This is a genomic window from Citrobacter sp. Ce129 (genome assembly GCF_030334545.1).
GTDB lineage: Bacteria > Pseudomonadota > Gammaproteobacteria > Enterobacterales > Enterobacteriaceae > Citrobacter > Citrobacter europaeus.
This window is the reverse complement of record NZ_JAOWDS010000027.1, coordinates 1-57,671: the sequence shown is the minus strand read 5'-3', so window position 1 is coordinate 57,671 and position 57,671 is coordinate 1. Positions and strand designations below refer to the sequence as shown.

The window sequence follows — 57,671 nt, the reverse complement described above, 5'->3', positions numbered from 1 at the left end:
TTTTAATCAGGGCATTAAGGATGCAGTTGCGAAAGGCGATGTCGATAAAGCGCTGAAGCTGCTTGATGAAGCTGAACGTCTGGGATCCAAATCTGCCCGATCCACCTTTATCAGCAGTGTAAAAGGCAAGGGGTAAACATCTCCCCACATTGTTGATTTTGCAACAACTGGTGCGTCTCCTGGCGCACCTTTTTTTATCCTTCGGTGCTAATTGTTACACTTATGTTGCCCTACCGATCACTTAATTGTGTTTGCTCACCCCGTAATGCCTTTTCTGCGATACAATGCCTTCAGGTTATAAATCGGAGAGTAAGGCATGCCACACCCTGCGTTAACGCAACTGCGTGCGCTGCGTTATTTTGATGCGATCCCGGCGCTGGACACCCAACTGCTCGACTGGTTGTTACTGGAAGATTCCATGACTAAACGTTTTGAGCAGCAGGGAAAACAGGTCACCGTCACGTTGATTCGCGAAGAATTCGTTGGGCAAAATGAGGTGTCTGAAGAGCTGCCGCTGCTGCCTGAAGAGCCCCGCTATTGGTTACGTGAAATCCTGTTATGCGCTGATGGTGAACCCTGGCTTGCCGGACGGACCGTAGTGCCTGAATCAACCTTGTGCGGTCCTGAACTGGCCTTACAAAACTTGGGGAAAACCCCGCTCGGACGCTACCTGTTTACGTCATCAACATTGACCCGAGATTTTATTGAGATTGGCCGCGATGCAGCGCTGTGGGGGCGTCGTTCCCGCCTGCGGCTGAGCGGTAAGCCGCTGATGCTTACCGAGCTTTTTCTGCCTGCATCGCCGTTGTACTGAGAGGAAGATAAAGATGGAGTGGAGTCTGACGCAGAATAAGCTGTTGGCGTTTCACCGCTTGATGCGTACGGATAAGCCAATCGGCGCCTTACTACTGCTCTGGCCTACGCTGTGGGCATTGTGGGTGGCGACCCCGGGCATGCCGCAACTGTGGATCCTGGCGGTTTTTGTTGCCGGAGTATGGTTAATGCGCGCCGCCGGATGCGTGGTGAATGATTATGCCGACAGGAAATTTGACGGACACGTTAAACGCACCGCGAATCGACCGCTGCCGAGCGGGGCCGTAACCGAGAAAGAAGCCCGAACGCTGTTCATCGTATTGGTGCTGCTGGCCTTCCTGCTGGTTTTAACACTCAACACGATGACCATATTGTTATCCGTTGCGGCGTTAGCATTGGCGTGGGTTTACCCCTTTATGAAGCGCTATACGCATCTGCCGCAGGTGGTGCTGGGGGCGGCGTTTGGCTGGTCGATCCCGATGGCGTTTGCCGCCGTGAGCGAATCCGTACCGCTGAGCTGCTGGCTGATGTTCCTCGCCAATATCCTCTGGGCAGTGGCCTATGATACGCAATATGCCATGGTTGACCGGGATGATGACCTGAAGATAGGCATTAAATCGACCGCGATTCTGTTTGGTAAGAACGACAGGCTGATTATCGGTGTTTTGCAGGTTGGCGTGCTGGTGTTGATGGCGCTGGTGGGTTGGCTAAACGGGTTAGGGCTGGGTTATTACTGGTCTCTGCTGGTGGCGGGCGCGCTGTTTGTATATCAGCAGAAACTGATCGTCAATCGCGAACGTGATGCCTGTTTTAAAGCGTTTATGAATAATAATTACGTCGGTCTGGTGTTGTTCTTAGGACTGGCGATGAGCTACTGGCATTTTTGAGTTTGGTCTAGTCTGCAAAATAAAAAACCGGTCAGTTCATTCCGACCGGTTTTTTTATGCTTACTCGCCTTGTGTAGCGCTCTCGATGGTCAGACGCACATCTGACGTGACCAGTTCGGCCAGCATCTGATAGATCTTCATCGTCTCTTCCGGTTCGGCATCTCCGGTGTCGCTGATGAATCCCTCGTCACGCAGCGTCAGCACCAGGGAGCTGAACACGGCTTTATCGAAGAATTCCGGCGCGTTAATGCCGTGCAGCACGGAGAGGCGTTGCGCCACGGTGCGGCTCTCTTTCTCCAGCGTACCACGGTTGATCGACGGATTGGCGCTCAGCAACCAGAAGGTAATGGCGTAGCGTTGCAACGTCTCGCGAGCGCCTGCCGCCAGCAGCTGTAGCGTACGGGAGCGGGCCGGATTGATATGCAGTTCGTCATCGGTCAGGGTGATAAGTCCCTGGCGCTGCATTTCGCTGGCCAGTTCGTCAATCACTCCGGCAAGTTCATCACGCTCCCAGCGTAAGAACAGCTCCGCTTTCAGCATCGGATACAGCGCATCAATATGCTGCTGTAGCGCGGCGCGTGAAATACGACGATGCTGAGTCACGATGGCTGCCATCAACGAAGGCAGAACCAGCATATGCGCAATGTTGTTGCGGTAGTAGGTCATCAATACCGCCTGCTCGCGCGGCAAAATGATGATGTCGCCGATGGTGTCTTTCTCGACCTCAAACTTGTTCATCTGCAAGGCGTGATCGATCAATTCACTGGCGCTCTGCGCAGGAACTGTAGCATCTGCCGCGTACGGCACATTGCGTAGCAGGCTGAGATAGCAGTCAAGCTGCTCGGTCAGCTGTTCACGGGTCAGAGAGCGCTGGCGGGAAGCCAGTAACGCAGTACAGCACAGGTTCATGGCGTTGGCCGCGCCTGCGTTGTTAATGCGCACCATTAGATCGGCGGCAATGTTATTCACCGTCGGCGTCAGCCAGGCCGGGCGGATAGACTCGATAGGATCAATCGATTCACGCCACTCCGGCACGTGCTGGTTAAGGTAAGTCATCAACGGCATTGGTTCACCAAAGTTGACATAGCCCTGACCCAGATTACGCAGCTTGCTTAAGCCACGCAGCATTTGCGGCAGACTCTCTTTTTCTTTCGTCGCGCCACGCAGCTCTTTGGCGTAGGTGCCTACTTCCATTACGTGCTCATAGCCGATGTAGATCGGTACGAGGGTAATCGGACGCGTTCCGCCGCGCAGCATCGCCTGAATAGTCATCGACAGCGTGCCGGTTTTCGGGTCGAGCAAACGACCGGTACGTGAACGGCCACCTTCGACAAAATACTCAACCGAGTAGCCGCGGCTGAACAGTTCGCCCAGGTATTCGCGGAAAACGGTGGAATAGAGCTTGTTACCCTTGAAGGTACGACGAATAAAGAATGCGCCCAGACGGCGGAAAATCGGACCCGCTGGCCAGAAGTTCAGGTTGATACCGGCAGCGATGTGCGGCGGAACCAGACCCTGGTGGTACAGAACGTACGACAGCAGCATATAGTCCATATGGCTGCGGTGGCACGGGACATACACGATTTCGTGCCCATCGTGCGCCAGTTGACGGACACGCTCCGCATTGTGAACGTTAATCCCCTGATACAGCCGGTTCCAGGTAAAGCCCAGAATACGGTCGGTCAGACGGATCATCTCGTAGGAGAAGTTGGCGGCAATCTCTTCCATCAGCGCAATGGCGTTTTGCTGCGCTTTTTCGTGGGAGATTTTTTTACTGCGCGCTTCGTCTTCTACCGCGCGAGCGATAGCTTTTGAGGCCAGCAGCTTATTAAACAGGTCCTGGCGGGCAGGGAGGCGCGGGCCAACTGCGGCCAGACGCTGACGAGCAAAGTGCATGCGCGCCACGCGAGCCAGCTTCTGAGCAATGATCTTATCCGTACCGTGTTCATCCGCCATGCGACGCAGGGAGACTGACGGGGAGAAGCGAACAAAACTGTCGCGTCCCAGCCAGGACACAGCAAAGAATTTCTGTACACCGTTCAGCATGCGCAGCGGCGGATTGACTTCGCCTTTTTCACGCCCTGGCGCACGGCCAAACATCACCGAAACCGGCACCATCTGCACATCCAGGTCTGGATTGCTGCGATGCAGGTCGAGATAGTTATGGAACAGCTTGATGGACTCTTCTTTCGGCGTGTAATAGGTGAACACACGCGGGCCGCCGTGAATAAACACGTAGCGCGGCAGCAGAGTTCCGTCTATCTCCAGCGGTTCCAGGGGATCGGGGAGATCGTGCACCAGACATTGGGCACGCAGCGTCAGCAAGTCTGCTTTTGAATTGTACGGTAAGACGTACATAATGGGACGAGAAGTATCGAGTCCCAATTCCGGGGCAGGTTCTGCCGGAATAGACTTGCTTTTTACCAGGACGCTTAATGGTAAATTCAGTAATTTGTAGTAAATTCGTGGCCAGCCGGACATAAACGATGTAAAGCCTCTGGTTAATAATGCAAATGCGCTGCAAGGATATCAGAAAGTTTAGTTAATTTCTGTGGTATCCCGTCATACTTCGCGCTGCTTTGCCACACCCTGAAACAAACGGGGTAACGTTACAATGACATTGACGCTAATAATGTAAAAAGGTTCTTTTTGATGGCCAATAATACCACTGGATTCACCCGAATTATCAAAGCTGCAGGCTATTCCTGGAAAGGTTTTCGCGCCGCATGGATCAATGAGGCGGCATTCCGTCAGGAAAGCGTTGCCGTCCTGTTGGGCGTAGCCATCGCCTGCTGGCTGGACGTCGATGCCATTACCCGCGTGCTGTTGATTGGTTCCGTGATGCTGGTGATGATCGTTGAAATCCTCAACAGTGCGATTGAGGCGGTGGTTGACCGTATTGGCTCTGAGTATCACGAACTTTCCGGTCGGGCAAAAGATATGGGGTCGGCGGCGGTATTGCTGTCTATTTTTGTCGCTCTGATCACCTGGGGCATCCTGTTGTGGTCGCATTTGCGATAAAGATTCCACAACTGCATAAATCTCCTGTTTTTTGTGCAGTTTGCGGTTCCAAAATCACCTTTAGCTGTATATACTCACAGCATAACTGTATATACACCCAGGGGGCGGAATGAAAGCGTTAACGGCCAGGCAGCAAGAGGTGTTTGATCTCATTAGGGATCACATCAGCCAGACAGGTATGCCACCGACGCGTGCGGAGATCGCGCAGCGTTTGGGGTTCCGTTCCCCAAACGCTGCTGAAGAACATCTGAAAGCGCTGGCGCGTAAAGGGGTGCTGGAAATTGTATCCGGTGCATCGCGCGGTATTCGACTGCTGCAGGAAGAAGAAGAAGGGTTACCGCTTGTTGGGCGTGTGGCTGCAGGTGAGCCACTGCTGGCGCAGCAGCACATCGAAGGCCACTACCAGGTCGATCCTTCACTGTTCAAACCGAACGCCGATTTTCTGCTGCGCGTTAGTGGTATGTCGATGAAAGATATCGGTATTATGGACGGTGATTTACTCGCTGTGCATAAAACACAGGACGTGCGTAACGGTCAGGTCGTTGTTGCCCGTATCGATGACGAAGTCACCGTTAAGCGCCTGAAAAAACAGGGCAACAAGGTTGAACTCTTGCCAGAAAATAGCGAATTTAAACCCATCGTTGTCGACCTGCGTGAGCAAAACTTCACTATCGAAGGACTGGCGGTAGGCGTCATTCGTAACGGTGAATGGCTGTAATTTTCTGTTAATGCCCTGTAGGCCGGATAAGACGTTTATGTCGCCATCCGGCAACGTGCCCGATGGCGCTGCGCTTGTCGGGCATGGACAACATTTTTTTCAGTACCTCTAACTTCTTCCAGGCTCTCCTGTATGCCTTTCTTTACCTCTTCTGATAAAGCACTCTGGCACCTCGCCTTACCGATGATCTTTTCCAATATCACCGTTCCCCTGCTGGGACTGGTGGATACCGCTGTGATTGGTCATCTGGATAGCCCAGTCTATCTTGGCGGCGTTGCGGTTGGCGCCACGGCGACCAGTTTTCTCTTTATGTTGCTGCTTTTCCTGCGCATGAGTACCACAGGTCTTACCGCGCAGGCATTTGGCGCGAAAAATCCGCAGGCGCTGGCGCGCGCGCTGGTGCAGCCGCTAATGCTGGCGCTGGGAGCGGGGCTGCTTATCGCACTGTTTCGTACACCGATTATCGATCTGGCTCTGCATATTGTCGGGGGAAGTGAAGCGGTACTGGAGCAGGCCCGACGTTTCCTGGAAATTCGCTGGTTAAGCGCACCCGCGTCTCTGGCGAATCTGGTGCTGCTCGGCTGGCTGCTTGGCGTTCAGTATGCGCGTGCGCCGGTTATCCTGTTGATTGTCGGTAATATTCTCAACATCGTACTCGATTTATGGCTGGTGATGGGCCTGCATATGAACGTGCAGGGAGCGGCGCTGGCGACGGTGATTGCCGAATATGCCACCCTGCTGATTGGCCTGATGATGGTACGTAAAGTCCTGCATATACGTGGCATTTCACTGGCAATGCTGAAGCAGGCGTGGCGTGGCAACTTCCGTCGTTTGTTGGCGCTCAACCGCGACATCATGCTGCGCTCGCTGCTGCTACAACTCTGTTTTGGCGCTATCACGGTGCTGGGTGCGCGTCTGGGAGGCGATATCATTGCGGTTAATGCCGTTCTGATGACCTTGCTGACTTTTACCGCCTACGCGCTGGACGGATTTGCCTATGCCGTGGAAGCGCATTCGGGTCAGGCCTATGGGGCGCGAGATGGTAGCCAGTTGCTGGACGTCTGGCGGGCGGCCTGTCGACAGTCCGGTATTGTGGCTATTTTGTTTTCGCTGGTTTATGCCCTGTTTGGCGAGCAGATTGTGGCGCTGCTGACCTCGCTGCCGCAGATCCAACTGCTGGCCGATCGCTATCTCTTCTGGCAGGTGGTTTTGCCGCTGGTGGGGGTGTGGTGTTATCTGCTCGACGGGATGTTTATTGGCGCGACGCGGGCTGCAGAAATGCGTAACAGTATGGCCGTTGCCGCAGTGGGATTCGCATTAACGCTGCTCGCTTTACCGTGGCTTGGAAATCATGGTTTGTGGCTGGCATTAAGCGTTTTCCTCACGTTGCGTGGGCTTTCACTGGCCATTATCTGGCGACGCCACTGGCGTAATGGAACCTGGTTCGCCTGAGCAGGATGGTTAAAAATTCCGAATAGTAAATAAAACCCAGAATCCCTGACTACACTTATTCTCACGTCCAGCAAAAACAGCATGTGTCTGGACATGGCACTCTCGCTATTCACAACCTAACGATGAGGACTTGATGATGAATAAAGACGAAGTCGGCGGCAACTGGAAGCAGTTTAAAGGTAAAGTGAAAGAGCAATGGGGCAAACTGACCGATGATGATATGACGGTCATTGAAGGTAAACGTGACCAACTGGTCGGTAAAGTCCAGGAGCGTTACGGTTACGCGAAAGATCAGGCGGAAAAAGAAGTTAATGATTGGGAAAAACGTAATGATTACCGCTGGTAATTAACCCCTCCCTCCTGAGAGTACAAGGATGTACGCTCTCCCCCTTATCTAGCGCCCAACTTTCTTCTTCACCTGAATCGTATGGTCATGCTGGCATTCGCCAGGATGACGGCATGACTCAACCTCCACACAGGCCGGGCACAGCCCGTGGGCTTCAATAACGTTATGCCGCAGGGCAAAGCCCATTTTTGCCGCCAGCGTATGCATGATGTCTTCCACGCCTTCCGCACACTCTTCTTTTACCACGCCACAGCGATCGCAAATGAACATTGCGGAACTGTGGGTTGGCTGATCGAACAGGTGGCAAAGCACATAGCTGTTGGTGGATTCCACCTTATGCACAAACCCTTGTTCCAGCAGAAAGTCGAGCGCACGATACACGGTCGGCGGTTTCGCCTGTGGCTCGGTTTCCCGCAGCAGGTCAAGCAGGTCATAGGCGCTAATTGCGCCTTCCTGCAGGCTCATCAGGCGCAGCACTTCGAGGCGTTGTGGCGTAAGTCGCACGTTGCGTTGCGCACAGAGTTTTTCAGCTTGAGCCAATAACTCCTGCGTAGTGGTTTTGTCCATTTGGCGCCTCGATTTGCGTGGAAGGTTAATCCCTTACTTTAACATGTTCTGCTTAAAACGCCGAGATCCACCGTGGTGTGCTATACCTGACGCATCGCAATACTGGAAAATAAACATGAAAAGACCCGATTGTATTCGCCACTGGCGAGAAGTTGAGGGGGCTGATGACGCCACTTATCCCGACAGCAATGAGTTGTTTTCGATTGGCGCGCCGCTTGCCCGCAAGCTCGGGTTAGGGCGGCTCGGTATTCATCATGAACGCCTGCCGCCGGGGCGGCGCACGTCGTACCCGCACGCTGAAAGCGATGAGGAAGAGTTTATCTATGTGCTGGAAGGATATCCTGAGGCCTGGATTAACGGTTATTTATGGAAGCTGGAACCGGGCGACAGCGTTGGTTTCCCGGCGGGCACCGGCGTGTGTCACACCTTTATCAATAACACCAGTGAAGAGGTGCGTCTGCTGGTCGTAGGTGAAGCGAATAAAAAACATAACCGCATTTATTACCCGCTTAACCCTGTCTATGCTGCTACGCGCGAGGATCGCTGGGTCGACCATCCGCCGCAGTTTTTTGGCTCTCATGACGGAAAACCCGGGCGTAAATAGCGCGCGTGGGGGCTACGGAGGGATAACCGCGAGGATGTGGCTCACTATCGTAACGGTCTATGCTATAGTAGCGCCCCTTTTTTAACCGGATGCTTGAATATTCGCCATGCTGCCTGAATCTCAGTCTACCGCTTTTCCCGCTCATCGTTTTTCTATCGCGCCGATGCTCGACTGGACGGACAGACACTGTCGCTACTTTTTGCGTTTACTGTCCAGCCAGACGCTGCTCTATACGGAGATGGTAACCACCGGCGCGATCATTCATGGTAAAGGCGATTATCTGGCGTATAGCGAAGAAGAGCACCCAGTAGCATTACAATTGGGTGGGAGCGATCCGGCAGCGCTGGCGCAGTGTGCGAAGCTCGCTGAACAGCGGGGCTATGACGAAATTAACCTCAACGTGGGTTGTCCTTCCGACCGCGTACAGAATGGCATGTTTGGCGCCTGTCTGATGGGGAATGCACAACTGGTCGCCGATTGCGTCAAAGCAATGCGCGACGTGGTGTCGATACCGGTTACGGTGAAAACGCGTATTGGTATTGATGATCAGGACAGCTACGAATTCCTGTGCGATTTCATCAACACGGTATCTGGCAACGGCGAATGTGAGATGTTTATTATTCACGCCCGCAAGGCCTGGCTATCCGGGTTAAGCCCGAAAGAAAACCGCGAGATCCCACCGCTGGATTACGACCGCGTTTATCAGCTAAAGCGTGATTTCCCGCATCTGACGATGTCGATCAACGGCGGCATTAAATCGCTGGAAGAAGCAAAAATTCATCTGCAACATATGGATGGCGTGATGGTGGGGCGTGAGGCTTACCAAAACCCAGGTATTCTGGCGTACGTTGACCGTGAGATTTTTGCTGCCACCACCGAAGATGCCGATCCGGTTGCCGTGGTGCGCGCCATGTACCCGTACATTGAGCGTGAACTGAGTAAGGGAACCTATCTGGGGCATGTGACGCGCCATATGCTGGGGCTGTTTCAGGGGATTCCAGGGGCCCGTCAGTGGCGTCGCTATCTGAGCGAAAATGCGCATAAAGCTGGGGCAGATATTAACGTTCTGGAACATGCGCTGAAGCTGGTCGCTGACAAGCGTTAAGTTTTCGCCAAAAGTTAGTTAATTTCACCACGCCCTGCACTTTGTCGCGGGGCGTTTTCTTTATAAATCAACATATTAATTTTGGCATGTTTCTTGTAAAGCTATGGAGAGTACTTCATTTCGGGAGAGAGCCATGCTGGAACTACTTTTTGTGATTGGATTTTTTATCATGTTGATGGTCACCGGCGTATCTTTGCTGGGTGTGTTGGCCGCATTGGTGGTAGCTACGGCAGTGATGTTTTTAGGCGGACTATTTGCCTTGATGATTAAACTGCTTCCCTGGCTGCTGCTGGCCGTTGCCGTGGTGTGGGTTATCAAGGCGATAAAAGCGCCAAAAGTCCCACAGTATCAGCGCAATAACCGCCGATTTTACTAAGGTATTGAGCGGTGCGTCACAACCTGCAACATTGCCTTTAGAACCAAATAGGAATTGATTATCAAATCTGTCACTATTGCCAGGTTAACGAATTCATCGAGCTGTACCCTACATACAGCCGAACTAAAAAAAGAAAGGGCTTCCTGCGGGAAGCCCTAATTCTTTCTTTCCCCGTCATAATTCAAACTCCAGGTGTGTTGGCTGCTTTCATTCACCCCAGTCACTTACTCCAGTAAGCTCCTGGGGATTCACTCAATTGCCGCCGTCCTGGAGCTTAAATTATTTAGGGGAAAGTGATGGCGTTACGGAATGAGTAAACTCGATCCCTGCGTGGCGCGACTTTCCAGCACTTCATGGGCACGCTGTGCGTCGTGCAGCGCAAATGTCTGACCAGGTGCGACATCCACTTTTATTACCCCACTGGCAATCAATGAGAAAAGCTCATTACTGGCTTCGGTTAATTCGTTGTGGTTGGTGATGTAACCCTGCAGAGAGGGACGGGTCACGTATAGCGAACCTTTCTGATTCAGAATCCCTAAATTTACACCGGTCACTGGTCCGGACGCGTTGCCAAAACTGACCATCAGTCCGCGGCGCTGCAGACAATCCAACGAGGCTTCCCAGGTATCTTTCCCCACCGAGTCATACACCACCCGCACTTTTTTTCCGCCAGTTATCTCTTTCACTCGTTCAGCAATGCTTTCTTCACGATAGTTAATGACCTGCCATGCGCCGGCCTGCAGCGCAATTTGCGCTTTTTGCGCACTGCCGACGGTTCCAATCAGCTTCGCACCTAATGCTTTTGCCCACTGGCAGGCAATCATACCGACGCCGCCCGCAGCAGCATGGAACAAAAACGGTTCATCAGGCTGAATTTCATAGGTTTTACGTAACAGATAAAATACGGTAAGCCCTTTAAGAAATGAGGCGGCGGCTTGTTCAAACGAGATAGCGTTAGGCAGGATGGCGGCTTTATCAGCCGGAACGTTATGCACTGAGCTGTAGGCGCCCAGGGGGGACTGAGCGTAAACCACGCGATCGCCGGCTTTAATGTGCGTCACGTTGCTACCGACTTTGCTGACCACGCCTGCGGCTTCGGTTCCCAGACCGCTGGGCAGAGAAGGCGGCGGATAAAGACCACTGCGGATGTAGGTGTCGATATAGTTGATCCCAATCGCTTTGTTCTCGACCTGGATTTCGTTTTCCGCCGGGTCTACGGGGGTAAACTCCACAGCCTTGAGTACATCAGGGCCACCATGCTTGTGAAATTCAATACGTGTTGCCATGCTTCCTCCAAAAGAAATGTGGTAATCTTTCGACCCAATCATTATCTCGGTAACTCCATTCACTATGGCAGGAAATAAACCCTTCAACAAACAACAGACTGATGCTCGTGATCGCGATCCCCAGGTCGCCGGGCTGAAAGTACCGCCGCACTCGATTGAAGCGGAACAGTCGGTGTTGGGCGGTTTAATGCTGGATAACGAACGCTGGGACGATGTCGCCGAGCGTGTGGTGGCGGAGGATTTTTATACCCGACCGCACCGGCATATCTTCACGGAAATGCATCGCCTGCAGGAGATGGGGAAACCCATCGATCTGATCACGCTCGCTGAATCGCTGGAGGTTCAGGGGCAACTGGACAGCGTCGGCGGTTTTGCTTATCTGGCTGAGTTATCTAAAAATACGCCAAGTGCGGCGAATATTAGCGCTTATGCTGATATTGTCCGAGAACGTGCAGTTGTTCGTGACATGATTTCGGTCGCGAATGAAATCGCGGAAGCTGGGTTTGATCCACAAGGCCGTTCCAGTGAAGATCTGCTGGACCTTGCGGAATCCCGCGTCTTTAAAATTGCAGAAAGCCGCGCCAACAAAGACGAAGGGCCGAAAAATATCACCGATGTGCTCGACGCAACCGTCGCGCGTATCGAGCAGTTATTCCAGCAGCCGCACGACGGCGTCACCGGGGTAAACACCGGTTATGACGACCTTAATAAAAAGACGGCTGGTTTGCAGCCGTCAGACTTAATTATTGTCGCCGCGCGTCCGTCGATGGGTAAAACGACATTTGCAATGAACCTCGTCGAAAATGCGGCGATGTTGCAGGATAAGCCGGTTCTTATCTTCAGTCTTGAAATGCCCTCAGAACAGATCATGATGCGTTCCCTGGCCTCGCTCTCACGCGTAGACCAAACCAAAATTCGTACTGGTCAACTGGATGATGAGGACTGGGCGCGAATTTCCGGAACAATGGGTATTTTGCTGGAGAAACGAAACATCTATATTGATGACTCCTCCGGCCTGACGCCAACGGAAGTGCGCTCGCGTGCTCGTCGTATCGCCCGTGAACACGGCGGCATCGGACTTATCATGATCGACTACCTGCAGCTGATGCGTGTGCCGTCGCTCTCCGACAACCGTACGCTGGAAATTGCAGAAATCTCCCGCTCGCTGAAAGCGTTAGCGAAAGAACTGCATGTGCCGGTGGTGGCGCTGTCGCAGCTTAACCGCTCTCTGGAACAGCGCGCCGACAAGCGCCCGGTTAACTCGGATCTGCGTGAGTCCGGCTCCATCGAGCAGGATGCCGACTTAATCATGTTTATTTATCGTGATGAGGTTTATCACGAAAACAGCGACCTGAAAGGGATCGCGGAAATCATTATTGGTAAGCAACGTAACGGCCCGATCGGTACGGTGCGCCTGACGTTTAACGGTCAGTGGTCGCGCTTCGATAACTATGCGGGCCCACAATACGACGACGAATAAATCTCCGTCATCCTTCATGCTGCAGATGCGTTGACTACGCCCGTTCATCCCGGTCACTTAGTTTACTGAGCTTCCGGGGATTCTCAGGCTTGTCGCCCTCCAGCAACACGAATGATTTAGAAGATTCTTTTATAAAGGAATACAAATGCAAGCGGCAACTGTAGTCATTAACCGCCGCGCTCTGCGACACAACCTGCAACGTCTGCGTGAACTGGCTCCCGCCAGCAAACTGGTTGCGGTCGTGAAAGCGAACGCCTACGGCCATGGTCTGTTAGAGACCGCGCGAACGCTCCCCGATGCGGACGCTTTTGGTGTCGCTCGTCTTGAAGAAGCCCTGCGCTTGCGAGCGGGAGGGATCACGCAGCCCATCCTGCTGCTGGAGGGATTTTTTGATGCCTCCGATCTGCCGACTATTTCCGCGCAGCGTCTGCATACTGCCGTCCACAACCAGGAGCAACTTGACGCTCTGGAAGCCGCTGAACTGGCTGAACCTGTCACCGTCTGGATGAAGCTCGACACGGGAATGCACCGCCTGGGCGTGCGTCCTGAGCAGGCCGAGGCGTTTTATCAGCGCTTAACGCAATGTGAAAACGTGCGCCAGCCGGTCAATATCGTCAGCCACTTTGCACGTGCGGACGAGCCTGAATGTGGCGCGACCGAAAAACAGCTCGATATCTTCAATAGTTTTTGCGCAGGCAAACCGGGGCAGCGTTCGATTGCCGCGTCGGGGGGGATTTTGCTGTGGCCGCAGTCTCACTTCGACTGGGCGCGTCCGGGGCTGATTTTGTATGGCGTATCGCCGTTGGAAAACCACTCTATCGGCGCCGATTTTGGCTGCCAGCCGGTGATGTCGCTGACCTCCAGCCTGATTGCGGTGCGTGAGCACAAAGCGGGCGAACCGGTTGGATACGGTGGAACCTGGCTGAGCGAGCGCGACACGCGTCTGGGCGTGGTGGCGATGGGCTATGGCGATGGTTATCCGCGCGCAGCGCCGTCCGGGACGCCAGTCCTGGTTAATGGCCGTGAAGTACCGATCGTCGGTCGCGTCGCGATGGATATGATCTGCGTCGATTTAGGCCCCGACGCGCAGGACAAAGCGGGTGATTCGGTGATTCTGTGGGGCGAGGGCCTGCCCGTTGAACGCATTGCTGAAATGACGAAAGTAAGTGCTTACGAACTTATTACGCGCCTGACCTCAAGGGTGGCGATGAAGTATATCGATTAACAGCATGAAGTGCCGGACAGGCGGTTACGCCGCCTTCCGGCAATATTCCTCTCAACATCCTCTCGATCTTCTCCCGCTTCCGGTTTATTGTGTTCTTAACCTCTGCCTGTAAACCTGGAGAACCACACGTGTTTCAAAAAGTTGACGCCTACGCCGGCGACCCGATTTTATCGCTCATGGAGCGTTTCAAAGAAGATTCACGTAGCGACAAAGTGAACCTCAGTATCGGCCTGTATTACAACGAAGACGGCATTATTCCTCAGCTTAAAGCGGTGGCGGAAGCCGAAGCCCGACTTAATGCCAAACCGCATGGCGCTTCGCTGTATCTGCCGATGGAAGGTCTGAACACGTATCGCCATACTATTGCGCCGCTGCTGTTTGGCGCAGATCATCCGGTTCTCCAGCAGCAGCGCGTCGCAACGATTCAGACGCTGGGCGGCTCCGGCGCGCTAAAAGTTGGCGCAGACTTCCTGAAACGCTATTTCCCTGATTCTGGCGTGTGGGTCAGCGACCCGACCTGGGAAAACCACATCGCGATTTTTGAAGGCGCAGGGTTCGAAGTAGGTACTTACCCCTGGTATGACGACACGACCAACGGCGTGCGTTTCAACGACCTGCTGACCACGCTGAATACCTTACCGGCGCGCAGCATCGTACTGCTGCATCCGTGCTGCCATAACCCGACGGGGGCGGATTTAACTCCCGCGCAGTGGGATGGCGTCATTGAGATCCTGAAAGCACGCGATCTGATCCCATTCCTGGATATTGCTTACCAGGGTTTCGGCGGTGGAATGGAAGACGATGCCTATGCGATCCGCGCCATTGCCAGTGCCGGATTGCCTGCTCTGGTCAGCAACTCATTCTCGAAGATTTTCTCTTTGTACGGCGAGCGTGTCGGCGGACTGTCAGTAGTATGTGAAGACGCTGATGCCGCCAGCCGCGTTTTAGGGCAGCTAAAAGCGACGGTGCGCCGTAACTACTCCAGCCCGCCAAACTTTGGTGCGCAGGTGGTTGCCGCGGTGTTGGGGGATGACGCGCTGAAAGCTAACTGGCTGGCGGAAGTCGAAGAGATGCGTACCCGCATTCTGGCGATGCGCCAGGAGCTGGTTAAGGTATTAAATGCGGAGATCCCTGGTCGCAACTTTGATTACCTGCTGCAACAACGCGGAATGTTCAGCTATACCGGGCTTAGCGCCGCTCAGGTCGATCGCCTGCGCGATGAGTTCGGTGTGTACCTGATAGCCAGCGGTCGTATGTGCGTGGCCGGGCTGAATCACGGTAACGTGCAGCGCGTGGCGAAGGCATTTGCCGCCGTCATGTAATTGGCTTTGTGTGTTGCCGGATGGCGGCGTGAACGCCTTACCCGGCCTACAAATGGATATGGATTTTCGTTTGTAGGCCGATAAGTGTAGTGCCATCAGGCGCACTTTCCTGTGTGATCGTGCTCCTTTTCCAGGACAAAACCAGAGAAAATCCTTCCTTTCCCTTCCCCTAAGGGGTAAGGTCAGATAGTTTTTTGACCAGTTGTTAATAAAAAAATGATAACTAACTGACTACTTAGGGAAAAATATGCGCAAGTTTACGTTGGCACTGAGTGCCGTTTGTTTATTGTTCACGCTAAATCAGCCAGCCCAGGCGTTAGTTTCCTCTCCCTCTCAGCTTAATCCTGGCACCAACGTTGCAAAACTCGCTGAGCAGGCACCCATTCACTGGGTCTCCGTGGCACAAATTGAAAACAGTCTGACCGGACGCCCGCCGATGGCCGTCGGGTTTGATATTGATGACACCGTCCTCTTTTCCAGCCCTGGCTTCTGGCGCGGTAAAAAAACGTATTCCCCGGATAGTGAGGATTACCTGAAGAATCCGGCTTTCTGGGAAAAAATGAACAATGGCTGGGACGAATTCAGCATTCCAAAAGAGGTCGCTCGTCAGCTGATTGACATGCACGTGCGTCGCGGCGACAGCATTTTTTTCGTAACCGGTCGTAGCCAGACGAAAACGGAAACCGTGTCGAAAACGCTGTCCGATAACTTTCACATCCCGGCTGGTAATATGAATCCAGTCATTTTCGCCGGTGATAAGCCGGGTCAGAACACCAAAACGCAGTGGCTGCAGGATAAAAATGTCCGCATGTTCTACGGTGACTCTGATAATGACATCACCGCCGCTCGCGACGTAGGTATTCGCGGTATTCGTATTTTGCGCGCCGCTAATTCCACGTATAAACCGCTGCCGCAGGCCGGTGCGTTTGGTGAAGAGGTGATCGTCAACTCGGAGTACTGAGACCATCGATTGCTGGTTTTTTAAACAAATTTACGTTCACGGCTTTTACCTTTTGCGGACTTGCTGCACACTGAATAAAAGATGTTCTCATTAGGCAATATGCTGGTAAGGGGAATAAAGATGACGAATTCGGAGTTGCTGCAATACTGCATGGCAAAAACGGGCGCGGAGCAGAGCGTTCACAGTGACTGGAAGGCCACCCAGATCAAAGTCGAAGATGTGCTCTTTGCCATGGTAAAAGAGGTGGAAGAACGCCCTGCGGTGTCTCTGAAAACCAGCCCGGAGCTGGCAGAGTTGTTACGTCAGCAGCATAGCGATGTACGACCAAGCCGACATCTCAATAAAGCGCACTGGAGTACGGTGTATCTGGATGGCTCGCTGCCGGATTCGCAAATCTACTATCTGGTAGACGCCTCCTATCAGCAGGCCGTCAACACGCTGCCGGAAGATAAACGCCGGATACTGGCGCAGCCCTGATCCGTTTCGCCGGATGCGGCGCAAGCGCCTTATCCGGCCTACAAGCAATTATGCATATTCTGTAGGCCAGACAAGTGTTGCGCAATTACAACAACGGTTTGAGGAAGCGTGCCGTGTGTGAGGCTTCACATTCCGCGACCGTTTCTGGCGTACCGGAGACGAGAATTTCTCCACCGCCGCTGCCGCCTTCCGGACCAAGATCGACAATCCAGTCTGCGGTCTTAATCACGTCCAGATTGTGCTCAATCACCACGATGGTGTTGCCCTGATCCCGGAGCTGGTGCAGCACGTCCAGCAGTTGCTGAATATCCGCAAAATGCAGACCGGTGGTCGGTTCGTCGAGAATATACAGCGTTTGCCCGGTACCGCGTTTGGAGAGCTCGCGCGCCAGCTTCACGCGCTGCGCCTCACCGCCTGAGAGCGTGGTAGCGGACTGACCCAGTCGAATGTACGTCAGGCCAACGTCCATCAGCGTTTGCAGCTTACGCGCCAGCGCCGGAACGGCATCGAAGAACTCACGCGCTTCTTCAATCGTCATATCCAGCACTTCGTGGATGGTCTTGCCCTTGTACTTAATCTCCAGCGTTTCGCGGTTATAGCGCTTGCCTTTGCACTGATCGCACGGCACATAGATATCCGGCAGAAAGTGCATTTCGACTTTGATCACCCCGTCGCCCTGACAGGCTTCACAGCGTCCGCCGCGAACGTTAAAGCTGAAACGACCCGGCGTATAACCGCGCGCACGCGACTCCGGGACACCGGCAAACAGTTCGCGCACTGGCGTAAACACGCCGGTGTAGGTCGCCGGGTTAGAGCGCGGCGTACGCCCAATCGGGCTTTGGTCAATGTCGATCACTTTGTCGAAATGTTCCAGACCCTGAACGTCGCGATATGGCGCAGGTTCAGCCAGCGTAGCGCCGTTCAGCGCTGTCTGCGCAATCGGGAACAGTGTGTCGTTAATCAGCGTCGATTTACCCGAACCGGAAACCCCGGTAATGCAGGTAAATAAACCAACCGGCAGCGTCAGGGTGACATCTTTCAGGTTGTTGCCGCGCGCGCCGGTGAGCTTCAGCACTTTTTCCGGATCGGCTGCCACGCGCTGTTTCGGCACTTCAATTTTGCGCTTACCGCTCATGTACTGGCCGGTCAGCGACTCAGGCACCGCCATGATATCTTTCAGCGTACCTTCGGCAACCACCTGGCCGCCGTGAACGCCAGCACCGGGGCCGATATCGATAACGTGGTCAGCGGCGCGAATCGCGTCTTCATCGTGCTCGACCACAATAACGGTATTACCCAGATTACGCAGGTGGATAAGCGTACCCAGCAGACGTTCGTTATCGCGCTGATGCAGACCAATAGACGGTTCATCCAGTACGTACATTACGCCGACAAGACCTGCGCCGATCTGGCTTGCCAGACGAATTCGCTGGGCTTCGCCGCCGGAGAGCGTTTCCGCTGAACGCGACAGCGTCAGGTAGTTGAGGCCGACGTTGACCAGGAATTTCAGACGATCGCCAATCTCTTTAAGAATTTTTTCTGCAATTTTCGCCCGCTGACCCGCAAGCTTCAGATTGTTGAAGAAATCCATCGCATGACCGATGCTCATGTCGGAAATCGCGGGCAGCGGCGTATTTTCAACAAATACGTGGCGGGCTTCCCGGCGTAAACGCGTCCCTTCACAGCTGGCGCATGGTCGGTTGCTGATGAATTTGGCGAGTTCTTCACGTACCGCGCTGGACTCCGTCTCTTTATAACGACGCTCCATGTTGTGCAATACGCCTTCAAACGGATGGCGACGTACGGATGTATCGCCGCGATCGTTCATATATTTAAATTCGATATTTTCTTTACCGGAACCGTACAGCACCACTTTATGCACGGCAGGGTTGAGGCTGGCCCATGGGGCTTCGACGTCGAACTTATAGTGTTCTGCCAGTGACTTAAGCATCTGGAAGTAATAGAAGTTACGACGATCCCAGCCGCGGATAGCACCGCCGGCCAGCGACAGTTCCGGATTTTGGATCACCCGGTCAGGATCGAAATACTGCTGCACGCCGAGACCGTCACAGGTCGGGCATGCGCCAGCCGGGTTATTAAACGAGAACAGACGAGGTTCCAGTTCGCGCATGCTGTAGCCGCAGATCGGGCAGGCGAAGTTGGCGGAGAACAGCAGTTCTTCCGCTTTTGGATCGTCCATATCGGCGACCACCGCCGTACCTCCGGACAGTTCCAGCGCGGTTTCAAAGGATTCCGCCAGGCGCTGGGTGAGATCGTCGCGTACTTTAAAGCGGTCAATCACCACTTCAATCGTGTGTTTCTTTTGCAACTCAAGCTTGGGCGGATCGGAAAGGTCGCACACTTCACCATCGATACGGGCGCGGATATAGCCCTGGCCTGCCAGGTTTTCCAGCGTTTTGGTGTGCTCCCCTTTACGCTCTTTAATTACCGGCGCCAGTAGCATCAGACGCTTGCCTTCCGGCTGCGACAGGACGTTGTCCACCATCTGGCTAACGGTTTGCGCCGCCAGGGGGACGTCGTGATCCGGGCAGCGCGGCTCGCCAACGCGGGCAAACAGCAGGCGCAGATAGTCGTGAATTTCGGTAATGGTACCTACCGTGGATCGCGGGTTGTGGGACGTCGATTTTTGTTCAATTGAGATGGCGGGAGACAGCCCCTCAATGTGGTCGACATCCGGCTTTTCCATCAGCGACAGAAACTGACGCGCGTACGCGGAAAGGGATTCAACGTAACGACGCTGCCCTTCGGCATACAAGGTGTCGAAAGCGAGCGAAGATTTGCCTGAGCCCGAAAGCCCGGTGACGACAATCAGCTTGTCGCGCGGGATGACGAGGTTGATGTTTTTGAGATTATGGGTGCGGGCGCCCCGAACTTCGATCTTATCCATTCATCTTTCCCGGATTAAACGCTTTTTTGCCTGGCTGCATGGTGCTACCGGCGATCACAAACGGTTAATTATGACACAACCTGACCTGAATGGATATACAGTATTGGAATGCAAAACGCAGATGCCTGTGCAACAATGTCCGTCCGGGGTTGTTTACTGGAATCGATCTCGCAACGTAGTAAAAGCGCTATTGGAAATGCTACAATCCCGCGCTTACACTTATTCAGTAACGTTTTTCAGGAGACACGATCATGGCCAGCAGAGGCGTAAACAAGGTGATTCTCGTCGGTAATCTGGGCCAGGACCCGGAAGTACGCTATATGCCGAATGGTGGCGCAGTCGCCAACATTACGCTGGCTACTTCCGAATCCTGGCGTGATAAAGCGACCGGCGAAATGAAAGAGCAGACTGAATGGCACCGTGTTGTGCTGTTTGGCAAACTGGCTGAAGTGGCCAGCGAATATCTGCGTAAAGGTTCCCAGGTCTATATCGAAGGTCAGCTGCGTACCCGCAAATGGACCGACCAATCCGGCGTAGAAAAGTACACCACTGAAGTTGTGGTGAACGTTGGCGGCACCATGCAAATGCTGGGCGGTCGTCAGGGTGGTGGTGCTCCGGCAGGTGGCGGCCAGCAGCAGGGTGGTTGGGGTCAGCCTCAGCAGCCTCAGGGCGGCAATCAGTTCAGCGGCGGCGCGCAGTCTCGTCCGCAGCAGTCAGCTCCGGCGGCGCCTTCTAACGAGCCGCCGATGGATTTCGACGACGATATTCCGTTCTAATCCCTCTGCATTTCGCTGACAATTATGGCTACCTCAGGATTGGGGTAGCCATATGCAATTCCGTTATTAGTTCAACACCATCGGCCAGTCTGGCGGTGTATGGCTCATCACTTCAACCATCACGGTTTCAATGTTCTTCCAGATTGCGGACATATCCACCAGGGTTATGCCGAGTAATCCGGTTGCAAACCAGCAGGCAAAAACCAGCCCTAAACCGCTGCTAATGACGGCCAGGCCAATATAATCTGATTTACGAAAACGGATATTGAGCGTACTGGCTAAAAACATCAGCACCGCGCTGAGTAATTGCCACCGCAGTAGAACCACACCAGTTGTTATCGTTGCCATGAAAAACGTCCTCAGAAAGTCTGGATGCCCAGGACAGCGCGGGGATGTTCACCGAGGGTGTAGTACTCTGGCTATCGACGGGCAATAACATGAATGAAACATTGTTTCTGTTACATAATTTTTGTGAACTATATCACATATGCTCGTTTGTTCACCAGTACTGGACGTGATTTTTGCAGGATGAAAACCATGTTTACTGTGTGGTTATATTCAACCAGGTAATGATACTAAATAACCAATCTTAAAGGTGCATTTACATTACCTGTTTAATTTATCCTAAATTAATCGTTAAAAAAATTTAATGAATTTCTTAAATCTTACCAGGATAATGCTCATAAAAAATTACTCCTTGGGGATAATAACGTTATGAAATAAGCATAACTTTAAGTTTGCCTTACGGAAAAATAATATCATCATCAACTATTATCAGACTTTTACATAGAGAAGTCTGTTGCTAATACTGATAGATTCATGCAACTTAATCAGTCGGTGTTTATTGCATCTTGCCTTAATGGGTTCTGGCATATACGAAACAGGGAAATTGGGCTGACATGAATCACAGTGCGCGTCGCAAGATGCTGAAGTTCCTGGGAACATTCATGGTGGTATTGCTCCCCGTGGTACTGGCGTTATGGTTTGCTCAAATCAGGGCAATGTCCGAAACCCGTAATCAACTTCGTTCTTTTGCTCAACTGGTGTTAAATAAAACTGAACTGGTGATCCAACAAGCCGATTTAGCGCGTGATATGGCCCAGTTGTATCAGGGTAAGATGTGTACCCCGGCACATCAGAAAAATATGCTAAATATTATTCGTGGCCGTTTATATATCAGCGAGCTAATTTATGCGCAGGGTGATCATTTTTTGTGCTCTACGTCGATGGTGCCGCCTGTCACCTATATTATGCCGACCGCCGACTATAAACGTACGCCGGACGTCTCCATCTATTACTATCGCGATACCCCCTTTTTCGCTGGCTACCGAATGACGTATATGCAACGTGGAAACTACGTTGTCGTCATCAACCCATTATCATACAGCGAAGTCATGTCAGAGGATCCGGATCTGTCCTGGGGCGTGTACGACACGGTAACGGACACCTTTTTCTCTGCCAGCGAAGGGGCGCATATTGCGCAATTACTGCCATTGGTGCGCGGTGAAGCCTCTACCTTCCAACTGGACGATCGCTTCTATACCATCGTGCATTCAGAAAAACGTCCGATTGCGATTATTGCCTCGACCTCAGATAAACGCATAAATTCGATTTTCTATCACGAGGCTGCAGTAACGATTCCTTTCGGGGTCATCTGCAGCATCCTGATGCTGTTAATATGGTGGCGCACGCGCCAGGAATACTTATCTCCTCGCCGCTTGTTAAAACGCGCAATCAAAAAACGTCAACTGCGTCTGCACTACCAGCCGATCATTGATATCAAAAACGGTCAGTGCGTTGGGGCTGAGGCTCTGCTGCGCTGGCCTGGCGGTAATGGTGAAGTGATGAGCCCGACCGAGTTTATTCCGCTGGCTGAACAAGAGGGAATGATTGAGCGGATCACGGATTATGTAGTTGAAGAGGTGTTCAACGATTTAGGATACTTTCTTGCCGCGCATCCTCAACTTTATATCTCGATAAATCTCTCGGCTTCTGACTTTCATTCATCCCGACTCATTGCCCTGATTACCGACAAAAACCGTGAGTACTCTGTGGCGCCCCGGCAAATTAAAGTCGAGGTAACGGAGCGCGGGTTTATTGATATAGATAAAATGACCCCGGTAATCCAGGCGTTTCGCCAGGCGGGTTATGAAGTAGCGTTTGATGATTTTGGCACGGGATATTCCAATCTACATAATTTATCCGCGTTGAATATCGATATCCTGAAGATCGACAAATCGTTTATTAGCACACTGTCCACTAACAGCACCAGTCACCTGATTGCCGAACATATCATCGAAATGGCGCAAAGCTTACATCTGAAGATGATTGCGGAAGGGGTAGAGACGAGTGAGCAAATCGAGTGGCTGCGCGAACACGGCGTACAGTATTGTCAGGGCTGGTATTTCGCGAAAGCACTGCCGTCGCAGGAGTTCATGCAGTGGATACAACGGTCGCCCGCTATACTGACGCAGAGCGGGCAATAATCTTACAGGCGATGGCGGTAATCGCTGGGGGTACGATCAAACTCGCGGCGAAACACGCGCGAGAAGGTTTGTTGCGATACATAACCAAGATCCATCGCGATATCGAAAATAGGTCGCTCAGTCGTTCGCAGTTCAACAGCGGCCAGTAAAAGTCGACGCTGACGGATGTAGTCACCCAACGTCTGGCGCATCACCGTGCGGAACATTCTCTGTAAATACCACTTCGAGTAACCTGATTTTTTCGCCACCGCCTCAATGTTCAGCGGCTGATCGATATGGTCGTCAATCCATTCAATAAGGGTCTGAATAATCTGCTGATGGGACATAGGGCTGCCTCTTTCTCAGTATTCGATTCGTCGTTTTGTCTGCGGGCGAGTATAATTCCTCAAGTTAACTTGAGGTAAAGCGATTTATGGAAAAGAAATTACCCCGGATAAAAGCGCTCCTCACGCCAGGTGAAGTCGCCAGGCGTAGCGGCGTGGCGGTATCAACCCTGCATTTCTATGAAAGCAAAGGGTTAATCAGCAGTATGCGCAACAGCGGCAATCAGCGCCGATATAAACGTGATGTGTTGCGTTATGTGGCGATTATCAAGATTGCTCAACGCATCGGGATCCCTCTGGCCACGATCGGTGACGCGCTCGGCGTATTACCTGAAGGACATTCACTCAGTGCTAAAGAGTGGAAGCAACTCTCTTCGCAATGGCGTGAAGAGTTGGACCGACGTATTCATACTTTGGTGGCGCTACGCGATGAGCTGGATGGGTGTATTGGTTGCGGTTGTTTGTCACGCAGTGATTGCCCGTTGCGTAACCCAGGCGATCAGCTTGGCGAGCAGGGGACCGGGGCGCGCCTGCTGGAAGATGATTGATTGGTTCAAAAATGTGCCGGGTATAAAACTAAAGCGCCACAGAGGGCGCTTTAGTTTGGTTCCGGTCTTTGTCTTTCACTCTATCCCGCTGGTTCACGGGAGGGTTTCCCCCGACATCAACACCCCTCAGTCGAGCACATTAGGGGAGGTTCCGGCCTGTGTTGATAATGTAAGTGTAAGCCACCTCTCTCCATTTGCCAGTGAAATGCTGTTTTTTTAGCCAAAAAATTTCCCGCATCTTCACCGATTTTCTTGCGCAAGTTTGCTCAAAAAAGGAACTCTGATGTTGTAATAACTCCGCGAAATTTGTTGCCAGATTGCGCATTGACGATAACGTTTGCGCATCGACTGATTATTTATTGCGCGTTATAAGAAGAAATGAGTAAAAAGCGGCAAAGTTCAGTTGAAAACCAGCGTATGATCGCTGGATAATCGTTTGCTTTTTTTTACCACCCGTTTTTTATGCGCGGAGCTAAACGTTTGCTTTTTTGCGACACCCCTATTGACGCAAACCTGGCACATGGAGAAAACGTTTAGCAGGCAGTGGATTGTCCAGCACGCATAATGACGAAAAAATAAACTCTCAGGGGATGTTTTCTATGTCTACGCCTTCAGCGCGTACCGGCGGTTCACTCGACGCCTGGTTTAAAATTTCGCTTCGCGGCAGTACCGTTCGTCAGGAAGTCGTTGCCGGATTAACGACGTTCCTGGCCATGGTTTACTCCGTTATCGTGGTTCCGGGGATGCTGGGTAAAGCCGGATTCCCGCCTGCCGCCGTATTTGTGGCGACCTGTCTGGTCGCGGGCGTCGGTTCTATTGTGATGGGCCTGTGGGCAAACCTGCCGCTGGCAATTGGCTGTGCCATTTCTCTGACGGCGTTTACCGCATTCAGCCTGGTGCTGGGGCAGCATATCAGCGTGCCCGTTGCGCTGGGCGCAGTGTTCCTGATGGGTGTCCTGTTTACCATTATTTCCGCGACCGGTATTCGTAGCTGGATCCTGCGCAATCTGCCGCAAGGTGTTGCGCACGGTACGGGGATTGGTATCGGCCTGTTCCTGCTGCTGATTGCGGCAAACGGTGTTGGTCTGGTGATTAAGAACCCGCTGGACGGCCTGCCGGTTGCGCTGGGCGACTTCGATACCTTCCCGGTGATTATGTCGCTGATTGGTCTGGCGGTGATTATTGGTCTCGAAAAATTGAAAGTGCCGGGCGGCATTCTGCTGACCATTATCGGTATTTCCATCGTCGGCCTGATTTTTGACCCAGCCGTGCATTTCTCCGGTATTTTTGCCATGCCGTCGCTGAGCGACGAGAACGGCAACTCGCTGATTGGCAGCCTGGATATTATGGGCGCACTGAACCCGATCGTACTGCCGAGCGTGCTGGCGCTGGTCATGACCGCTGTCTTCGATGCGACCGGAACCATCCGCGCGGTGGCCGGACAGGCGAACCTGCTGGATAAAGACGGACAGATTATTGATGGCGGCAAAGCGCTGACCACCGACTCACTGAGCAGCGTATTCTCTGGTCTGGTGGGCGCTGCACCGGCTGCGGTTTATATTGAATCCGCAGCGGGTACGGCGGCAGGCGGTAAAACCGGCCTGACGGCGATCACCGTTGGCGTACTGTTCCTGCTGATCCTGTTCCTTTCTCCGCTCTCTTATCTTGTACCTGTGTACGCAACGGCGCCTGCGCTGATGTATGTGGGTCTGTTGATGCTGAGCAACGTCGCGAAAATCGACTTTGCTGACTTTGTTGACGCTATGGCTGGACTGGTAACAGCCGTATTTATCGTGCTGACCTGTAACATCGTTACCGGCATTATGATTGGCTTTGCTACCCTGGTGATTGGCCGTATCGTCTCTGGCGAATGGCGCAAACTGAACATCGGCACTGTGGTCATCGCCATCGCGCTGGTGGCCTTCTACGCAGGTGGTTGGGCTATCTGATCCTCATCCGTTGAAGATCCTTAAAACGGGTGGCTTTGGCCGCCCGTTTTTAATTTCAGAACACACTCGTTGTCTTTTGCGTTACTCTCAAGTAGATAGAATTAAGGCACGACGCCTTTATCACCAATCATAAGAAACATCGCAAACAGGGAACGCATGGAAATCTTTTTCACCATACTCATCATGACCCTTGTGGTCTCGCTGTCGGGGGTATTTACTCGCGTATTGCCCTTCCAACTCCCTTTACCCCTTATGCAGATCGCCATCGGCGCCTTGCTGGCGTGGCCGACGTTTGGTTTGCATGTGGAATTCGATCCTGAGCTGTTTTTGGTTCTGTTCATCCCGCCGTTGCTCTTTGCCGATGGCTGGAAGACGCCAACGCGTGAGTTTCTCGAGCACGGGCGAGAGATCTTCGGCCTTGCGCTGGCGCTGGTTCTGGTTACGGTGGTCGGGATTGGCTTTATGATTTACTGGCTGGTGCCGGGGATCCCTCTCATCCCGGCCTTTGCGCTGGCCGCCGTTCTGTCGCCAACCGATGCCGTGGCGCTCTCCGGCATTGTGGGGGAGGGACGCATACCGAAGAAAATCATGGGCATCCTGCAGGGCGAAGCGTTGATGAACGATGCGTCCGGCCTGGTCTCGCTGAAATTTGCCGTAGCCGTGGCGATGGGCACGATGGTATTTACCGTCGGCGGCGCGACGGTTGAGTTCTTCAAAGTGGCGATTGGCGGCATCCTGGCCGGTTTTGTCGTCAGTTGGCTGTACGGGCGCTCCCTGCGTTTTCTTAGCCGCTGGGGCGGTGATGAGCCCGCAACGCAAATCGTTCTGCTGTTTCTGCTGCCGTTTGCGTCTTATCTGATTGCGGAACACATTGGTGTTTCAGGCATCCTCGCGGCGGTCGCTGCCGGGATGACGATTACCCGTTCTGGAGTAATGCGCCGTGCGCCGCTGGCGATGCGTTTGCGCGCTAACAGCACCTGGGCGATGCTGGAATTTGTGTTTAACGGCATGGTGTTCTTGCTGTTAGGACTGCAGTTGCCGGGAATTCTGGAGTCATCTTTGGCGGCGGCAGAAGTCGACCCGAACGTTGAAATCTGGATGCTGTTTACCGATATCGTGCTGATTTACGTGGCGCTGATGCTGGTACGTTTTGGCTGGCTGTGGACCATGAAGAAGTTCAGCCTGCGCTTCCTGAAGAAAAAACCGATGGAGTTTGGATCCTGGACGACGCGTGAAATCCTGATAGCCTCCTTTGCGGGGGTGCGTGGGGCTATTACCCTTGCCGGTGTGCTCTCCATTCCGCTGCTGCTACCGGATGGTAGCGGCTTCCCGGCGCGCTATGAGCTGATCTTCCTGGCTGCGGGCGTGATTCTGTTCTCGCTGTTTGTTGGCGTGGTGATGCTGCCGATTCTGCTACAGCATCTGGAAGTGGCAGACCACTCGCAGCAGCAGAAAGAGGAACGTATTGCCCGCGCAGCTACGGCGGAAGTGGCGATTGTCGCCATCCAGAAAATGGAGGAACGTCTGGCTGCGGACAGCGAAGAGAACATCGACAACCAGTTGCTCACCGAGGTGAGTTCACGCGTCATCGGTAACCTGCGTCGACGTGCCGACGGACGCAATGACGTGGAAAGCTCGATGCAGGAAGAAAATCTCGAACGGCGTTTCCGCCTGGCAGCGCTGCGCTCAGAGCGCGCGGAACTTTATCATCTGCGCGCCACGCGGGAAATCAGCAATGAAACGCTGCAAAAACTGCTGCACGATCTGGATTTGCTGGAAGCGCTGTTGATCGAGAACCAGTAAACGAGCGTGCCTGATGCGCTACGCTTATCTGGCCTACAAAACCGGCAACAGCGATGTAGGCCGGATAAGGCGCTAGCCGCATCCGGCGAAGGGTGTGCCAAATGGCGCGCAACTGGCTGCAAGAAATTATTCATCGTGTAATTTGCGAGCGGCTTTCCTGAACGAATCCATCCCTCTTGTCGATTCCCTCTTTTCTCCATACGGTTGAGGAAAGGGGGAAACATGTCCAACTATCGACGAAATTACATTAATGGGGGAACCTGGTTTTTTACGGTAAATCTGCAGGACCGTTGAAGCCATCTTCTGACTGCCAACATTCACGCGCTTCGGTGTGCAATCGCTGCGGTCAAAAAGATTAGGCCTTTTCGCATTAATGCGTGGGTCGTTTTACCCGAGCATATGCATTGCATATGGACGTTACCTGACAATGATGCGGATTATTCCTCTCGCTGGCGGGAAATTAAGAAGCATTTCACCCACTCATTGTCTTCCCGACATATCTGGCAATCTCGCTTTTGGGAGCACACCATCCGTGATGAACATGATTATCGCCAGCATGTTGATTATATTTACATTAACCCGGTGAAGCACGGCTGGGTAAAACAGGTACAGGACTGGCCTTTTTCAACATTTCATCGTGATGTGATGCATGGTTTGTACCCGCAAGATTGGGCAGGTGAAATCATGGATTTTAATGCGGGTGAACGTGCCTGATGCGCTACGCTTATCTGGCCTACGGAATCGGATGTAGGCCGGATAAGGCGTTAAGCCGCATCCGGCATTTTACACCTCTTGGGTTAGCCAAAACCCTTCACAGCATTTGAGCCACGCCTTGGCGCTGTGCGACAAATATACGCCGTCGCGCCAAATCATACCCAACTGCCAGCGTAAATCGCTCTCCAGGGGGATCCAGCGCAGCGTCTGCTTATCCAGGCGCTGGCAAATCGGCTCCGGTAAAATAGCAATCCCGACACCGGCTTGCACCATCGCCGCCAGAAAATCCCACTGCCCGCTGCGAACCGCGATGCGGGGCTTGACGTTGTGTTGGCTAAACAGCTTAAGCAATTGGCGGCTCAATGCGAAATCTTCGTTATAGATAAGCAGCGGATGCTCCGCTAACGCCTCGGGGGAAATAGATTCGCACGTTGTCCACTGACCGGAGCGGGGGACCAGCACGCAGAGCGGATGACTAAAAAGCGGTAAGGTCGCCAGACCGCTCTCTTCCTCAACTGGCAACGCAGTCATCGCGACATCCAGATCGCCGTTTATCACCGCCTGCTGAACGGTTAAGCCGCCAAATTCAGATATCTTCAGCTCAACGCCGGGATAGCGCTGGCGAAACAGGCCGATCGGCCCGGCCATCAACATACCCACCATGGGCGGGATACCGAGGCGCAGCACGCCCTTGTTGAGATGATTAATGTCGCTAAGTTCGGCTTCGAGCTGGCGAAACTCGGCAAGGATCGCCAGGCCACGTTCGAAAACGACCTGCCCGGTGTCGGTTAACAGCAGCCGCCGACCGTCGCGGATTAACAGCGTGCAGTTAAGCTCGTCTTCAAGGTTCTTCAACATCTTGCTGATGGTGGGTTGGGTGACAAAAAGCTTCTCCGCTGCGCGGGTAAAGCTCTGCTGACGAACCACCTCAACAAAATAGCGCAGCGTTCTGATATCCATGATTATTCCTTAAGACTATGCCTGCAATGAGTTTAATTCATTTCAGTCCTGGATGGGGGGTCTCTATACTGGCGCTCTCTATTTTTTAAGGACATACCCTCATGGCTGTGGCGATAAGCCGCGTGACGCCTGCCGTTATTCATCGACTTCAGATACCCGTTCAGGTTCTGTTGTACGCAGGTCTATTTGTATTTGCTCAATATCTTGTCTCCTGGCTGCATTTGCCGCTTCCTGCCAACCTGGTGGGGATGGTGCTGATGTTGGCGTTGATTGTCTGTCGGGTTATCCCGCTGAACTGGATCCGCGCTGGGGCTCGCTGGTTACTGGCTGAAATGCTGCTATTTTTTGTCCCAGCGGTGGTGGCCGTCGTCAACTACACGCAGCTGTTGTTGGTCGATGGCTGGCGCATATTTTCCGTCATTGCGCTAAGTACGGTGATGGTGCTTGGCGCAACGGCGTGGGTGGTGGATAAAGTGTATCGCTATGAAATGAGCAGGCTAAACCGTGAGTAATTTCCAGCTAAGCGTGCTGTGTCTGGTGATTACGCTGGGCATCTATTTTGCCAACAAGCGTCTGTATCGCCGTTTTCGTAAATTACCGCTGATGCCATTGGTGCTCACTCCGGCGCTGCTGGTGCTGATGCTGGTCTTTGGGCACATCTCCTGGCAAAACTATATTGGTGAATCGCACTGGCTGCTGTGGCTGCTGGGACCTGCAACCATCGCCTTTGCCGTGCCGGTTTATGACAACCTTGCGGTGATTAAGCGCCATTGGATGTCGCTGACGGCGGGCGTAGTGACGGCTACGCTGGTGGCTGTCACCAGTTCCGTTTGGTTGGCGCGTCTGTTTATGCTGCCTGATGAAATCCAGCGCAGTCTGGCGGTGCGCTCCGTCACTACGCCGTTTGCGCTGGCGGCGGCAGAGCCGTTGGGCGGGCAGCCGGACCTGGTGGCATTGTTCGTGGTGGTGACCGGTGTATTCGGTATGGCGGTCGGCGATGTGCTGTTTTTACGACTTTCCATTCGCGAAGGGATGGCGAAAGGCGCAGGATTTGGCGCCGCATCGCATGGCGCAGGCACGGCACGCTCATATGAGCTCGGCCAGCAGGAGGGCGTGGTTGCCAGCCTGGTGATGATGCTTTCTGGCGTGGTGATGGTGCTGGTAGCGCCGCTGGTCGCAAGGCTGATGTTCTGACCAGCGGCGGTGTGCTATTTCAAGCGTGAAATCAGCGAGAATTCTTTAAAATTCACCGGCCGCTGTTGCTGCATGGAAATATTCCCGGCGATACCGGTCAAAATCGACATGGCGCCGGCGCGATGGTCGGCGGCACGCTGCAACGGATCGTGCCGCGGCTCGCCAAACAGATCCGCCAGCATGGCGTTATCACCGCCACCGTGACCGCCTTCGCCGAGGGTAAAATCAGCCTGCCACGGCGCGGCAAACATCGGGAAAACAGTGATGTCACAGGCTTCAAGGCTGCCTTCGTTGTCCCGCTCCCCTCCGGCGTTGACGTAGGATTTCTCAACGATTTTCATCTCCAGGCGGCCTTCGCTACCGTTAAACACCACGTTCAAGCCTTCCCATGGCAGCCAGGTGTTCAGTGAATAGGTAAGCTGCACCTGATTCTGATATTTCACCAGCACCGACATGGTGTCTTCAATGGTGATACCGTCGCTGAACACGCTCTGGTCGCGGAAATAGTTATCTTCGTGTTCGGCATCCAGATAGAGCGCTTTAAGCTGAGGATTCTCGGCCATATGCAGCGCAAACGGATCGTCTTTGGCCTGCGCATAGCCGTGAGTGCGCGGGTAAAATTGCGTCACGCCCCGGCGTTCGGCGTTCTCTTTTCCGTAGAAACGCAGGCTACCTTCGGCATACACCCGCTCCGGATAACTGCCCAGCCAGAAGTTCATCAGATCAAAATGGTGAGTGGATTTATGCACTAATAAGCCGCCGCTATTCCGTTTTTCGCGATGCCAGCGGCGGAAATAATCGGCACCGTGCTCGGTATTGAGCAACCATTCAAAGTGAACCGAATAAACTTCGCCAATCGTACCGTTCATCAGCAGTTCGCGAACTTTGCTGTGGTGCGGCGCATAGCGATAGTTAAAGGCGACGCGTACCTGACGTCCGGTCTCTTCAATGGCGTCCAGAATCCGCAGGGCGCGTTGCTCATCGATGGTCATCGGTTTTTCGGTGATTACATCGCAGCCCGCGCGTAGCGCACGCACGATGTAGTCGTCGTGAGTCCGGTCCATGGTGGTTACAATGATGATATCCGGGCGAGTTTCTCGGATCATCTCTTCAAACTGCTGCGCTTTCCATGTGGAGACAGGGGCTGCGCCTTCGTTCTTCAGAAGCTGGTTAGCGTAATTCATACGCGTTTGATTGGTGTCGCAAAAGGCAACCAAACGAGCATTTTCCTTCCATTGCCCGCCAATCGCGCTGATGTAAAGTCCCGCGCGCCCGCCGGTTCCTACCAGGGCATATTTCTTCATAACATCCTCATCCTTCAAAAATGAATTGCAGTATCGATGTAATAAAAACAATGTTTCAATTTGATTTTTGTACAATAGCGCTAATGCGGAAGATGGATACAACGTAGAGGGAAAAATGTGATCCCGACCAAAATGATCGGCGGAGGGGGCGAGATTCTTATTTTCTTAGAGGCTATGTTTAAATTTATGTTCACGCCTTAGAATAGTGATAAATGTTACTCGCCATTGTAAGGACGCGCAGCGTGAAATATTTGTGGTTATCTGCTCTCTTGTTCAGTCATGCCGTTTTGGCCTGGTGTCCTGATGAAGACCAACGGGTGACATTCCAGGGAACATTAATACAACAGACGTTACCCGGTCCGCCAAATTACGAAAGCATTAAAGATGGCGATGAGGCGGTAACTTATGATTATCTTAAATTGGATCAACCGTTTGAGTGCGATGTTACTGGTGAGCGTGAAAGTGTTCCGCTAGTACAGCTTATATTGATGGGCAAAAATAAGCCTGGTTACGCCGATCTTGCTCCTTCTCTGGGAAAAGATGTCATCCTGACCGGGAAAACGATGTATGCCCAGACGGGTCGTCACTTTACTTCTGTGCTGCTTATTCTTGATAGCGCCAAAAACGTTACTCCCATCACCACGCCAGAACAAAAGAAAAGCGCGCTAATTCAGTTTCAACAGTTCCAACAGGCGTTGCGAGAGAAAAATGTTGTCGCGTTGAAAACATATTTTGTCTTTCCTTTGCAGGGGACGCTATTTGACTTTATTGCTTATGACGAAAATCGTCAGGAAGAAGTACTTACCGAGGCTGTATTTGACCAAAATTCGCAGCAGATTATGGCGCATCTGCAGATGCTGACCAATATCGGCGTTGATGCTGAATCACTGATGATAAACGAGTACAGAATTAACACACTTTCGGAACGTGAGCAGCAACGTCGCTATTTTCCAGCTGATGAAGATGGCATGTTTTATTATGAAGAAAACGGTAAACGTCATACCGTTACAGGAACATGCGATACCATCGCTCAAGGGGAACTTACAGACGGTATTCTTTTTACTTCGCAGGGGACAAGTGCAAATGAGCAACTCCCCGGTCTTTCAGAAAATTGTGACGGCGCGACGTCATATATGTTCAAGCTGGTTGATGGCAAACTGCGACTGACGGGGAGTTTTACTGCAGACTAATGACGTATTACAGATGGAATGGAATAAAAATAGAAAAGGATGTTAAAAATGCTTAATGATTTATTTATGGGCTGGCAGTGGCTAAATCTTGTGTGTGCGATTGTTTTCCTGTTGCTTATCGCTGTACCTGCTCGTCGCTTTATAACGGATGAGAATCCTGGATGATTTGCTGAATGTCTTCCCCGGCCAAAATGACCGGGGAAGAGAAGGAGTTAGTGTGCGCGACCTTGTTCTACGCCGTACCCGGTCTGGGAACGGATGAACTGAGCACGGAACTGCTCGCGTTCGCGATTGCCTTCTTCTGAGTTGTCGGTAGCAGAGAAGAACCAAATCCCGAGGAATGCTACGCTAATGGAGAACAGCGCCGGATACTCATACGGGAAAATAGCTTTTTCGTGACCGAGGATCTGGACCCAAATCGTCGGGCCAAGAATCATCAGCACCACCGCCGTCAGCAGACCTAACCAGCCGCCCAGCATCGCGCCACGCGTGGTCAGTCTTGACCAGTACATGGAGAGCAGAATGATGGGGAAGTTGCAGCTGGCCGCGATAGCAAACGCCAGGCCTACCATGAAGGCGATGTTCTGGTTCTCAAACAGCACGCCGAGCAGAATAGCAATCACGCCCAACACCAGTACGGTGATTTTCGAGACTCTCAGCTCTTCACGTTCGGTTGCGCCTTTGCGGAACACGTTGGCGTACAGGTCATGAGAGACTGCCGATGCACCCGCCAGCGTCAGGCCGGCAACCACCGCCAGGATGGTGGCAAATGCCACGGCTGAGATGAAACCGAGGAACAGGTTACCGCCCACCGCGTTCGCCAGGTGAACCGCTGCCATGTTGTTACCGCCAATCAACGCACCTGCAGCGTCTTTGTACGCCGGATTAGCCCCTACCAGCATGATTGCGCCAAAGCCGATGATAAAGGTCAGGATGTAGAAATAACCCATAAAACCGGTGGCGTAGAACACGCTCTTACGCGCTTCGCGGGCATCGCTTACCGTGAAGAAACGCATCAGGATGTGCGGCAAGCCTGCCGTACCAAACATCAGGCCGAGACCTAACGACAGCGCGGAGATCGGATCTTTAACCAGTCCTCCCGGGCTCATAATGGCTGAACCTTTCGGGTGTACCGCCATCGCTTCGGTGAACAGGTTGTTGAAGCTAAAGCCGACGTGCTTCATCACCATAAAGGCCATAAAGCTGGCGCCGAACAGCAACAGAACGGCTTTGATGATCTGTACCCAGGTGGTCGCCAGCATGCCGCCAAACAGAACGTACATCATCATCAATACGCCAACCAGCACGACGGCGATGTGATAGTTCAGACCAAATAGCAGCTCAATCAGCTTACCTGCGCCGACCATCTGGGCGATCAGGTACAGCGCGACCACCACAAGGGAACCACAGGCCGACAGAATACGGATTGGGCCTTGTTTCAGACGGTAGGAAGCAACGTCTGCAAAGGTGTAACGACCCAGGTTACGCAAACGCTCAGCAATCAGGAACAGGATAATTGGCCAGCCAACCAGGAAGCCGAGGGAATAGATCAGCCCGTCATAACCCGAGGTAAACACCAGCGCGGAAATCCCGAGGAACGATGCCGCCGACATATAGTCGCCCGCAATCGCCAGCCCGTTCTGGAAACCAGTGATGTTACCGCCAGCGGTGTAGTAGTCATTCCGCGAACGTACGCGCTTAGACGCCCAGTAGGTAATGCCGAGCGTAAAGATGACGAAAATCAGGAACATAACAATCGCCTGCCAGTTGGTTGGCTGGCGTTGGACTGCACCACTAATAGCATCCGCCGCGTTTGCGGCGAAGGGCAGCGTGGCGGCAAGCGCCGTCAGGACTCTCTTCATGATGCTTTAACCTCGTGCAGAACCGCATTGTTCAGGCGATCGAATTCACCATTTGCCCGCCAGATGTAGATCCCGGTCAGGATGAAAGAGATGAGGATCACACCGACCCCAATCGGAATACCGCGGGTGACGCTGGTTCCCGCGTGTAGCGGAGTACCCAGCCAGCCCGGCGCAAAGGCAATCAATAATATAAAGCTGATATAAACTGCCAGCATGATGATGGACAGAATGGTGGCAAACCGTTGCCGTTTTTCAACTAACTCCCTGAAACGCGCACTGTCTTCTATCCGCTGATAAATATTGTCATTCATCACAGAGCTCTCCAGAGGTCCCCCTGCGTCTTTCGTGCTACAGGTTCGTTGGCCGCACTCGCCCACCCCAGTCACATAGTGAACTATGCTCCTGGGGATGTGCTCGCTTGCCGCCTTCCTGTAACACGAAATCCTTTGGGGGAGGTTTTTTATATTTCCCTCCCGGATGAAGAGAGGGTAGGGTCAGATTTGTAGGCCGGATAAGACGCTTTCGCGTCACCATCCGGCATTTTCAGGACTTTGTTATGATGGCATCGCGATGGCCTGCTTCTCTTCGAGCAGTTTCTCTACCACGCCCGGATCGGCGAGGGTCGAGGTATCGCCCAGATTGCTGGTATCGCCCGCCGCGATTTTACGCAGGATACGGCGCATGATTTTGCCGGAGCGGGTTTTCGGCAGTGAGTCGGTCCAGTGCAGCACGTCTGGCGTTGCCAACGGACCAATTTCTTTACGCACCCAGTTGCGAACCTCGGCGTACAACTCAGGTGACGGCTCTTCGCCGTGATTCAGCGTGACGTAGGCGTAGATCGCCTGGCCTTTAATATTATGCGGAATACCGACTACCGCGGCTTCGGCAATCTTCGGATGCGACACCAACGCCGATTCGATTTCTGCCGTTCCCAGACGGTGACCAGAGACGTTCAGCACATCGTCCACACGGCCGGTGATCCAGTAATAACCATCTTCATCACGGCGTGCGCCGTCGCCGCTGAAGTACATATTCTTGAAGGTGGAGAAATAGGTTTGCTCAAAGCGTTCGTGATCGCCAAACAGCGTTCTCGCCTGGCCCGGCCACGAGTCGGTAATTACCAGGTTGCCTTCGGTCGCGCCTTCCAGTGGATTACCTTCGTTATCGACAATCGCAGGCTGTACGCCAAAGAACGGACGGGTTGCGGAACCGGCTTTCAGCTCGGTGGCGCCCGGCAGCGGGGTGATCATGAATCCCCCGGTTTCAGTCTGCCACCAGGTATCGATGACCGGACATTTTTCGTTGCCGATCTTCTTCCAGTACCACTCCCATGCTTCCGGGTTGATCGGCTCGCCAACGGAACCCAGGATACGCAGCGACGAACGGTCAGTACCTTCAATCGCTTTATCGCCTTCTGCCATCAGGGCGCGGATGGCGGTCGGTGCGGTATACAGAATATTGACCTGGTGCTTGTCCACAACCTGCGACATTCGTGCCGGAGTAGGCCAGTTTGGCACGCCTTCGAACATCAGCGTGGTTGCGCCGCAGGCCAGCGGACCGTACAGCAGGTAGCTGTGTCCGGTTACCCAACCTACGTCAGCGGTACACCAATAAATATCGCCCTGATGGTAGTCAAACACGTACTTAAAGGTGGTTGCGGCGTAGACCAGATACCCGCCGGTGGTGTGCAGCACGCCTTTCGGTTTGCCAGTTGAACCGGAGGTATACAGGATAAACAGCGGATCTTCCGCGTTCATTTCTTCTGGCTGATGTTCCGGGCTGGCTTTCTCGATAAGATCGGACCACCACAGGTCACGGCCTTCTTGCCATTCCGTTTTACCGCCAGTACGTTTGAGGACGACTACATGTTCAACGGTTTTCACGTTCGGGTTTTTCAGCGCATCATCGACGTTCTTTTTCAACGGGATAGCGCGTCCGGCGCGCACGCCTTCGTCGGCTGTGATCACCAGGCGTGAATTAGAGTCGATGATACGTCCGGCGACGGCCTCCGGTGAGAAACCACCGAAGATGACCGAATGCACCGCGCCAATGCGGGCGCAGGCCAGCATGGCGACCGCAGCTTCCGGCACCATCGGCATATAAATTGCCACCACATCACCTTTTTTAATGCCTAAATCCAGTAATGTATTGGCAAAACGACAGACATCGCGATGCAGCTCGCGGTAGGTTATATGTTTGCTTTGGGTGGCGTCGTCGCCTTCCCAGATGATGGCGGTACGATCGCCATTTGCCTGCAGATGACGGTCGAGGCAGTTCGCTGCCAGGTTTAGCGTGCCGTCTTCGTACCATTTAATAGACACGTTGCCTGGCGCAAACGAGGTGTTCTTCACCTGGCTGTACGGTTTGATCCAATCAAGAATCTTTCCCTGCTCGCCCCAAAATGTGTCGGGTTCGTTAACAGATTGCTGGTACTTCGCTTCGTACTGCTCCGGATTTATCAGGCAACGATCCGCAATGTTTGCGGGAATAGCGTGTTTATGTATTTGGCTCATGGCTTTTGTTCTCCTTGTAGGATGTTAATAATATGTCTCATAAACGTTAAATGTAGGGGCATTGAGAGTTTTGTTTAGTATTTGCGCGGCAGATCACGCAATAAACGAATTGTGCAAATTAGCGACAAACTGAATTTTGAAGGGAACTAGCAAAAATTGATTAAATCTCGCGATAACATGTAGTTATCTAAAGGATTATTGAAAAGGTGATCTGTCTCTGAATTAGACCAAAGAGTGAGAGGTTTGAGGGGTGTTATAACTCTAAAGTGGTATTTTACATACACTTACAATTGATTAAAGACAACATTTTCAGTGTGGTTTCTTGTTACAAATAGGGTGGAGCAATGTCATGACAGTATCGTGTGGTTGCTGTTGTGGAAAACAATAAAAGAACCGCCATTGCAGATAATGGCGTCATCTGGATGAGACCCCTATGGCAAGGATAAAATCACGCGTACGCCGTTTCTTCAGCCTGTTATTACCTTTATTATTTATTTCTGCTGTTCACGCTGAACAAACTTCTGTACCCGCAAAAACCGTCACCGTTGAAGCGAAAAATGAAACCTTCGCTCCTCAGCATCCCGATCAATATCTCTCCTGGAAAGCCACGTCTGAGCAATCAGCCCGTGAAGATGCGCTGGCAGAAGATCCGCGTCTGGTGATCCTGTGGGCGGGATATCCATTCTCGCGCGATTACAACAAACCGCGTGGACATGCGTATGCCGTGACCGATGTCCGTGAAACCTTACGTACCGGCGCACCAAAAACGGCAGAAGACGGCCCGCTGCCGATGGCTTGCTGGAGCTGTAAAAGCCCGGACGTAGCGCGTCTTATCCAGAAAGACGGTGAAGATGGCTACTTCCACGGTAAATGGGCGCGCGGCGGTCCGGAAATTGTTAACAACCTCGGTTGTGCAGATTGCCATAACACCGCGTCACCCGACTTCGCCAAAGGCAAGCCAGAGCTGACCCTGTCGCGTCCTTATGCAGAACGCGCGATGGAAGCGATCGGCAAACCGTTCGAGAAAGCCGGTCGCTTTGACCAGCAATCCATGGTCTGCGGCCAGTGTCACGTGGAATACTACTTCGACGGTAAAAACAAAGCCGTTAAGTTTCCGTGGGACGACGGCATGAAAGTCGAGAACATGGAGAAATACTACGACAACATTGCTTTCTCTGACTGGACCAACTCCCTGTCTAAAACACCCATGCTGAAAGCGCAGCACCCGGAGTATGAAACCTGGAGCGCAGGTATTCACGGCAAGAACAACGTGACCTGTATCGACTGCCACATGCCAAAAGTGCAAAACGCGGAAGGCAAGATCTACACCGACCATAAGATTGGTAACCCGTTCGATAACTTCCCTCAGACCTGCGCGAACTGCCATACCCAGGACAAAGCGTCCCTGCAAAAAGTGGTCGCCGAGCGTAAACAGGCCATTCATGACCTGAAAATCAAGGTTGAAGATCAACTGGTACATGCGCACTTCGAAGCGAAAGCCGCATGGGATGCGGGCGCAACCGAAGCGGAAATGAAACCGATTCTGGAAGATATCCGCCACGCGCAATGGCGCTGGGACCTGTCTATCGCCTCACATGGTATTCACATGCACGCCCCGGAAGAAGGTCTGCGGATGCTGGGTAGCGCAATGGATAAAGCCGCCGATGCGCGTACCAAACTGGTCCGTCTGCTGGCGACCAAAGGCATCACGCATGAAATCCCGTTACCGGATATCTCTACTAAAGAGAAAGCTCAGGCAGCGATTGGTCTGAACATGCAGCAAATCAATGCTGAGAAGCAGGAGTTCATCAAGACGGTGATTCCGCAGTGGGAAGATCAGGCGCGTAAAAACGGTCTGTTAAGCCAATAACCCCATTTCGCCCCGCAAGGGGCGGATAACTCAACGGAGTGAATATGAGCGTATTACGTTCGTTATTAACTGCTGGGGTGCTGGCGTCAGGCTTGTTATGGAGCCTGAGTGGAATCACTGCCACGCCAACGCCGCAGGAGTCGGATCAACGCTGGACGGTTACCCAACAGCGTAATCCGGATGCCGCTTGTCTGGACTGTCACAAGCCGGATACCGAGGGCATGCATGGTAAGCATGCGGAAGTCATCAACCCGAATAACAAACTGCCGGTCACCTGCACCAACTGCCACGGCCAGCCGTCACCGAACCACCGTGAGGGGGTGAAGGATGTGATGCGCTTTAATGAGCCGATGTACAACGTGGAACAGCAGAACAGCGTCTGTATGTCTTGTCACCTGCCTGAGCAGTTGCAAAAAGCGTTCTGGCCGCACGATGTCCACGTAACCAAAGTGGCGTGCGCCAGCTGTCACTCACTGCATCCGAAGCAAGACACGATGCAGACGCTAAGTGATAAAGGACGGATCAAAATTTGCGTCGATTGCCACAGCGATCAGCGTAACAATCCGAACTTTAACCCGGCGTCGGTTCCGTTGCTTAAGGAGCATCCATGAGTTGCTCTCGTCGCCAGTTTATCACCGGCGTCGGCGCGCTGGTGGCAGTGAGCGGGACGGCGGGACGCGTTGTGGCGCAGACGCTGAACATCAACGGCGTGCGTTACGGTATGGTACATGATGAGTCATTATGCATCGGTTGTACGGCCTGCATGGATGCCTGTCGGGAAGTCAACAACGTGCCGGAAGGCGTATCGCGTCTGACGATTATTCGCAGCGAGCCGCAGGGAACGTTTCCTGATGTGAAGTATCGCTTCTTTCGCCACTCATGCCAGCATTGCGACCACGCTCCCTGCGTTGACGTCTGCCCGACGGGGGCATCGTATCGCGATGCAGCCAACGGTATTGTGGATGTGAACCCGGACCTTTGTGTTGGCTGTCAGTACTGCATCGCCGCGTGTCCTTATCGCGTGCGCTTTATCCATCCGGTGAGCAAAACGGCGGATAAATGCGATTTCTGCCGGAAAACCAACCTGAAAGCGGGCAAACAGCCCGCCTGCGTTGAGTCATGTCCGACGAAGGCGCTGACGTTTGGTAATCTGGACGATCCCAACAGCGATATCTCCCGTTTGTTGCAGCAGAAAACCACCTACCGTTACAAGCTGGCGTTGGGTACAAAACCGAAGGTCTACCGCGTTCCCTTTAAATTTGGGGAGGTGAGCCAATGACATCCGCTTCTGCATTTCATTTTGAATCACTGGTGTGGGACTGGCCCATTGCCATCTATCTGTTCCTGATTGGCATCTCTGCCGGACTGGTCACGCTGGCGATTCTGCTACGTCGCCTCCATCCGGAGGCGGGCGGTTCGGACAGCACGCTGCTGCGCACTACGCTGGTGTTAGGGCCGGGGGCGATAATCTTCGGTCTGTTAATTCTGGTGTTCCACCTGACGCGTCCATGGACCTTCTGGAAACTGATGTTCCATTACAGCTTCACCTCGGTGATGTCGATGGGGGTTATGCTGTTCCAGTTGTACATGGTGGTATTAGTGTTGTGGTTGGCAAAAATCTTTGAAAAAGAGGTGATTGCCCTGCAACAGCGCTGGCTGCCGCGGTTAGGAATCGTGCAGAAAGTGTTGACGTTGATAACGCCATTTCATCGCGCGCTGGAGACGTTAATGCTGGTGCTGGCGGTCCTGCTCGGGGCGTATACCGGGTTCCTGCTGTCGGCACTGAAATCCTACCCGTTCCTGAATAACCCGATCCTGCCGGTGCTGTTCCTGTTCTCCGGGATCTCCTCCGGCGCGGCGGTGGCGCTGATCGCCATGGCGTTACGCCATCGTAGCAATCCCCACAGCACTGAAGCGCACTTTGTGCATCGCATGGAGGTCCCGGTGGTATGGCTGGAGATCTTCCTGCTGGCGGCGTTCTTTGTTGGTCTGGCGCTGGGCGATGACGGTAAAATGCGCGCGCTGGCCGCGGCATTGGGCGGCGGATTCTGGACCTGGTGGTTCTGGCTTGGCGTAGCTGGGCTTGGGCTGATACTGCCGATGCTGCTAAAACCCTGGGCCAACCGCAGTTCGACGTTTCATGGCGTGCTGGCAGTGTGCGGCGCCAGCCTGACCGGCGTACTGCTGCTGCGCTTTTTTATACTCTATGCGGGTCAGCTAACCGTTGCGTAAGGTGATATCTGGACGTTCTCCTTCCTGAAGCCGGTTTTCTGGCGTTGTTATTAAGCCTCGGGGTCAATGTGTTGACCCCGCTTGCCGTGTTGGTGGGTGTCCGCCAGCGCTGGCAAGGGGTGATGCGTCTGGCAAGCGTGGGAGTATGGGCGCAATTTGCGCTGCTGCTGCTGGCTTTTGCCATTCTGGTATTCTGCTTTTTGACCAGCGACTTTTCGGTGGTCTACGTTGCTCAGCACAGCTACAGCCTGCTGCCGTGGGGATTAAAACTGGCGGCGGTGTGGGGCGGTCATGAAGGATCGCTGCTGCTGTGGGTGCTGTTTCTTTCCGGCTGGAGCGCGCTGTTTGCTTTTCGCTATCGGCGTGATTCCGACGCGCTGTTTCCGCTGACGCTCAGCGTCCTCTCAATGATTACGGCCTTGCTGCTGCTGTTTGTGGTGGTATGGTCCGATCCGTTTGTGCGCATCTTCCCGCCGGCCATCGAAGGGCGCGACCTTAATCCGATGCTGCAACATCTCGGGTTAATCCTCCATCCGCCGCTGCTGTACCTGGGTTACGGTGGTTTAATGGTGGCGGCAGGCGTGGCGCTAGCCTCGCTGCTACGTGGTGACTTTAATGCGCAGAGCGCCTGGGTGTGCTGGCGCTGGGCGCTGCCCGGCTGGTGCGCGCTAACGCTGGGGATTATCCTCGGCTCCTGGTGGGCCTACTGCGAGCTGGGCTGGGGCGGCTGGTGGTTCTGGGACCCGGTAGAAAATGCCTCCTTATTACCCTGGCTTTCCGCCAGCGCGCTGCTGCATAGCCTGTACATCACGCGCCAGCGGGGGATCTTCCGCCATTGGTCGCTGTTGCTGGCGATCGTCACGCTGATTTTATCGCTGCTCGGGACGCTGATTGTGCGCTCCGGCATTCTCGTTTCGGTGCATGCTTTCGCGCTGGATAACGTTCGCGCCGCGCCGCTGTTTGCGCTGTTTACCGTATTGAGCCTGGCGTCGCTTGGGCTGTACGCCTGGCGAGGCCAGCAAGTCCGCCAGAGTGGGCGTTTTGGCGGCTGGTCGCGCGAGATGCTGATTCTGGTCGCGTTATTACTTTTTTGCGCGGTGCTGCTGATTGTGCTGATTGGCACCCTCTATCCGATGATTTACGGGTTGTTTGGCTGGGGGCGGCTCTCCGTGGGCGCGCCGTACTTTAACCGCGCCACGCTGCCTTTTGGCCTGCTGATGCTGCTGGTTATCGTGCTGGCAACGATCAGAAGCCGCAAAGTGTCTGTGCGTTGTCAACTTCCGGCGCTGCTGGCGCATGCCGGGGTGCTGGTGTTTGCTGCGGGGATCGTTTTCTCCAGCGGCAGTCGTCAGGAGATAAGCCTGAATCTGAGCCCGGGGCAGCAGGTGGAACTGGCGGGATACACTTTTCGTTTTGAGCGTCTCGACCTGGAAGCAAAAGGTAACTACACCAGTGAAAAAGCGCAGATCACGCTGTGGCAGGATGAGAAACGCATTGGCACCCTGCAGCCAGAAAGACGCTTCTATGCCGCGCGCCGTCAACAGATGATGGAGCCGGGGATCAACTGGAACCTGATGCATGACTGGTACGCGGTAATAGGCGAAAAAACCGGAGCGGACCGTTATGCCATGCGCTTGTACGTGCAGACCGGCGTGCGCTGGATCTGGGGAGGGGGATTGTTGATGGTGTTTGGCGCGTTGCTGAGCGCATGGCGAGGGAGGAAGCATCCTGAGTTATTGCCTGATGGCGCTGCGCTTATCAGGCCTACGAGTGAAAAGCAGGGTAGGCCGGATAAGGCGTTCACGCCGCCATCCGGCAAAACGATGTTACTTATGGCTTTACTGATTTTTCTGCCTTTTGCCACCCATGCCCAGGTGGTGGACACATGGACGTTTGCCAACCCGCAACAGCAGGAAAAAGCGCTGTCTATTGCCAGCCAACTGCGCTGTCCACAGTGTCAAAACCAAAACTTGCTGGAATCCAATGCGCCGGTAGCGGTCAGTATGCGTCATCAGGTTTATAGCATGGTGGCGGAAGGGAAAAGTGAAGCCGAGATAACGACGTGGATGACCGACCGTTACGGTGATTTCGTGCGCTACAACCCGCCGTTGAATGAGCAAACGCTGCTGCTGTGGGCGCTGCCGTGCCTGCTGTTATTACTGGTGGGCGTGGTGGTCTGGCGGGTGAGAAGTCGTCAGCGCGTAGAGGAGGGTGAGCAATGAACCAGGGCGAACACTCCACTGCGCTGTTACGCCCAATGCCTGTGAAGCGGCTGACTGCTGTAGCGGTGCTGATGGTTTCGGTCTGCATAGGAGGTTACCTGTCGACGCCAAAATGGCAGGCGGTTCGTCAGGAGCAGGCGCGGCTGGCGGACCCTTTACATGCGTTCTCCGATGAGAACCTTCAGGAAAAACAGCTGCTTTTGCTGCAAACGCAAATTCGCGCCAATCCACAGGACAGTGTGAAATGGGCGCAACTTGGGGAGTACTATCTTTGGCAAAACGCGTACCATAATGCACTGCTGGCCTATGAGCAGGCGCTGCGTGTAGGTGGTGAAAATGCTGAGATCTATTCAGCGATGGCAACGGTATTGTACTACCAGGCCGGACAACATATGACGCCGCCCACTCGCGAGATGATTGATAAGGCCCTGACGTTGGACCCGGCAGAGGTCACCGCCTTGATGCTGTTAGCTTCAGATGCGTTTATGCAGGCAGAATACGCCCAGGCTATATCAGTGTGGCAAAAAGTTATGGATTTAAACTCGCCGAGGGTGAACCGGGCGCAGCTCATTGACTCTATTAATATGGCGAAGTTGTTGCAGAATCGGCAAAAATAAATTTGTTTTTTTTGTGATTTGTATCATTTTGTCTGTTTAAAAAATAGGCAAACGAACAATTGAGCAAAAAAAAATCATGCCATGACTTCTTCATTTTTGAACATATTAAAATTCTTTTATAACAAAAAGTTATTCATTGTTACCGCGATAAAATCGCATTTTTATGCATAAATTCAGCCAAAGGCCCTGTTCTTAGAGGGTTGCGCGGAATGCCATGCAGATGATAATGATAATAAGCGTTAAAAAACTCCATAAACGAACGCAACACAATTCATACCCTTTCAGTATGTACTATTCCCACACACCGCATGTGGAATAGCGCTCCATCGAGGAAGTCCGTTGTTATGAAAAATTTGAAAGTCAGCCTGGCATGGCAGATTCTAATCGCCATGGTGCTGGGCATTCTGCTAGGGAGTTACCTGCATTACCATAGCGACAGCCGTGAATGGCTGGTTGTAAACCTGCTGTCACCGGCGGGCGATATCTTTATCCATCTGATCAAAATGATCGTTGTGCCCATTGTCATCTCTACGCTGATTGTCGGTATTGCCGGGGTCGGTGATGCCAAACAGCTGGGCCGCATTGGCGCCAAAACAATTCTCTATTTCGAAGTGATCACCACCGTGGCGATTATCCTTGGGATCACGCTGGCCAATGTGTTCCAGCCGGGTTCCGGGATTGATATGTCGCAACTGGCGACCGTGGATATTTCGAAATATCAAAGCACGACCGCAGAAGTACAGAGCCACGCGCATGGTCTGATGGGGACAATTTTGTCACTGGTGCCGACCAATATCGTCGCATCGATGGCAAAAGGCGATATGCTGCCGATTATCTTCTTCTCAGTGCTGTTCGGTTTAGGTCTGTCGTCCCTGCCGGCAACTCACCGCGAGCCGCTGGTTACCGTGTTCCGCTCTATTTCCGAAACCATGTTTAAAGTGACTCACATGGTGATGCGCTACGCGCCAGTCGGCGTTTTTGCGCTGATTGCCGTTACCGTCGCGAACTTCGGTTTTGCCTCCCTGTGGCCGCTGGCGAAGCTGGTGCTGTTGGTGCATTTCGCCATCCTGTTCTTCGCGCTGGTGGTGCTGGGGATTGTCGCGCGTATCTGCGGTTTGAGCATCTGGATCCTGATCCGCATTCTGAAAGATGAGCTGATTCTGGCTTACTCTACCGCCAGCTCCGAGAGCGTACTGCCGCGTATTATCGAAAAGATGGAAGCCTATGGCGCGCCAGCTTCAATCACCAGCTTTGTGGTGCCGACCGGCTACTCATTCAACCTTGATGGTTCAACGTTGTACCAGAGCATCGCTGCTATCTTTATCGCGCAGTTGTACGGTATCGACCTGTCGCTGTGGCAGGAAATCGTGCTGGTGCTGACGCTGATGGTGACCTCAAAAGGGATTGCGGGCGTGCCGGGCGTATCATTCGTGGTGCTGCTGGCTACGCTTGGCAGCGTGGGGATCCCGCTGGAAGGACTGGCGTTTATCGCCGGTGTTGACCGTATCCTCGATATGGCGCGTACCGCGCTGAACGTAGTGGGTAACGCGCTGGCGGTGCTGGTTATCGCCAAGTGGGAACACAAATTTGACCGCAAAAAAGCGCTGGCCTACGAGCGCGAGATGCTGGGTAAATTTGATAAGACTGCCTTGTAGGCCGGATAAGGCAACGCCGCCATCCGGCAACCTGCTCCGGGTTGCCTGATGGCGCTACGCTTATCAGGCCTACAGCGACTACGTTCATCCGGCAATGCAAACCATTACCCGTTTGTTAACTTATCAAACTCTTCGCAGCCGGTATCGAACCCTTCTATACAGCTCAGATTCAGCCAGTGCAACGCCTTCTGTTTATTCTTCACGATAAAACCCTGTTCACCGTTTAAGAACATCATTCCGGCCCAGTACTCGGAATAACCGGTGCGGGAAATGGCTGAGCTACGCTTGAAATACCACGTCGCTTTCTCATCATCTGCGGGAATACCCACGCCGTTGGCGTAAATCAGTCCGAGCAGCATTTGCGCGTCGACGGCGGAATCATTTTCCAGGTCTTCGGAGGCGTTTTGCAGCAAGGTAATAGCTTTAGGATAATCTGTGTGTCCTGCCTGGGTGTTGACCAGAATCCGCGCCAGGGTCAGTTCTCCCGCTTTACTGCCCGCTTTGGCTGCCTTTTCCGCCAGCGTTTTGGCCTGGGGGTAATCCAGACTGACCGGATTCGTAATTTTGATTTGCGCCAGTAGCGCGCAGGCGTCGGCATCGCCGTTGTCGGCGGCTTTTTGCGCCCAATACTCGGCTTTGCTCAAATCGCCTGAACTGAACCAGCTATCGGCAAGAAAGTACTGTGCGCGACGGTCCCCTGCCTCAGCGGCCTGTAAGTACTGGCTTCCTGGCTCAGTATCACTGGCATGGGCAAAGAATGTCATAAAGAACATCAATGCAATGAGTTGTTTCATTTTGAGTTTTATTTAGGGTACGGAATGAACAGTATAAAGAGATCGTATGGATAAAAAAACAGCCTCCGGGCGGAGGCTGTTGCAGAACAGGTACGTAAACGGACTAACCCATCGCGCTTTCGCGCAGGCTGGCTTTCAGCTTAGTGTACTCATCAATGACATACTGCTCGGCAGCGCGCTGATCGGCAATGCGTTCAACGTTAACGGCACAGTACTTATACTCCGGCGTTTTGGTAATCGGGCTTAAGTTCTCGGTTACCAGCTCATTACATGCGCCAATCCACCACTGGTAGGTCATGTAAATCGCGCCTTTGTTTGGACGATCGCTGACTGCCGCACGGGTAATGACTCGGCCTTTACGCGAGTTAACCCATACCAGTTCTTCATCCTGGATGCCCAGGCGTTCTGCGTCGGCGGTGTTGATCTGGGCATAGCCCGGTTCATCCGCCAGCGCGGCCAGCGCCGCACAGTTACCGGTCATCGAACGGCAAGAGTAGTGGCCGACTTCACGCACTGTAGACAGCACCATCGGGTACTCCTCAGTGAGTTTGTCGATTGGCGCTACCCAGTCGCAGGTGAAGAACTGCGCCAGTCCGTTCGGGGTGTCGAACTTCTCTTTGAAGAGGTAAGACGTACCCTGATCGGCTTCTGAGGTATCGCGACAAGGCCACTGGATATAACCCAGTTCGCCCATTTTCTCGTAAGTTGCACCGTAGAAATCCGGGCACAGATGACGCAACTCATCCCAGATTTCCTGGGTGTTGTTGTAGTGCATCGGGTAGCCCATACGGGTGGCGATTTCACTGATAATCTGCCAGTCCGTTTTCAGATCCCACTTCGGCTCAACGGCTTTAAAGAAGCGCTGGAAGCCACGGTCAGCCGCAGAGAAGACACCTTCATGCTCGCCCCATGACGTAGACGGTAAAATAACGTCTGCGGCAGCGGCAGTTTTGGTCATGAAGATATCCTGCACGATGACCAGTTCCAGATCCTCAAAGCCTTTGCGCACTGCGGAGAGTTCAGCATCGGTCTGTAATGGATCTTCACCCATAATGTACGCCGCGCGTACTTCGCCATGCGCCGCACGGTGCGGCAGTTCGCTGATGCGATAACCGGTATGCGCAGGCAGACTTTCCACGCCCCAGGCTTTAGCGAATTTCTCGCGGTTTTCCGGGAACTTAACGTACTGATAGCCCGGATAGGTATCCGGCAGCGCGCCCATGTCGCATGCGCCCTGAACGTTGTTCTGGCCACGAACCGGGTTAACGCCCACGCTTGGCTTACCGAGGTTACCGGTCAGCATTGCGAGGCTGGTCAGTGAACGCACGGTTTCCACGCCCTGATAGAACTGGGTAACACCCATGCCCCACAGGATGGCCGCGCTTTTTGCCGTGGCATACATACGTGCAGCCTGACGAATATCCTGCGCGCTAACGCCAGTGATATCTTCGACGGACTCCGGCGTGTAGCCTTCGACAATCTTGCTGTACTCTTCGAATCCTTCTGTACGGGAGGCGACGAACGCCTGGTCGTACAGTTTTTCTTCGATGATGACATGACCCATGGCGTTAAGCAGCGCGATGTTCGAGCCGTTTTTCAACGCGATGTGCATGTCGGCAATACGCGCGGTTTCAATTTTGCGCGGATCGCAGACGATGATTTTCGCCCCGTTACGTTTAGCATTAATCACGTGATTCGCCACGATCGGGTGGGAATCCGCCGGGTTATACCCGAAGATGAACACTAAATCTGTGTTATCAATTTCATTGATAGCATTACTCATTGCGCCGTTACCGACCGATTGGTGCAGACCTGCAACCGATGGGCCGTGTCAGACGCGAGCGCAGCAGTCAACGTTATTGGTACCAATAACGGCGCGCGCGAATTTTTGCATTACATAGTTGGTTTCGTTACCCGTACCGCGAGATGAACCGGTCGTCTGAATAGCGTCCGGGCCATACTTCGCTTTGATGGCGCTCAGACGAGTGGCGACGTAATCAAGCGCTTCATCCCAGGAAACAGATTCCAGTTTGCCGCCACGCTGGCGACGGATCATTGGGGTTTTCAGGCGAGGGGTCAGGATCTGGGTATCGTTGATAAAATCCCAGCCATAGTAGCCCTTCAGACACAGGGTACCCTGGTTGGTTTTCCCCTGCGCCGCTTCAGCCCGGACGATTTTGCCGTTATCGACCACCAGGTTGATTTTGCAACCTGATGCGCAATATGGGCAAACCGTGACGACTTTTTTCATCGGTCTCGCTCCAGTTAATCAAATCGCGCATACGCGCTTGTCGCTTTAGTTATGCATCTTTTATGCCATGTTTTTATCAGGGGCATTAGTTGATATTACGGGCGAATTTTGCGCAAAACCCTGACGAAAAACAGGCTGTCGTCATATTTGACGTGACGAATCTCCAATACGTGACGGCCCGGCAGTGTGACCGAGGTTATGTTTCCCACACATCCTTGTGCCTTATCGCTGTCACTCTGTGCAGAATCAATCACACTCATTTAAGTTGGCCAGAAATGGGGAAAAACAATGAAGCCAGCCATACTGGTTGTGGATGATGACATCGCTGTCTGCACACTTTTACAGGATGTGCTAAGCGAACACGTCTTTGCGGTGACCGCTTGTCACACCGGGCAGGAGGCGCTGCGCTGCATTGAGACTCAGCCGGAAATCGCTCTGGTATTGCTGGACATGATGTTGCCTGATATTAACGGTCTGATGGTGCTGCAGCAGGTGCAAAAGATGAGACCCGGATTACCGGTGGTGATGCTGACGGGGCTTGGCAGCGAGTCGGATGTGGTTGTCGGGCTGGAGATGGGCGCTGACGACTACATCGGTAAACCGTTCAATGCGCGGGTGCTGGTGGCACGGGTAAAGGCGGTGCTCAGACGCGTCGGCGTGTTAATGGCAGAGAGCGGCGGCCCGCAAACTTCGGGGCTTTCTTTTAACGGCTGGCATCTCGATACTGCCGGTTGCCAGCTACATAATCCCCAGCAATTGAAGGTGGAGTTGACGCAGGGGGAATACAGCCTGCTGCTGGCGCTGGCCCAAAACGCCCGCCGGGTGCTGAGTCGGGAACAACTGCTGGAACTGACGCGCAGCGACAGCGTCGAGGTGTTTGACCGCACCATTGATGTGTTAATCATGCGGCTGCGGCGAAAAATAGAGATCAACCCGCACCAGCCAATGTTGATCAAAACCCTGCGCGGGCTGGGTTATGTGTTTGCCGCCGACGTGCAGCATCACGATAAGGCGGCGTAAACGCCTTATCCGGCCTACAAAAGTGATAACGACCCCGTAGGCCTGATAAGCGCAGCGCATCAGGCATCAGCCATCCCGGCTTCTAACTCTGCCAGCGTTTTCGCGCCGTCTATCGCGTTGGCGCACAGCAAACTGGCCCGCGCGCAGGCGTGCGCCAGCCTGACGCTGTCCGTCAGCGACCAGCGCTCATGGCAGCCATACAAAAATCCGGCGCAAAACGCATCTCCCGCCCCAACGCTGCCAACGATCTCCTCCTGCGCCAGATAGTGTGACGGGATCCAGACGCCCGGCAGGTCCGGCGCTTCACCCCAGGCACCTTCCGGACAGTGAATAACCACCCGCTGGCGTACGCCTGCATTCAACAGCTCGCGCGCAGCGGTGGCGATGTGTGCAATATGCAGTTCGCCGTTGGGCTGGCGGATCTCCAGCCCGCTGAACTCCCCGGCTTCCAGTTCGTTAATCACCAGATAGTCGAGATGGCGTAACGCTGGCATCACCAGCGGCTGGTAACGCGGGTCACCCTTGCGTGAGACCAGATCCAGCGACGTTTCAAAGCCATTGTCGCGCATTTGTGCCAGCAGCCGGGCGCTACGCGTCCCGTACTCCTCATCCGGCATGTCCAGACTGTCGAGCAGCAGCAGATACCCAAGATGGAAGATTTTCATCGAGGTATCCAGTTGCTCAAAAGCGGGCAGATCCAGCAGTCGGTTGGCGCCAGGCGAGTGGAAAAAGGTACGCTGACCGCTGGGATCGGTCATTACCTGCGACATCGACGTGGGGGCGAATGTTGTGCGCTGCACGTGTTGGCGATTAACGTGATACTGCTCCAGCATCGCCATGATGTAGTCGCCGTCGCTGTCCTGACCGATTAACCCCACCGCCTGTAGCGGCAGTCCGGCGTGCATTTTCGCCAGCGTCAGCAGCACGTTGAGCGGCGCACCGCCCGTGGCGCTTTCGCTACGGGTGATTTCCGCCAGCCAGCCGCGTTCCGGCCACTGCACAATTTGATGTACATGATCGACCAGCATGTTGCCTGCAGCGATAACGCCTTTGCGTTCCATCAGACCCGTCCCGCGCTGCCAAAAATGCGCATCTGTTCTGAAACGGTATCGGTAATGGCTTCTTCAATACCGAGTAGCAGTTCGGCGAATTCGTCGTACAGCGGCTGACGATTCGCCATCCGCGTCTCTACTGCCGTCAGCGCCGCCTGCGACATGCCGGTATAGAAGTTGATTTTATGAATGCCGAGTTCAATCGCGCGCTTGAAATCATCGTCACTGATGCCGGAACCGCCGTGCAGTACCAGCGGGATTGCCGCCTGCTGGCGAATAGCGTCCAGACGCGGGAAGTCGAGCACCGGTTCGCCTTTATATTTTCCGTGCGCATTGCCAATGGCGACCGCCAGTGCATCAATCCCGGTTCTGTCGACGAAATCACGCGCCATCATCGGGTCGGTAAATAACGACTCGTCGGCATGACCATACAGCGCGCCGCCTTCATCACCGCCCACCGCGCCCAGTTCGGCTTCCACCGACACGCCGACGGCATGGCACATCTTTACCACTTCGCGGGTCTGGCGGACATTTTCTTCATACTCCAGCGTGGAGCCATCGAACATCACTGAACTGAACCCTAAGCGTAGTGCCCGAACCACCGACTCAAAGTGCAGGCCGTGGTCAAGGTTCAATACCACCGGAATGTCATGCCGCGCGGCTTCGAATTTGACCGCTTCGACCAGAGAATCCAGGGAGATATATTTAAAATGTACTTCGGCGATATTGATGATAAACGGCGAACGTTCCTGCTTTGCCGCGGCAAACAGCGCGCGCAGGAAGTGGGAGTCCAGAACGTTAAACGCCCCTAAGGCATAGCGATGCTCACGGGCATGGGCAAGGCCATCAGCGAGAGATATCAACGGCATAATGCGCTCCTTGGTTAGCGGAACAGGCGATATTCGTTACACAGCACCAGCTGCGCAGGTTCGTCTTCTTCAATGTCGTTATAGCGGGCGATCGGTTGCAGAAAGTGGTTATCGTGGTCGTCGTCATTAACAGACGAAACCTCGCCGACCAGCACGTCGCCAAAACCTTTTTCCGCCCAGAAGCTGTGATACAGGCCCGGTGGCAGGCAGATGCTTTCACCCGGCGTCAGGCGCAACTGACTGCCTGCCGCATGGGTTTGCCGACAGCCGTCAATCACCACGCTTACGTCGGTCTGCTCCGTTTGCTCCCGGATCCCCGCATTCCACAGTTCCACTATTAAATTGCCGCCGCCGCGATTGATAATGTCTTCGCGCTTGCGCCAGTGAAAATGCATCGGCGTGACCTGTGCATCGCGAACATGCATGATTTTCTCGGCGTAGCATTTTTCATAAGGCATACCTTTCGGCGAGCCGTTACGCAGAGTGAACAGCGTTAACCCTTGCGCGGCGAAATTGTTGCCGCCAAACGCGGTGACATCCCAACCGAGCTTTAGGTCGAACACTTCGCCCCAGGCAGAGGCATCAAGCTTGTGCCATTGGGTCGGAGGGAAACTGGCAAAAGGGGGGAGATGCACGTCGTGCTGAGAGAAAAACTGGCGCGTGTGGCCAAGGATCTCGTTTATTGCGGAGCGTTTCATTGATTCTCCTGTGGCTGATAAGATGACCTTTATGCGGCCCTCTCTCAAGGGGAGAGGGAGAAAACCAAAATCTTTCCTGGTGAATACATGGGCATAATCCAGTTACCTCTCCCCTCACAGCAGAATAGGGAATAGTTATATTTTATTGTGTTTTTTTATGGAAGGATGTGATTTATTCAATAAAATAATAAATAAAAAGACTGTTTTTATAAATGTTATTAAAAATCATTGCCTTAATACTTGGTTTTTTAGTCGCGCCTCAGTTTTTGGAACCATTTGGATGTGATTGTTGGATTGTTGCCTTACGATGAAAAAACGAATGCTGGGCTATATAAACCGCTTTGTTAGAAAATGATGACATTGAATCTAAATTCGCGCCAGTTAATCGTTTATTTATATGTCAGGATTATATTACACGTTTAACTAATAATAATTAATTCACTTTCCAGATTTGTTTCCAGTAAAAAAATAACCCTTTTTTTATTATTGTTGATATGCTGACTGGACTTTATTTCTTATGTATTACTTTCTTTTGGTAAGGGATGCGATAATGAAAAAAGGATCAGGGTTCTATAATCTGGAAGGTATAGTTTCAGAGGAGAGTATAAATAAGTATTTATTCTCTGTTAGGGACGAGGGTAAGTTAGGGTTGCTGGATGTTGAAACAATTGAAGGTCATGAAAATTTAAGTAAACCATACAGTTATAAAATTAGATTCACATCAAAACAAAAAAACATCCCTCCTAACTCACTTCTTAACATTGAAGGCTCGCTGAAAATCAGAGCACCTAATCATAACTGGAATAAATATATTCAAGGTTCTGAGAAGTGGCTATATGAACGGCAAATTGAAGGCGTCATTACGTCATTTTCGCTTATTAGCACATCAGCGGATGAGTCACTGTACGAAATCAGGTTAGAGCATAAGCTGGCATTACTCTCACGATGCAAGCGTTCGGCTATTTACCTGAACATAAATGTGCCGAAACTGGTCACGCAGATCCTCAAAGAACATGCTTTTGCCGATTATGAAATCGACTTTGATAATCTTGTTTGTATCTATCCCAACCGGGAAATGATTGTTCAGTGGGAGGAGTCAGATTTAGCGTTTATCAGCCGCATCCTGTCAGAAGTTGGGATCTGGTTCAGGATCGCAAATCATCATGCTGTTTCGCACATTATGGTGGTTATCTTCAGTGATTCACAATGCCAATACCTCTTTGATCAAAAGATTATGCACTCATCCCATGCCGGGCTGACATCAAATGAGTATTCGATCGATCAGCTGGTATCAAAGCACAACGTTGTCTCCGCTGGCGTTAAAGTGAAGAACTTTGATTACAGGCTGGCAAACTCGCAGATGCTAAACGCTGACGCCGATGTGTCTGCGGAAAGGGCTACGGCATATGGCACAGAGTATCGCTATGCGGATATCCATCATCAGCCAGGATCGCAATTTGCCGAGGCGCAGCCAGGCGAGTCCAGCTGGTTTTACGCCAAACTGCATCACGAAATTATTCTTAATAATCAATCCATTTTAACCGGTGTGACCACCAGTCCGTCGATCGTGCCGGGGATGGTGCTGGAAATTGACGGCGCCATTCCACATACCTTCGCCTCTGGATTTGTGGTAACGGCAATGCAGGTGACGGGGAGGCGCGATGCAGCGCTCCAGTCCCGGCTTATCGGTATTCCCTACAGCCAGAACGTTTGTTTTCGACCGCAGCCGCTACCCCGGCCACGTATTGCAGGTACTGTTCCCGCGATCGTTTCATCACCAATAGACAATGACCAATATGCTCATATCGATGTGCAGGGTCGCTATTGGGTGAAGTTTGATTTTGACCTCGACCAGCACAGGCAAGGTTATGAAAGCATGCCCGTTCGTCTGGCGCGGGTTTATGCCGGTGATACTTATGGTCATCACTTTCCGTTAATCCAGGGCACAGAGGTCGCCATTGCGTTTGAAGGCGGCGATCCGGAAAGACCTTTTATTGCGCACGCTCTGCATCATGCTCCAAAGCCTGATCCCGTTACCAGCCGCAACAATACCCGTAACGTCATCCGCACTGCGGGTCTCAATAAGCTGCGGATGGAGGACCGGCGCGGGCAGGAACACGTCAAACTGAGTACCGAGTACGGCAAAACGCAGTTGAACATGGGCCATCTTGTAGATGCTGGCGGTAAACCTCGCGGCGAAGGCGCAGAACTGCGCACCGATGACCGCGCGGTCCTGAGGGCGGCAAAGGGGATACTACTCACGACTGAGGCGCAGCCAAAAGCCCAGGGTAAGCAGCTCGATATGAGCGCAGTGGTTCAGCAGCTTCAGGCCGCGCTTACGCTGGCAACGTCGCTTCAGCAGAGCGCGCTGACGGCACAGGCGTTAAATGTCGAACTGGGACCGCAGCAGCAGCTTAACGCCGCGCTTGAACAGCTTACCCGATCGGGGCTGGTGGCCTACGCCGATCACGGTATGGCCCTGCTGACACCGCAAACGATGGCATTATCAGCAGACAAAGATTTGTCGCTAAACGCCGCCAGCAACGGCAGTTTTAACGTCTTTAAAAAACTCTCAATGGCCGTTGGGCAGGGCCTGTCACTTTTCAGCAGAGCTATCGGAATCAAAATCATCGCCGCAAAAGATGATATTTCCGTCCAGGCGCAGCGCGGGGAAATGGGCCTGCTTTCTGATAAGCATTTTCATATTCAGAGTATGAACGGCAACGTGACCATCAGCGCCAGGAAGAATATCCAGCTTTTGTGCGGTGGTGGCGGTATCAGAATAAATGAAGACGGCTCAGTAAAAATATTCTCTCCCGCAAAAGTGCAGTTGAAAGGCACCACTCTTGACTGGAGCGGACCGGAGTCGGCAAAAGATAAAACCCCTGTCTTTCAGGAAGAACAGTTTCATCGCCGCATTAAATTACATGGCTCTGGCAACCCAGACGATGTTCTAAAAAATACAAAATTCAGACTGACTAAGGCATCAGGCGAAACCATTGAAGGCGTCACAGACGATGAAGGAATGACGCCGTTATTGGATATGACTGAAATGGACGAAATGAAAATGGAGATTTTGCCAAATGAGTAACAGTCCCTTTAATCCGCAGGTGGTGGCGACAGGTGTACAGGGCGTGCCTAAATCTACGGGCGGAAAAATGGCGGTCTGCGACGTGCCCGTTAAGTATTCCATGCCCTGCATTGTGATCCTTGTGCACGGCGTCAACGATGTGGGCGAGGCCTATCAGAATCAGGAGGAGGGTATTATCGCTGGCCTGAATGAACGTATGGGTCGCACGGATATGTATCCGCATGAATGGCAGCAGTACAAAATGGATATGGGCGATGGCGAGCAGCAGAATATAAAAATGCCCGGACGCAGCCCGGTCATTCCATTTTATTGGGGGTATAAACCCGTCGATCATGCGACGTATATAGAAGACCAGCGGCGTTATCGTGAAGAACGGGCTAAATCAGGAGACGCCGCAAAACTGCCTTACAACGCCTATCAGGAAGATGACCACGCAAAGCTGGAAAAACTGGGGCATATTCCCCAAACCACGTTGAAATATCAGAATGATAATTTCGGTAATGTTCTCGATGATGTGTACGCCAAAGGCGGGGGTACCTTTGCCAATGCGACAACCACTATTCCGGATATGTTAGGCCCTGGCTCCGGCGGCCTGGCGAACGGTGCGGCAGGATTTGCATCACTGTATATGAATGTCGGGGATTTTACGCACCCTATTTATGACAATCCGCACCGTATTTATCAGTTTTTTGCCGCGCAGCGGCTGGCTGATTTAATCCTGATGATTCGAAGAGAACCGGCAACAAAGTTCGATCCCATTAATATCATTGCGCACTCCCAGGGAACGATCATTACCATGCTGGCTAATATGCTGGTTATGCAGGCTAATGAGAAACCCGCTGACTGTGTGATACTTAACCATTCTCCCTACGCACTGGAAAAAACGGCTGCTGAAAGTGTCACACCTGGACATCACCAGACGGATCGCGCCCGACAGCAGACGTTTAAAAATTTCTGTCATTTGATGGCGACCAACGCCAGATATGGCAAGGGGCAATATCACACGCAGGCCGAGATTGATGAATTAGAAGGCGCGCTGTGCCTGAGTAAAACCAATTCACAGTGGCGCAAGAATAAACTTTATACGCGTAATAACTTTGGCAAGGTATATAACTATTTTTGCCCCAATGACAGTGTGGTTTCATTACTTAACGTCCAGGGTTTGGGCTGGCGGGGAGTCCCCCATAACATTGCCAGCGGCATAGAAAATCTGCGCCAGCGGGTTTTCTGTGAAAATGGTCCGGAAATAGGCGGCAGCCCGCTGAGCGTGCCTTTTGAAATGCCGGCGTTAAAAAAGGATTGTTTTGATCAGGATACGGGCGCGACCAGACAATATACGTTTGCGGATGTGGTTGTTAACGGCGAACAGCTCCCCGTTACCTTCAGACACCAGTTACAGGGCGCGGGAAGTCAGTATAAATATTCGATAGCGCCAGGTTCACCCGATCAGGACATCTCATTTTCTGCAAAAGCCACGGTTATTGCGCGCACTGAGACAGATTTCAAAAATCTCAGCGGCGCAGGTTTCGATTATTTACAGCCGGGCCAGGAATTAACGCCCACTGAACTTGCGATATTCTCCAAAAAATATGGCAAGCCTTATACCAAAGGCGTTGTTCTGGGCGGGGGATACAATAAGACCGTTCAGTTGATTTATGAAAAAACGCCGGATGAGCTGCAAAAAGAATGGATGCAATCAGAGAAGGTTGGTTACAGCCAGCATTCCTCTATTGTTATGTCGAAAGATGCCCCCGCGAAAGCGATGCCTTTCGATCTGGCGGTGGGAATATGCAGGGCATTTGATCACCGCTGCGGAGAATTCTGGACCGAGCTACTCCTGCGCGGAGACTGGCGTATGAAGCGTAATGGTCTGCCAAAAACTGTGGATTATTATACAACGGGGATATTGAATAAAGCCGACACAAAAGATTATATGAACAGGCCAGATGATATTTTACCGCAAGGGAAGTTTGGCGTGGTTAACGAATATTGTCATTCAACAACGGTTCAACCGGCCAGACGTAATGAAATATACAATACCGAGACTCCCAATCTGCAATGGGATATGCCCAAACCGCTTAACGTTTAAGGATGAATTATGAAACCAGGAATTAGGGTAAGAGTAATCGT

The 57,671-nt window shown here is 52.9% G+C and carries 49 protein-coding genes and 1 pseudogene (1 of these 50 running past the window's edge); 34 read left to right on the top strand and 16 right to left on the bottom strand.

Annotation, left to right across the window (positions count from 1 at the left end; translation table 11 throughout):
• The 3 genes from malM to ubiA all read left to right on the top strand — a co-directional run.
• On the top strand, window positions 1-136 hold the end of the coding sequence (gene malM / locus OGV77_RS00600; protein ID WP_087051800.1) for a maltose operon protein MalM. 812 nt of this gene lie to the left of the window's left edge; only the last 136 of its 948 coding nucleotides appear in the window; its start codon lies off the left edge, out of view; its stop codon occupies window positions 134-136.
• A gap of 180 nt (window positions 137-316) precedes the next feature.
• Window positions 317-814 (top strand): chorismate lyase, encoded by a 498-nt coding sequence (ubiC, locus tag OGV77_RS00595; protein ID WP_087051801.1) that lies wholly within the window; start codon window positions 317-319, stop codon window positions 812-814.
• Between the two features lie 13 nt (window positions 815-827).
• Entirely contained in the window at window positions 828-1,700 is an 873-nt protein-coding gene (gene ubiA / locus OGV77_RS00590) for a 4-hydroxybenzoate octaprenyltransferase (protein ID WP_080625863.1), read from the top strand.
• Window positions 1,701-1,760: 60 nt separating this feature from the next.
• On the opposite strand, the gene plsB is transcribed toward ubiA, so the two are convergent.
• Entirely contained in the window at window positions 1,761-4,181 is a 2,421-nt protein-coding gene (plsB, locus tag OGV77_RS00585) for a glycerol-3-phosphate 1-O-acyltransferase PlsB (protein WP_003826592.1), read from the bottom strand.
• A 171-nt stretch (window positions 4,182-4,352) separates the two neighbouring features.
• Here plsB and OGV77_RS00580 point away from each other — a divergent pair, with 171 nt between their 5' ends.
• The 4 genes from OGV77_RS00580 to OGV77_RS00565 all read left to right on the top strand — a co-directional run bounded on the left by OGV77_RS00580 (window position 4,353) and on the right by OGV77_RS00565 (window position 7,237).
• Window positions 4,353-4,721, top strand: a complete 369-nt coding sequence (locus OGV77_RS00580) for a diacylglycerol kinase (RefSeq protein ID WP_003826594.1) — start codon at window positions 4,353-4,355, stop codon at window positions 4,719-4,721.
• A gap of 109 nt (window positions 4,722-4,830) precedes the next feature.
• Complete coding sequence (gene lexA / locus OGV77_RS00575) at window positions 4,831-5,439, top strand: transcriptional repressor LexA (protein WP_003826596.1); 609 nt, start codon at window positions 4,831-4,833, stop codon at window positions 5,437-5,439.
• A 132-nt stretch (window positions 5,440-5,571) separates the two neighbouring features.
• Window positions 5,572-6,891, top strand: a complete 1,320-nt coding sequence (gene dinF, locus OGV77_RS00570) for an MATE family efflux transporter DinF (protein ID WP_087051802.1) — start codon at window positions 5,572-5,574, stop codon at window positions 6,889-6,891.
• Window positions 6,892-7,027: 136 nt separating this feature from the next.
• Window positions 7,028-7,237: a CsbD family protein gene (locus OGV77_RS00565; RefSeq protein ID WP_003031706.1), complete on the top strand. Its 210-nt coding sequence runs from the start codon at window positions 7,028-7,030 to the stop codon at window positions 7,235-7,237.
• Between the two features lie 48 nt (window positions 7,238-7,285).
• On the opposite strand, the gene zur is transcribed toward OGV77_RS00565, so the two are convergent.
• Window positions 7,286-7,804, bottom strand: coding sequence for a zinc uptake transcriptional repressor Zur (zur, locus tag OGV77_RS00560; protein WP_003031709.1), 519 nt, complete (start codon window positions 7,802-7,804; stop codon window positions 7,286-7,288).
• Window positions 7,805-7,919: 115 nt separating this feature from the next.
• On the opposite strand from zur, the gene OGV77_RS00555 reads away from it, so the two are divergent.
• The 3 genes from OGV77_RS00555 to pspG all read left to right on the top strand — a co-directional run bounded on the left by OGV77_RS00555 (window position 7,920) and on the right by pspG (window position 9,889).
• Window positions 7,920-8,408: a cupin domain-containing protein gene (locus tag OGV77_RS00555; RefSeq protein WP_043018078.1), complete on the top strand. Its 489-nt coding sequence runs from the start codon at window positions 7,920-7,922 to the stop codon at window positions 8,406-8,408.
• A 106-nt stretch (window positions 8,409-8,514) separates the two neighbouring features.
• Window positions 8,515-9,513: a tRNA dihydrouridine(20/20a) synthase DusA gene (gene dusA, locus OGV77_RS00550; protein WP_087051803.1), complete on the top strand. Its 999-nt coding sequence runs from the start codon at window positions 8,515-8,517 to the stop codon at window positions 9,511-9,513.
• Between the two features lie 133 nt (window positions 9,514-9,646).
• Complete coding sequence (pspG, locus tag OGV77_RS00545) at window positions 9,647-9,889, top strand: envelope stress response protein PspG (protein ID WP_003031713.1); 243 nt, start codon at window positions 9,647-9,649, stop codon at window positions 9,887-9,889.
• A gap of 302 nt (window positions 9,890-10,191) precedes the next feature.
• Here pspG and OGV77_RS00540 read toward each other — a convergent pair whose 3' ends face one another.
• Window positions 10,192-11,175 (bottom strand): quinone oxidoreductase, encoded by a 984-nt coding sequence (locus tag OGV77_RS00540; RefSeq protein WP_043018510.1) that lies wholly within the window; start codon window positions 11,173-11,175, stop codon window positions 10,192-10,194.
• A 64-nt stretch (window positions 11,176-11,239) separates the two neighbouring features.
• Between OGV77_RS00540 and dnaB the strand changes: the two genes are divergently transcribed.
• The 5 genes from dnaB (at window position 11,240) to OGV77_RS00515 (ending at window position 16,640) form a co-directional block, all read left to right on the top strand.
• Entirely contained in the window at window positions 11,240-12,655 is a 1,416-nt protein-coding gene (gene dnaB / locus OGV77_RS00535; RefSeq protein WP_087051804.1) for a replicative DNA helicase, read from the top strand.
• A gap of 145 nt (window positions 12,656-12,800) precedes the next feature.
• Window positions 12,801-13,880 carry an alanine racemase gene (gene alr, locus OGV77_RS00530; protein WP_075145350.1) on the top strand — a complete coding sequence of 360 codons (1,080 nt, stop codon included), beginning with the start codon at window positions 12,801-12,803 and terminating at the stop codon, window positions 13,878-13,880.
• A 128-nt stretch (window positions 13,881-14,008) separates the two neighbouring features.
• Window positions 14,009-15,202, top strand: coding sequence for an aromatic amino acid transaminase (tyrB, locus tag OGV77_RS00525; protein WP_075145349.1), 1,194 nt, complete (start codon window positions 14,009-14,011; stop codon window positions 15,200-15,202).
• 247 nt (window positions 15,203-15,449) lie between these two features.
• Window positions 15,450-16,163: an acid phosphatase AphA gene (aphA, locus tag OGV77_RS00520; protein ID WP_047407201.1), complete on the top strand. Its 714-nt coding sequence runs from the start codon at window positions 15,450-15,452 to the stop codon at window positions 16,161-16,163.
• Window positions 16,164-16,283: 120 nt separating this feature from the next.
• Window positions 16,284-16,640 (top strand): MmcQ/YjbR family DNA-binding protein, encoded by a 357-nt coding sequence (locus OGV77_RS00515; protein WP_006688292.1) that lies wholly within the window; start codon window positions 16,284-16,286, stop codon window positions 16,638-16,640.
• A gap of 85 nt (window positions 16,641-16,725) precedes the next feature.
• On the opposite strand, the gene uvrA is transcribed toward OGV77_RS00515, so the two are convergent.
• Window positions 16,726-19,548, bottom strand: coding sequence for an excinuclease ABC subunit UvrA (gene uvrA, locus OGV77_RS00510; protein ID WP_016155358.1), 2,823 nt, complete (start codon window positions 19,546-19,548; stop codon window positions 16,726-16,728).
• Between the two features lie 251 nt (window positions 19,549-19,799).
• On the opposite strand from uvrA, the gene ssb1 reads away from it, so the two are divergent.
• Window positions 19,800-20,324 carry a single-stranded DNA-binding protein SSB1 gene (gene ssb1, locus OGV77_RS00505; RefSeq protein ID WP_003826621.1) on the top strand — a complete coding sequence of 175 codons (525 nt, stop codon included), beginning with the start codon at window positions 19,800-19,802 and terminating at the stop codon, window positions 20,322-20,324.
• A gap of 66 nt (window positions 20,325-20,390) precedes the next feature.
• Here the strand turns inward: ssb1 and OGV77_RS00500 are convergent, their stop codons facing one another.
• Window positions 20,391-20,672 carry a YjcB family protein gene (locus OGV77_RS00500; protein ID WP_016155360.1) on the bottom strand — a complete coding sequence of 94 codons (282 nt, stop codon included), beginning with the start codon at window positions 20,670-20,672 and terminating at the stop codon, window positions 20,391-20,393.
• A gap of 551 nt (window positions 20,673-21,223) precedes the next feature.
• On the opposite strand from OGV77_RS00500, the gene pdeC reads away from it, so the two are divergent.
• Window positions 21,224-22,810, top strand: a complete 1,587-nt coding sequence (gene pdeC / locus OGV77_RS00495; RefSeq protein WP_087051805.1) for a cyclic di-3',5'-guanosine monophosphate phosphodiesterase PdeC — start codon at window positions 21,224-21,226, stop codon at window positions 22,808-22,810.
• A gap of 2 nt (window positions 22,811-22,812) precedes the next feature.
• Here pdeC and soxS read toward each other — a convergent pair whose 3' ends face one another.
• Window positions 22,813-23,136 carry a superoxide response transcriptional regulator SoxS gene (soxS, locus tag OGV77_RS00490; RefSeq protein WP_016155362.1) on the bottom strand — a complete coding sequence of 108 codons (324 nt, stop codon included), beginning with the start codon at window positions 23,134-23,136 and terminating at the stop codon, window positions 22,813-22,815.
• Between the two features lie 86 nt (window positions 23,137-23,222).
• Between soxS and soxR the strand changes: the two genes are divergently transcribed.
• From soxR to OGV77_RS00470, 4 genes and pseudogenes are all read left to right on the top strand, one after another.
• Entirely contained in the window at window positions 23,223-23,681 is a 459-nt protein-coding gene (soxR, locus tag OGV77_RS00485; RefSeq protein ID WP_043018085.1) for a redox-sensitive transcriptional activator SoxR, read from the top strand.
• A gap of 599 nt (window positions 23,682-24,280) precedes the next feature.
• Complete coding sequence (gene ghxP / locus OGV77_RS00480; protein ID WP_043018086.1) at window positions 24,281-25,630, top strand: guanine/hypoxanthine transporter GhxP; 1,350 nt, start codon at window positions 24,281-24,283, stop codon at window positions 25,628-25,630.
• A 156-nt stretch (window positions 25,631-25,786) separates the two neighbouring features.
• The gene (locus tag OGV77_RS00475) at window positions 25,787-27,433 is read left to right on the top strand and encodes a Na+/H+ antiporter (RefSeq protein WP_043018087.1); all 1,647 of its coding nucleotides are present in this window, start codon (window positions 25,787-25,789) and stop codon (window positions 27,431-27,433) included.
• Window positions 27,434-27,655: 222 nt separating this feature from the next.
• A pseudogene (locus tag OGV77_RS00470) lies at window positions 27,656-28,147 on the top strand (REP-associated tyrosine transposase).
• 69 nt (window positions 28,148-28,216) lie between these two features.
• Here the strand turns inward: OGV77_RS00470 and OGV77_RS00465 are convergent.
• On the bottom strand, window positions 28,217-29,107 hold the full coding sequence (locus tag OGV77_RS00465) for a LysR family transcriptional regulator (RefSeq protein WP_043018089.1): 891 nt from the start codon (window positions 29,105-29,107) through the stop codon (window positions 28,217-28,219).
• Between the two features lie 101 nt (window positions 29,108-29,208).
• On the opposite strand from OGV77_RS00465, the gene OGV77_RS00460 reads away from it, so the two are divergent.
• Complete coding sequence (locus OGV77_RS00460; RefSeq protein WP_043018090.1) at window positions 29,209-29,619, top strand: CidA/LrgA family protein; 411 nt, start codon at window positions 29,209-29,211, stop codon at window positions 29,617-29,619.
• Window positions 29,612-30,301 (top strand): LrgB family protein, encoded by a 690-nt coding sequence (locus tag OGV77_RS00455; protein WP_003031745.1) that lies wholly within the window; start codon window positions 29,612-29,614, stop codon window positions 30,299-30,301. The genes OGV77_RS00460 and OGV77_RS00455 overlap by 8 nt, the downstream gene beginning before the upstream one ends.
• A 14-nt stretch (window positions 30,302-30,315) precedes the next feature.
• Here the strand turns inward: OGV77_RS00455 and OGV77_RS00450 are convergent, their stop codons facing one another.
• Complete coding sequence (locus tag OGV77_RS00450) at window positions 30,316-31,605, bottom strand: Gfo/Idh/MocA family protein (RefSeq protein ID WP_043018091.1); 1,290 nt, start codon at window positions 31,603-31,605, stop codon at window positions 30,316-30,318.
• Between the two features lie 242 nt (window positions 31,606-31,847).
• Here OGV77_RS00450 and OGV77_RS00445 point away from each other — a divergent pair, with 242 nt between their 5' ends.
• The gene (locus tag OGV77_RS00445; protein ID WP_170928046.1) at window positions 31,848-32,795 is read left to right on the top strand and encodes a DUF4431 domain-containing protein; all 948 of its coding nucleotides are present in this window, start codon (window positions 31,848-31,850) and stop codon (window positions 32,793-32,795) included.
• Between the two features lie 212 nt (window positions 32,796-33,007).
• Here the strand turns inward: OGV77_RS00445 and actP are convergent, their stop codons facing one another.
• The 3 genes from actP to acs all read right to left on the bottom strand — a co-directional run bounded on the left by actP (window position 33,008) and on the right by acs (window position 37,170).
• A complete protein-coding gene (actP, locus tag OGV77_RS00440; protein ID WP_043018092.1) occupies window positions 33,008-34,657 on the bottom strand; it encodes a cation/acetate symporter ActP in 1,650 nt (549 codons plus the stop codon).
• Window positions 34,654-34,968: a DUF485 domain-containing protein gene (locus OGV77_RS00435; protein ID WP_006688274.1), complete on the bottom strand. Its 315-nt coding sequence runs from the start codon at window positions 34,966-34,968 to the stop codon at window positions 34,654-34,656. Before OGV77_RS00435 ends, actP begins: the two co-directional genes overlap by 4 nt.
• Before the next feature lie 243 nt (window positions 34,969-35,211).
• On the bottom strand, window positions 35,212-37,170 hold the full coding sequence (acs, locus tag OGV77_RS00430) for an acetate--CoA ligase (protein WP_087051807.1): 1,959 nt from the start codon (window positions 37,168-37,170) through the stop codon (window positions 35,212-35,214).
• Window positions 37,171-37,603: 433 nt separating this feature from the next.
• On the opposite strand from acs, the gene nrfA reads away from it, so the two are divergent.
• The 7 genes from nrfA to gltP all read left to right on the top strand — a co-directional run bounded on the left by nrfA (window position 37,604) and on the right by gltP (window position 45,766).
• Window positions 37,604-39,040 (top strand): ammonia-forming nitrite reductase cytochrome c552 subunit, encoded by a 1,437-nt coding sequence (gene nrfA / locus OGV77_RS00425; protein WP_043018094.1) that lies wholly within the window; start codon window positions 37,604-37,606, stop codon window positions 39,038-39,040.
• A gap of 44 nt (window positions 39,041-39,084) precedes the next feature.
• The gene (gene nrfB / locus OGV77_RS00420) at window positions 39,085-39,651 is read left to right on the top strand and encodes a cytochrome c nitrite reductase pentaheme subunit (protein ID WP_043018095.1); all 567 of its coding nucleotides are present in this window, start codon (window positions 39,085-39,087) and stop codon (window positions 39,649-39,651) included.
• A complete protein-coding gene (gene nrfC, locus OGV77_RS00415; protein WP_043018096.1) occupies window positions 39,648-40,319 on the top strand; it encodes a cytochrome c nitrite reductase Fe-S protein in 672 nt (223 codons plus the stop codon). Before nrfB ends, nrfC begins: the two co-directional genes overlap by 4 nt.
• Entirely contained in the window at window positions 40,316-41,272 is a 957-nt protein-coding gene (gene nrfD, locus OGV77_RS00410) for a cytochrome c nitrite reductase subunit NrfD (protein ID WP_043018097.1), read from the top strand. Before nrfC ends, nrfD begins: the two co-directional genes overlap by 4 nt.
• Window positions 41,273-41,280: 8 nt before the next feature.
• On the top strand, window positions 41,281-43,494 hold the full coding sequence (gene nrfF, locus OGV77_RS00405) for a heme lyase NrfEFG subunit NrfF (protein ID WP_087051808.1): 2,214 nt from the start codon (window positions 41,281-41,283) through the stop codon (window positions 43,492-43,494).
• Window positions 43,491-44,111 carry a heme lyase NrfEFG subunit NrfG gene (nrfG, locus tag OGV77_RS00400; RefSeq protein ID WP_087051809.1) on the top strand — a complete coding sequence of 207 codons (621 nt, stop codon included), beginning with the start codon at window positions 43,491-43,493 and terminating at the stop codon, window positions 44,109-44,111. Before nrfF ends, nrfG begins: the two co-directional genes overlap by 4 nt.
• A gap of 344 nt (window positions 44,112-44,455) precedes the next feature.
• A complete protein-coding gene (gene gltP, locus OGV77_RS00395) occupies window positions 44,456-45,766 on the top strand; it encodes a glutamate/aspartate:proton symporter GltP (RefSeq protein ID WP_043018099.1) in 1,311 nt (436 codons plus the stop codon).
• 104 nt (window positions 45,767-45,870) lie between these two features.
• On the opposite strand, the gene yjcO is transcribed toward gltP, so the two are convergent.
• Window positions 45,871-46,560 (bottom strand): Sel1 family TPR-like repeat protein YjcO, encoded by a 690-nt coding sequence (gene yjcO, locus OGV77_RS00390; RefSeq protein WP_043018100.1) that lies wholly within the window; start codon window positions 46,558-46,560, stop codon window positions 45,871-45,873.
• Window positions 46,561-46,663: 103 nt separating this feature from the next.
• On the bottom strand, window positions 46,664-48,811 hold the full coding sequence (fdhF, locus tag OGV77_RS00385) for a formate dehydrogenase subunit alpha (protein WP_080625853.1): 2,148 nt from the start codon (window positions 48,809-48,811) through the stop codon (window positions 46,664-46,666).
• Between the two features lie 288 nt (window positions 48,812-49,099).
• On the opposite strand from fdhF, the gene OGV77_RS00380 reads away from it, so the two are divergent.
• Entirely contained in the window at window positions 49,100-49,831 is a 732-nt protein-coding gene (locus OGV77_RS00380) for a response regulator (protein ID WP_043018102.1), read from the top strand.
• Window positions 49,832-49,890: 59 nt separating this feature from the next.
• Here the strand turns inward: OGV77_RS00380 and OGV77_RS00375 are convergent, their stop codons facing one another.
• From OGV77_RS00375 to OGV77_RS00365, 3 genes are read right to left on the bottom strand one after another with little or no spacing between them, the layout of a single operon-like run.
• Complete coding sequence (locus OGV77_RS00375) at window positions 49,891-50,895, bottom strand: carbohydrate kinase family protein (RefSeq protein WP_286502531.1); 1,005 nt, start codon at window positions 50,893-50,895, stop codon at window positions 49,891-49,893.
• On the bottom strand, window positions 50,892-51,752 hold the full coding sequence (locus OGV77_RS00370) for a ketose 1,6-bisphosphate aldolase (RefSeq protein ID WP_080625852.1): 861 nt from the start codon (window positions 51,750-51,752) through the stop codon (window positions 50,892-50,894). The genes OGV77_RS00375 and OGV77_RS00370 overlap by 4 nt, the downstream gene beginning before the upstream one ends.
• A 14-nt stretch (window positions 51,753-51,766) precedes the next feature.
• Window positions 51,767-52,450: a D-lyxose/D-mannose isomerase gene (locus OGV77_RS00365; RefSeq protein WP_043018105.1), complete on the bottom strand. Its 684-nt coding sequence runs from the start codon at window positions 52,448-52,450 to the stop codon at window positions 51,767-51,769.
• A 517-nt stretch (window positions 52,451-52,967) separates the two neighbouring features.
• Here OGV77_RS00365 and OGV77_RS00360 point away from each other — a divergent pair.
• The gene (locus OGV77_RS00360) at window positions 52,968-55,541 is read left to right on the top strand and encodes a type VI secretion system Vgr family protein (protein WP_353655753.1); all 2,574 of its coding nucleotides are present in this window, start codon (window positions 52,968-52,970) and stop codon (window positions 55,539-55,541) included.
• A complete protein-coding gene (locus OGV77_RS00355) occupies window positions 55,534-57,630 on the top strand; it encodes a T6SS effector phospholipase Tle3 domain-containing protein (RefSeq protein ID WP_286502528.1) in 2,097 nt (698 codons plus the stop codon). The genes OGV77_RS00360 and OGV77_RS00355 overlap by 8 nt, the downstream gene beginning before the upstream one ends.
• The last annotated feature ends 41 nt before the right edge of the window (window positions 57,631-57,671 follow it).

What these genes read in the sequence shown, in the direction of transcription:
- ubiC (WP_087051801.1), top strand. Translation starts at nt 317, where the DNA reads ATGCCACACCCTGCGTTAACGCAACTGCGTGCGCTGCGTTATTTTGAT.
- ubiA (WP_080625863.1), top strand. Translation starts at nt 828, where the DNA reads ATGGAGTGGAGTCTGACGCAGAATAAGCTGTTGGCGTTTCACCGCTTG.
- plsB (WP_003826592.1), bottom strand. Translation starts at nt 4,181, where the DNA reads ATGTCCGGCTGGCCACGAATTTACTACAAATTACTGAATTTACCATTA.
- OGV77_RS00580 (WP_003826594.1), top strand. Translation starts at nt 4,353, where the DNA reads ATGGCCAATAATACCACTGGATTCACCCGAATTATCAAAGCTGCAGGC.
- lexA (WP_003826596.1), top strand. Translation starts at nt 4,831, where the DNA reads ATGAAAGCGTTAACGGCCAGGCAGCAAGAGGTGTTTGATCTCATTAGG.
- dinF (WP_087051802.1), top strand. Translation starts at nt 5,572, where the DNA reads ATGCCTTTCTTTACCTCTTCTGATAAAGCACTCTGGCACCTCGCCTTA.
- OGV77_RS00565 (WP_003031706.1), top strand. Translation starts at nt 7,028, where the DNA reads ATGAATAAAGACGAAGTCGGCGGCAACTGGAAGCAGTTTAAAGGTAAA.
- zur (WP_003031709.1), bottom strand. Translation starts at nt 7,804, where the DNA reads ATGGACAAAACCACTACGCAGGAGTTATTGGCTCAAGCTGAAAAACTC.
- OGV77_RS00555 (WP_043018078.1), top strand. Translation starts at nt 7,920, where the DNA reads ATGAAAAGACCCGATTGTATTCGCCACTGGCGAGAAGTTGAGGGGGCT.
- dusA (WP_087051803.1), top strand. Translation starts at nt 8,515, where the DNA reads ATGCTGCCTGAATCTCAGTCTACCGCTTTTCCCGCTCATCGTTTTTCT.
- pspG (WP_003031713.1), top strand. Translation starts at nt 9,647, where the DNA reads ATGCTGGAACTACTTTTTGTGATTGGATTTTTTATCATGTTGATGGTC.
- OGV77_RS00540 (WP_043018510.1), bottom strand. Translation starts at nt 11,175, where the DNA reads ATGGCAACACGTATTGAATTTCACAAGCATGGTGGCCCTGATGTACTC.
- dnaB (WP_087051804.1), top strand. Translation starts at nt 11,240, where the DNA reads ATGGCAGGAAATAAACCCTTCAACAAACAACAGACTGATGCTCGTGAT.
- alr (WP_075145350.1), top strand. Translation starts at nt 12,801, where the DNA reads ATGCAAGCGGCAACTGTAGTCATTAACCGCCGCGCTCTGCGACACAAC.
- aphA (WP_047407201.1), top strand. Translation starts at nt 15,450, where the DNA reads ATGCGCAAGTTTACGTTGGCACTGAGTGCCGTTTGTTTATTGTTCACG.
- OGV77_RS00515 (WP_006688292.1), top strand. Translation starts at nt 16,284, where the DNA reads ATGACGAATTCGGAGTTGCTGCAATACTGCATGGCAAAAACGGGCGCG.
- uvrA (WP_016155358.1), bottom strand. Translation starts at nt 19,548, where the DNA reads ATGGATAAGATCGAAGTTCGGGGCGCCCGCACCCATAATCTCAAAAAC.
- ssb1 (WP_003826621.1), top strand. Translation starts at nt 19,800, where the DNA reads ATGGCCAGCAGAGGCGTAAACAAGGTGATTCTCGTCGGTAATCTGGGC.
- OGV77_RS00500 (WP_016155360.1), bottom strand. Translation starts at nt 20,672, where the DNA reads ATGGCAACGATAACAACTGGTGTGGTTCTACTGCGGTGGCAATTACTC.
- pdeC (WP_087051805.1), top strand. Translation starts at nt 21,224, where the DNA reads ATGAATCACAGTGCGCGTCGCAAGATGCTGAAGTTCCTGGGAACATTC.
- soxS (WP_016155362.1), bottom strand. Translation starts at nt 23,136, where the DNA reads ATGTCCCATCAGCAGATTATTCAGACCCTTATTGAATGGATTGACGAC.
- soxR (WP_043018085.1), top strand. Translation starts at nt 23,223, where the DNA reads ATGGAAAAGAAATTACCCCGGATAAAAGCGCTCCTCACGCCAGGTGAA.
- ghxP (WP_043018086.1), top strand. Translation starts at nt 24,281, where the DNA reads ATGTCTACGCCTTCAGCGCGTACCGGCGGTTCACTCGACGCCTGGTTT.
- OGV77_RS00475 (WP_043018087.1), top strand. Translation starts at nt 25,787, where the DNA reads ATGGAAATCTTTTTCACCATACTCATCATGACCCTTGTGGTCTCGCTG.
- OGV77_RS00465 (WP_043018089.1), bottom strand. Translation starts at nt 29,107, where the DNA reads ATGGATATCAGAACGCTGCGCTATTTTGTTGAGGTGGTTCGTCAGCAG.
- OGV77_RS00460 (WP_043018090.1), top strand. Translation starts at nt 29,209, where the DNA reads ATGGCTGTGGCGATAAGCCGCGTGACGCCTGCCGTTATTCATCGACTT.
- OGV77_RS00450 (WP_043018091.1), bottom strand. Translation starts at nt 31,605, where the DNA reads ATGAAGAAATATGCCCTGGTAGGAACCGGCGGGCGCGCGGGACTTTAC.
- actP (WP_043018092.1), bottom strand. Translation starts at nt 34,657, where the DNA reads ATGAAGAGAGTCCTGACGGCGCTTGCCGCCACGCTGCCCTTCGCCGCA.
- OGV77_RS00435 (WP_006688274.1), bottom strand. Translation starts at nt 34,968, where the DNA reads ATGAATGACAATATTTATCAGCGGATAGAAGACAGTGCGCGTTTCAGG.
- acs (WP_087051807.1), bottom strand. Translation starts at nt 37,170, where the DNA reads ATGAGCCAAATACATAAACACGCTATTCCCGCAAACATTGCGGATCGT.
- nrfA (WP_043018094.1), top strand. Translation starts at nt 37,604, where the DNA reads ATGGCAAGGATAAAATCACGCGTACGCCGTTTCTTCAGCCTGTTATTA.
- nrfB (WP_043018095.1), top strand. Translation starts at nt 39,085, where the DNA reads ATGAGCGTATTACGTTCGTTATTAACTGCTGGGGTGCTGGCGTCAGGC.
- nrfC (WP_043018096.1), top strand. Translation starts at nt 39,648, where the DNA reads ATGAGTTGCTCTCGTCGCCAGTTTATCACCGGCGTCGGCGCGCTGGTG.
- nrfD (WP_043018097.1), top strand. Translation starts at nt 40,316, where the DNA reads ATGACATCCGCTTCTGCATTTCATTTTGAATCACTGGTGTGGGACTGG.
- nrfG (WP_087051809.1), top strand. Translation starts at nt 43,491, where the DNA reads ATGAACCAGGGCGAACACTCCACTGCGCTGTTACGCCCAATGCCTGTG.
- gltP (WP_043018099.1), top strand. Translation starts at nt 44,456, where the DNA reads ATGAAAAATTTGAAAGTCAGCCTGGCATGGCAGATTCTAATCGCCATG.
- yjcO (WP_043018100.1), bottom strand. Translation starts at nt 46,560, where the DNA reads ATGAAACAACTCATTGCATTGATGTTCTTTATGACATTCTTTGCCCAT.
- OGV77_RS00380 (WP_043018102.1), top strand. Translation starts at nt 49,100, where the DNA reads ATGAAGCCAGCCATACTGGTTGTGGATGATGACATCGCTGTCTGCACA.
- OGV77_RS00370 (WP_080625852.1), bottom strand. Translation starts at nt 51,752, where the DNA reads ATGCCGTTGATATCTCTCGCTGATGGCCTTGCCCATGCCCGTGAGCAT.
- OGV77_RS00365 (WP_043018105.1), bottom strand. Translation starts at nt 52,450, where the DNA reads ATGAAACGCTCCGCAATAAACGAGATCCTTGGCCACACGCGCCAGTTT.
- OGV77_RS00360 (WP_353655753.1), top strand. Translation starts at nt 52,968, where the DNA reads ATGTATTACTTTCTTTTGGTAAGGGATGCGATAATGAAAAAAGGATCA.
- OGV77_RS00355 (WP_286502528.1), top strand. Translation starts at nt 55,534, where the DNA reads ATGAGTAACAGTCCCTTTAATCCGCAGGTGGTGGCGACAGGTGTACAG.